This window comes from Pseudoruminococcus sp., assembly GCF_047012705.1.
Taxonomy (GTDB): domain Bacteria; phylum Bacillota; class Clostridia; order Oscillospirales; family Acutalibacteraceae; genus Pseudoruminococcus.
Window position 1 is genome coordinate 203,983 of record NZ_JBKXNW010000001.1, and the last position, 57,671, is coordinate 261,653.

The window sequence follows — 57,671 nt, forward strand, 5'->3', positions numbered from 1 at the left end:
TTGTAGTTTATTATTCGCGTCTTAATTTTTTAAGTCAAAAGTTTCGCTCAAGGCGGAGTGCCTCCGCCGTCAAGACGCATTTTACTTTTTTGTTAAATTGCAGCTTGTTATTCGCGTCTGAATTTTTTAGGTCAAAAGTTTCGCTCAAGCCTTTTCAAAGGCTTGCAGGGTCAAGGGACGGAGTCCCTTGTGGGTTTTAAGGGCAAAGCCCTTAACATAGGAGGAATATTTTATGAAAGCTGAAATTTTATGTGTTGGAACTGAGCTTTTGCTCGGTGATATAGTAAATACCAACGCAGTATATCTCGCAAAAGAACTTGCAAAACTTGGAATAAATGTTTATCATCAAGCCGTTGTTGGCGATAATCCGGAAAGACTAAAAGCAAGCCTAAAAGAAGCACTTTCCCGTTGCGACCTCGTCATCACAACAGGAGGTCTTGGACCTACTTGTGACGATTTAACAAAGGAAACAGCCGCAGAAGTTCTCGGACTTCCTATGGAAGAAAATGCCGAAGAACTTCAGCATATAAAGGAATATTTTAAAAAAATTAACCGCATAATGACCGATAACAACCGAAAGCAAGCCCTTATTCCAAAAGGTGCTGTTGTACTTAAAAATGGCTTTGGCACTGCCCCCGGTATACTTGCAGAGAATAATGGCAAGTTTCTTGCACTTCTTCCCGGTCCGCCAAGAGAAATGCGTCCTATGTTTGATAATGAGCTTGCACCAATTCTCAAAAAATATACAGGCAAAACATTAGTTTCAAGAACAATACATATATTTAATATAGGCGAATCTGTCGTAGAAAGCAAACTTAAAGACCTTATGAATAGTCTTGAAAATCCTACTCTTGCACCATATGCAAAAGATGGCGAGGTACTTCTCAGAGTGACTGCCTCCGCAGAAAGCACTGAAAAAGGCTACGAAATGATAGAGCCTGTAATAGAAAAAGTTCGTGAAATTATCGGTAATGAATATATCTATGGAATAGATGTCGGCAATCTTCAAACAGCTCTAGTAAAAACCTTACACGAAAAAAATCTCAAAATTGCAACTGCTGAAAGTATTACAGGCGGTCTTGTATCAAAGCGTATAACCGAAGTTTCAGGTTCATCCGAAGTTTTCGAGTGTGGTGTTTGCTCATACTCAAATAATATAAAGCACAGCGTTTTAGGAGTATCACAAGAAACTCTTGATACTTTTACCGAATATAGTGCTGAAACTGCTTTAGAAATGGCTAAGGGAGTTCGCAGAATTTCCGGTGCGGATATTGGCATATCCACTACCGGAATAGCAGGTCCAAATGGAGGAACAGATGAAAAGCCTGTTGGTTTAGTATATGTAGCAGTAGACAGCGATAATTACAGCGATGTTAAAAAGTTACTTTTAAGCAGAGGTTTTTCAGAGGAACGAGAGCTTATCCGTTATCTTGCCTCATCTCACGCACTATATATGGGGCTTACCGCTGCTAAAAAGTTATAAATCCACAAAAGAAATTTAATTAGTATAGCTCATAAATAAACTATTCTCTTGACATTATAAGCAAGACACTGTTATAATAAATTAGCATAAAATTATTCCTGATTGCGTAAAATTATGTTATATTTACCGAAAGGAGCTGTACTTATGGTTATTACAATATCAAGACAATTCGCCAGTGGCGGACACGAAATCGGACAAAAACTTGCAGAAAAACTTGGTTTTAAGTTTTATGATAAAGAGCTTATCTATAAAGCTGCTGAAATGAGCGGTATAAGCCCGGATATTCTCAAGGAAGTTGATGAAAAAGCGGCAAGCAGCTTGCTTTATTCACTTTCTCTCGGTGCTTCAAGCATTGTACACGGATTCTCCGGCACTGCCCAGTTACCTATAAACGACAGAGTTTTCATCGCACAACAAAAGCTCATCAAAGAATATGCCAACGATGATTGTATTATCGTTGGAAGATGTGCAGACTATGTTCTCAAGGATAATAAGAACTGTATCAAAATTTTTATTTATGCAGATTTTGATTTTCGCAGAGAGCGTGCTATAACTGTCGAGGGAATCGACGAAAATTCCGTAAATGCTTTTATCGCTAAAAAAGACAAAACCAGAGCCAACTATTATAATTACTATGCCGACACAAAATGGAGCGATTTTAACAATTACGATTTATGCATAAACAGTGCCTTTCTTGGCATAGAGGGAACAGCAAGGCTCATTGAAGAAATTATAAATATAAAGAAAAAATAAAGAGGTGCTAATATGCCTGAAATTGACGAGATTATCGCAAAGTTTAAAGAAATAACAAAAACTCAGTGCATTGGAATCAATACAACGGAGAGTGAAACAGATCCTTTTGAAAGTAGCTTCGGAGGAACACCTTATCTCCCAAAGGATTTTGAATATCCTCATACAGAAAATTATAATCAAAGGGGTACTCAAATCCCTATGATACTTTTAGCACAGATAAATTTTGAGGAAGTTCCTAATTTTGAAAACTTCCCGGAAAAGGGAATTTTACAGATTTTCATAAATCCTACCAGCGATTTATATGGTGCTGATTTTGACAATCCAACAAATCAAGAAGATTATAAAATCTTCTATCACGCTGATGTTGACAAAAACCCAGAAAACCAGCAGAAAGCACCAATTATCAAAGATTACATTGATAAAAGTAAGGGCGATGAGATTTATTCTCCAATAGATACTCCTTTAAAGCTTAGCTTTGAGATTCAAGAGCAATATATGACTTGTAGTGATTATAAGTTTGATGAAACCTTCACAAAGCTTTATAATGAAGAAACAGGCTCAGACTATGAAGAGTTTTTTGATATGCCAGACGAAGTCACTGAAAAAGTATTATATGAAATTGAAGAAACTGGTCATAGAATGGGCGGATATCCGTTCTTTACTCAGAGCGACCCAAGAGAATATGACGAGGAAACTCGTGAATACAGCACCTTGCTATTGCAGATTGATTCCGAAACAAACGGCAAAAAATTTGTAACTCTTTGGGGCGATTTGGGTGTTGCTAACTTCTTTATCAAACCTGAAGATTTAAAGAATTGTAAATTCGATGATGTAGTATATAATTGGGATTGTGGCTAATTGAGGTGAATTTTAATTGAAACAGCACGAATTTCTTGGCAGAGCATCTAAAGGACGCTTTTGCATAAATGGCGTTGATGTTTTCAAGTATCCGTGGCACAGCTTTGGTGAATGTGCTGTTGTGCTTGAACCTGATACAAAAAAGCCTTATGCTTTTTCATCTTATAGCGTTACAAGCGGAGATAAAGAGATACGCTTTTTCGCCGGAAAATTTGATGATGACGAATGGGCTTTTTACGATTTTGAATAATAATTTTTTAGAGGGTGTATTGTATGTATAGTTATCTTGAAGCAAGCTCGCTTCTTGATTTTGACCAAACCATTGCTAAACCACTTTTTGACGGTGTAAAGTATCCGTGGGAGGTTTTGCCGAAAATCAGCGATTTTATTATCGCTCTCGGTGAAACACTCGACCCGAACGAATATGAAAAGCGTGGTGAAAATATCTGGATTGCCAAATCCGCAAAAGTTTATGACAGTGCTTATCTGACAGGTCCTTTAATAGTTTGTGCAAATGCTGAAATAAGACATTGTGCATTTATCAGAGGTTCTGTTATTATCGGAGAAGGTGCAGTTATAGGCAATTCAACAGAATTGAAAAATTCAATTATTTTCAACTATGCTCAAGTTCCGCATTATAACTATGTTGGCGATTCTATCCTTGGATACAGGTCGCATATGGGCGCAGGCTCAATTACATCTAATCTCAAGTCCGACAAAACTCTTGTAACAATTATCACAGATGACGGCAGAGTTGAAACCGGACTAAAGAAATTCGGTGCAATGGTCGGCGATTATGTCGAGGTCGGCTGTGGTTCAGTTTTGAATCCTGGTTCAGTTATCGGCAGAAAGACAAGTATATATCCGCTCTCTATGGTTCGTGGATATGTCCACGAAGGAAGCATTTACAAGAAAAAGGGCGAAGTTGTAGAACGCACACACGGCTTCTGCGAATAATATAGTCGTTCTGCTTTGCCTATAAAAATTAGTATATTCTTACAAAGTAAAACACGCACAACTCTTTTTACGGGTTGTGCGTGTTTTTATGTTAAAGAGTGTTAAACCTCGACATCTGCAAGATAAATCACAATTCACGAGGAGAAAATAACTACTGTAGTGCGAATACAGGTAGATTCAGAATATCCAGCGATTCTGAATCTTGATTGCGGAGGCACTCCGCCTTTTTAATCTTAACTTTTGCTTGTTTCTTTTGTTGTAGAAACCGGATTATCCTTAAAATATTGAGTAAGAAGTTTTTTTGCAACATTCATCGCAACAGAACTTTTTGCACCATGCTCTACCATAACACCTACAGCTACCTGTGGATTATCAGCAGGTGCATAACATATAAAGTTTGCGTGGTCACTTCCGTTATTTTCAGCCGTACCGGTTTTCCCGACAACCTGAATCTTAAAATCTCCGAAAACTGAACCATAAGTTTCGTTTACCGCCTTAATCATACCCTCTTTAACTATCGCAAGATTTTCTTCACTTACGCCCATACTGTCAACAACGGTTGGATTATTCGGGTCATTCTCGGATATAACAGTTTTTCGGTCATAGCTGACAACCTTTCGGACAATATGCGTTTGAAGTCTTGTTCCGTTATTAGCAAGTGTTGCCGCATAAGTTGCAAGTTGAATAGGTGAAATAAGCGTATCCGACTGACCTATTGCTGCCTGAACCGTATTTCCCGGATACCATTCACTGCCCCAGCTTTTGCTATTTTCAGGGCCAGCTATTGCACCGCTTGTTTCTTCGCCTTCTCCAAGCTCCACGCCTGTCGGACTTCCAAATCCAACACGCTTAGCATAGCTTTCTATGCTTTCAATTCCAAGTCTTCTGCCCAAATCATTAAAGAAATAGTTACACGAAACCGAAATAGCCTTTGTAACATTGATGGAGCCATGAACGCCCATACAGTTAATTCTCAAACCATCATAATAGTCATATGTTCCTGTACATGTAATGTTTGTACCTTTATTTATAGCCTTTTCTTCAAGAGCCGCAGAAGCAACAAGTGGCTTAAAAGTAGAACCTGGTGTAAATGCACTCTGAAAGGCACGATTTATAAGCGGGTCGCCCTTTGTCGTAGCAATCTTAGAATAATCCTCCCAATATTTTGAAAGGTCATATGTCGGGTATGTTGCCGCACATATAACGGAAAAATCCTTTACATTAAGCATTACAACCGAGCCGGAAATACAATCCTCGCCGGAATGTTTTTTCCCTGCTTGCTTTGCAAGGTCCTGTGCCTCTTTGGTAGCCTCTTTAAGAGCTTTTTGTGCAAGTAACTGATATTTAGTATCTATCGTAAGGTAAACGGTATTACCTGGTTCAGCATTTTTAGTTTCAACAACATCAAGGACATTACCATTTGAAGAAGCACGAATCATTTTACTTCCTGATTTGCCACGAAGTTGATTTTCATACGATTTTTCTATTCCAAATTTTCCGATTTTATCATTAAGAGAATAATCATCATCTGATTTTTCCTTATATTCCTCGCTCGAAATAGCGCCATAAGCGCCAACTATCTGTGCGGCGGCCGTACCATTCGGATTCGTTCTGATAGTCGAATTTCTGACATCAACGCCTGCTATATCCTGAAAATTCTCCGAAACAATCGCCATAGTATCAGCACTTATTTCGTCTGCAAAAGTATAAGGAGTAGATTTGTTGTAACCCATTTTTTTCATATTATAGCGAACGCTTATAATATTTCTTTGTTCCTTTTTTGAATACCCATCGCACTTATAACTTTCTTTAAGTTTGCTCATACATTCTTCGGCAGTAGAATAGGTATTCATATTAAGGTTATCCTTACTTTTAAGTTCAGCAATTTCGTCCTCCATATTGTCCGCAAACTTATAGTTATCGCCGTCCATAACAATAGGCAGATCGTCAATCCATTTCTCACCGCATTTTTCCATAAGAAGAATTAATGCAAGAATGGTGTCATTAAGCTTATCATCTTCCATATAGAGTTTATCTATAACCACCTGATAGCCTGTACTATTGACAGCTAAACCTACGCCATTAACGTCGAGGATTTCTCCTCTAAGAGCCTCAGTTTCAACCGTATAGCTTGTAGATGTTTTTGCAATCTCATCATACTTGTTGCCATTTATAAGTTGCCAATCTGCAAGTCTTGCGGTAAACATTCCGAAGATAATAAGCAAAACGATTAAAAGAAACGCAGTACGCCCATGTTTGTGCTTTTTTTCTGTTTTTTGTTCTTCCATAATAACTGCATTCCCCCTTTTAAACTATCTGTCAATTAACTGTGTTTAGTGATGAAAATTTATTGTTATTTAGTCAGCAAATATTCAATGGGCGAACATAGTTCGCCCCTACAATTAACATATAAGTTTTTCATATCCGATACATTTACAAACTCACCCTTAAAGCAAGAACCTTATTGACATAATAAGCTATTGGAGTAAGTGCTATTGTATAGAGTATTCTTGAAATATAGTGGTTTACGAAAAAATATCCGTTGTTGCCATATCCACACATAACATAAAAAAATAGGAAATGCAGTGATAATGCCATTGCTACCACTATAAACGAAATCACCATTGCAACGGATAGCCTTGTGCGAATAAGTTCGTTTGTAAGATAACTTATAAAATAACAGCACACCGTCATAATTATCGCAAAAAAGCCGATAACTCCGCCGTTGCTTATGTCAGTAAGAAGTCCACCAGCAAGTCCAAACCACAAGGCAGTCAATTTCGGTTCAAACATAGATATAGTCAAAACCACAGGAATTACAAGACTTGGTTTTCCGCCGAAAAGCTCAGGAATAAAATTTGGTATTCCCTGAATAACAAAAAGCACCAAAAGCTCTGTCGAATATATGATATATCTAAATATTCTGAATCTTCTCTCCACGAAAATTCCCCCGATTATTGTTTTGATGCTGTACTTTCTTGTTTACTGTTTTCTTTTGAGCTTTCGGACTTAGAAATAGTACCTTTTTCGAGATAATTGGTTATAACCGCAACAGAATTTACCTCCCGTATATTCTCATATGGCTTGATTATTGCCATAGGTTGACTATCATATTCGTCAAGCTTAATTTCCTTGATTTCTCCGATACGAATTTTTTCAGGAAAAATTCCGCCAAGCCCCGATGTCACAATAATATCGCCCTCCTGCATTGCATGTTGTGCAGGAATTTTAGTCATAAGAGAAAGATTATCGTCTGCATATTTCGATGAACCTGTAACAATTCCGCTATCGCTTGTACGTGAGTTAAGAACTCCCACCTGAATATCCGGCGAAAGTATAGTCCTTACCTTACAAGTAGTTGCGTCAACTTCACAAACCATTCCCACCAAACCGTTTTCGGTTACAACAGGGTCATGAAGCTCTACACCGTCAATAGTACCCTTATCTATATAAAATCCATAAAAATTCTCGTTAGGGTCACGCCTTATAACCGTTGCGGGAAGAATATCATAGTCGGGATTTTCTTCCTTTAGATTATAATATTTTTTAAACTGTTCATTTTGTCCTTTAATGTCATAATAATCAACAAGCATATCACGAAGTTTACGGTTTTCCTCTTCAAGAGAATTAACCTCTTCTTGAAGCTCCTCGGCAGATTTTTGTGTATCTTTGGCAGAATCCACTGCATTTACAGCGGTTTTCTGCATAGGCATTGTAAAAAGATTTACAATATATGTTCCAAAAGAGCTGTTTCCTGCTGTAACTATGACAAGTATAAGTAAAACAGAAATAGCCCCAAGCAAAACCTTGAAGCTTTTTCCTGAAAATAAATTTTTCATAAAATGGTCACCCAATTAAGCTTAGTCAGCCATTTATTTCTTTCTCATAAAAAAGTCGCCGTCAATATTCATCTCAAGCCTTTTGCCCGTACCCTCGGCAACACAGTCAAGCGGTCTTTCTGCAACATGAACAGGCATATTTGTTTCCTGAGCGACAAGAAAATCCAAACCACGAAGTAAAGCTCCACCGCCGGTAAGCATAATTCCATGGTCGATAATATCCGCTGAAAGTTCTGGCGGAGTTTTCTCCAATGTGCTTTTTATAGCCTCTAATATAACAGAAAGTGGGTCTGCAAGGGCATCTCTTACTTCCGCCGCACTGATTACAACATTTTTCGGCAAACCATCAACAAGGTTTCTGCCCTTAATCTGCATATCACCCTCGCCCTCATAAGGATAAGCTGAACCTATTTTTATTTTTATCTCCTCAGCAGTTCTTTCACCGATAAGAAGATTATATTTCTTTTTAACATACTGAATAATTGATTCATCGAATTTATCGCCGGCAACCCTTACCGAGCAAGCTGTAACAATATCTCCGAGTGAAATCATAGCGACCTCAGATGTACCGCCGCCAATATCAACAACCAAACTTCCCGTAGGTTCAAATACCGGCAAGCCTGCACCAATAGCGGCAGCCATAGGTTCTTCTATAAGTTTTACATCTCCCGCACCGGCCTGTCTTGCAGTATCCTCAACGGCTCTGCGTTCTACATCTGTAACGCCTGACGGAATACAAACAACAACCTTTGGCTTACTAAAAATAGATGGCTTTACAGTTTGTCTGATAAAATGCTTCAGCATAGTCGCTGTAATATCAAAATCTGCAATAACACCATCTTTAAGCGGACGAACCGCAACAATAGAACCCGGAGTACGACCAATCATTTCTTTTGCGGCAGTTCCGACGGCTAAGACTGTATCGGTTCTTACATCAACCGCAACAACACTCGGTTCACGCATAACAATCCCCTTGCCCTTCATAAAAACAAGAGTATTAGCAGTTCCGAGGTCAATTCCAATATCCTTAGAAAACAATCCCATATATTCTCCTTCTCCCTTTGTCCAATTACTGTCTATATGCCAACAAAATATAAATATTTAAAGCAATTTTGAATGAGCGAACATAGTTCGCTCATTTTATCGTATTTACATAGGGTTTAATAATAGAGGTACTCCGTCAGGGAACCCCCTGCGAGGGTTCCCTACGAAAAACATTCCACTGGAATGTTTTTATACCCTCCTGCGCTTTGTGAAGCATAAAGTATTTCGCTCTCTGCGGAGAGCGAACAAAGGCTCTGCCTTTGGAAACTGCGAGCCTTTGAAAAGGCTCGAGCGAAAATTTTAATTTCTTAACATTTTCCTGTTGAGCCGAAACCGCCTTCACCTCTTGATGTGTCGGAAAGTTCATCAGCTATGACAAATTCAGCAGGCTTTACAGGCATAATTACCATCTGTGCTATTCGTTCGCCTGCGGAAATAGTATAGCTTTCGTTTGAAACATTGCAAAGTCCAACGCAAACCTCTCCACGATAATCGCTGTCAACTACGCCTACGCCGTTTGAGAGCGTTATTCCGTGCTTTACCCCAAGACCACTTCTCGCAAAAAGAAATGCCGCACAATCCGAGCTTTCAAGCTCTATTGCAAGTCCGGTAGGAATCATTGCAAGACTTCCCGGTTCAATGGTCACAGGCTCATCAATGCAGGCATATAGGTCTGCTCCTGCCGAACCGATTGTCGCACGCTTAGGCACAACGGCATTTTCTTTTAATTTTTTCACCTTAACAGTATAGCTCATTTTTATTTCTCCAAATCATTTAATTTTTATTTTAAGAAGTTTTCAACATAAACCACGATAGTACAAACCACGGGTAAATTCAGACTTCGGTGTGCTTTTTTCAACATAATCCTTGAGTTTTTCACTACTTTCAACAGGGTTTTCAACATTAAAATGCAGAATTTCAAAATCAACGTTCTTTATTTCGTTTTGTCTGTCTGAAAGTATAAGTGGTACGCAATTCAAAATTTCACAGCTTTGCTTGTCGCAAATTATCGGAAATTCCTTTCCCTTACGATCACGGATTGTCGGTGGAGTTTTGCAATTTTTACAACCTTTTCCGTCATTTTTAACAGGGCAATTTCTTGTAAGCATTAACGGAAGTCTGCCATATGAAATTATTCCTCTCGGAATATTTCCGCCAAGCTTTGCTATTTGTGCAAGCGTCAATTCAAATGAAACTTCCACATCAAGCATACCAAAGGATTCTGCCCATTCAAGCGCAGCTGTATTCGCAAGATTCAATCCAAAACCGCCGTGAATATCCATTCCCAATTTCTTAGCAAGGGCAACCGCTCCAAGATTTGACGCCAGAACCTCATAAACACCAAGCTTCTGCAAATCCTTCAAGCGATTTTCTATTTCATTTTCTCTGCCAAACATTGCTCTCGGAATCTCAACTGCAATGGCAAAACCTCTATCCATAAGGGAAGTTATTTCGCTATCTGCAAGAAACATCGGAACATAAATAAGTTCACAATCGAGAAAGTCATCGGGAATATTTCCTTTACAGAATTTTGCACGAAAACCCATACCCTTTGTATTATGTGTAACTGACTTCGGAAGATTCGGCATTTCAAATGCAATCGGATTAACTTTTTCACGAATTGCAAGCAATGCTTGTAGCGTATCTCTACGCATAGCATTAATAGATTTTGCCGACAAAGTCAGGCCATTATCTATTATACATTCTATCTTATCAGTATAGAACGGCGTACCGCCTGTTTTATTCAAATAGCCCTCACAGCGTTCAGCCGAAAGAGGAGTATTTATTGCTACTTCCGGAATATCTCCCATTGCCTCAGCAGAATTTCCGTCATTATCGCAGACAATAAGCTTTGCCGGCTTACCGTCTTTGACTTCAAGCTTAAACGAAACAGGCACCAACGGCATTTCATCTTTATAGCTTGTACGGATTTGTGTAAGTAATTTATTTGTAGCAGAAGTCACATCGTCTTTAGAGCGTGTTCCGAACATATCAGAACCAAGTTTTCCGGTATAATAACCGTCAGTAAAGCCAGAACGAGAAAATACTGCACGAAGCCTTTCGAGAATTTCCTCATCAACGAAGCCTTTATCTAAACTTTGTCTGCAAGCTGAAACTGCCGCCGCAACATATTCAGGACGCTTCATTCTGCCTTCAATCTTAAATGAGGTTACACCGATTTCGTGGAGTTCTCTAAGATTACTTATCAGCGAAAGGTCTTTCAGACTTAAATCATGACCGTTGCCACCTGCATCAAAGGGAAGTCGGCAAGGTTGAGCACACAAACCACGATTTCCGCTTCTGCCGCCCAACATCGCACTCATATAGCATTGCCCCGAAACGCTCATACATAACGCCCCATGAACAAAAACTTCTAATTCTATCGGGCAATTCATATTTTTCAATTTATCAGCAATTTCTTTAATTTCAGTTTTAGATAATTCTCTTGCAAGAACAACACGCTCAAAGCCCATATCATATAGCATTTTTGCCGCCTCTGCGGTATGTACAGACATCTGTGTCGAAGCGTGAAGAACCATATTCGGTGCAACTTTTCTTATAAGTGAAACCAAACCCATATCCTGAATAATTATAGCGTCAATGCCTATTTCACAAGCATATTTTATAAGATTCAAAGCTGATTCCATTTCATCATCATGAATAAGTGTATTACAGGCAAGATGAACCGTAACATTTCTTGCATGGCAGTATTTTACCGCCTCGAGTAACTGTTCACGATTAAAATTTCCCGCATTACCTCTCGCACTAAAAATATCCGCTCCGAGATAAACTGCGTTTGCTCCCATTCTTACAGCAGGATATATAACCTCAAGACTTCCGGCAGGGGCAAGAACTTCTATTTTAAGCATTATTATCTGAGGAATTTTCTTCTGTATCGTCAGCAGAATTACCAAAGAAGCTCATAATATCCTCTGCGGCTTCCTCTCGACTTTCTGTTGTTATAAGTCTTTTTCCGCGGCGAGATGAACGCCTTACGGGAGCGGAAAGTGGTTCTGTAGTTTCGTGTGATTTTTTAGAATCCTTATCAGCCAAACGCTGTCTTAAAGTTTCAATCTCAGAACGAAGCTTTTCTGTTTCTTTGCGAGCATCGTCAGCTTCTTCACGAGCCTTTTGTGCCTCTTCAAGATATTCGTTAAGCTGATTCTTCATATTTTCCGTCTGGTCAGCAAGCTTTTTAGAGAGGTCACAAAACTCCAATGCCGTCAAAATAGCAATATTAGAAATTGATACTCTCGGATTAGCTTCTAAGGTTTGCTTCATTTTTCTATCTACAACAGAAGCAATTTTCTGAGTATATTCCTCGTTATCTTCACTAAGAATATTAAGTTCTGTACCACAAACTTTTACTTTAATTTTATTTTTTGACACTTCAACTTCCTCCATTTCAATTTATTATTTTTGGGAAAATCCTGCTAAATTATATGCTGTCCTGATGGCGAAATTTTTTCACCGACTAATTAAATCTATTATAATACATTTTTGTCGAATTATAAAGCGTATAATTAATAAAAAGTCAGAAATTTTTCTTCCATTTTATATTTTTATTCCTATTTTTATAATAGAATCGAATACTATTACAATTTTTATTGATAATCATTTATCATTCACAGACAATAAAGAAAATATCATAAACTAAGTATCATAGTAATTATAATTATTTGTTATACGATATAGTTTTTACAACAAATATAATATATTTTCATTCAACACCAAAATCCCGAAAAAACATGGGAATTTATAATAATAAAATCATTATATTTAAAAATATAAGTACAACAGTTATCAACCTCAAATAATTTTTAAGTAAATATGACAAATTTTATTGAAATTATGCTGAAAATAGTATATAATTATACCTAAGTTATTTTTTTATATCAGATGCATTATTTTGGAGGGATATTATTATGATAAAAAAAACACTTACACCAAGTGAAGCTCGTGATATGATTGTTTCCAAGCTTTCACATAACTTCGGAGTAATTCCTACCGAAGCTACCGACGAGCATTACTACAAAGCAGTTGCTCTCATTCTTCGCGATATGATGAGCCACGAATATACAGCATTCACAAATGCTGCCGAAACTCAGAATAAAAAAACCGTTTACTATCTCTGTATGGAGTTCCTTATGGGCCGTTCACTCAAGAACACACTCTATAATCTCGGTCTTACTGATGTTATGACAAAGGCTTTGCAGGGACTCAATATCAAGATTGAAAATATATACGAGCAAGAGCCTGATGCAGGTCTCGGCAATGGTGGTCTTGGTCGTCTTGCAGCTTGTTTCCTCGATGGTCTTGCAACACAGAATTATCCTGCTATGGGATATTCACTTCGCTATGAATTTGGTATCTTCCGTCAAAAGCTCGTTGACGGTTGGCAGACAGAACTTCCTGACCGTTGGCTTCCAGGCGGACAAGTATGGCTTCAATCTCACCCGGAAAAGAGCGTAAAAGTCCTCTTTGATGGCAGAATTGAAGAAAGCTGGACAGACGGCTACCACAGCATCAATCATGTTGATGCAACAGCTATAGAGGCTGTCCCTTATGATATGATGGTTGCAGGTTACGGCGGAAAGGGTGTTTCCCGACTCAGACTTTGGGCTGCTAAATCTAACGACTTCGATATGAAACTTTTCAATGGTGGCGAATATATTCGTGCTATGGAGCAAAATGCTATGGCAGAAGTCATCACAAAGGTTCTTTATCCTGAAGATAACCACGCAGAAGGTAAGAGCCTTAGACTTAATCAGCAGTATTTCCTTGTTTCTGCTACCATTCAGGATATCGTCAGAAGACACCTCAGAACATACGGCACTCTCGATAACTTCCCGGAGCTTGTCGCTATTCATCTTAATGATACACACCCTGTTCTTGCTATTCCAGAACTTATGCGTATACTCCTTGACGAGTGTGGTTATTCATGGGAGAGCGCATGGGATATCGTCACACGCTCTATCGCATACACAAACCATACGGTTATGGCAGAAGCTCTTGAATGCTGGCAGGTTGATATGTTTGCAAGAAAGCTTCCAAGAATATATCAGATTATCGAAGAAATCAATCGACGCTTCTGTGCTGAAATGCACGAAAAGGGCATTGACGGCTCACAAATCGCAAGAATGGCTGTTATCAATGACGGCATAGTCAAGATGGCTAACCTTGCTGTTATTGCAGGTCATTCTGTAAATGGCGTTTCCAAGCTTCATAGTGAAATTCTCAAAGAATCTGTATTCTCAGATTTCTATAAAGTAACACCTGAAAAATTCAAGAATGTTACTAATGGTATTGCTCATAGACGCTGGCTCAATCAATCCAACCCAGGTCTTTCCACTCTTATCCTTGACCTTATCGGAGATAAATTTATAACAGACGCTTCTGCCCTTCAGGGACTTATGAAATATAAGGACGATGAAAGCGTTCTCAAGCAACTTGCTGCAATCAAGAAAGCAAATAAAATCAAAATGGCTGAATATATCAAGGCTAATAATGGAATTATCGTTGACCCTGATTCTATCTTCGATGTACAGGTTAAGCGTTTACACGAATATAAGCGCCAGCATCTTAACGCTATTCATATTCTCAGCACATACCTCTGGCTCAAAGCAAATCCAAACGCAGAATTTACACCTAAAACTTACATTTTTGGTGCTAAGGCTGCCCCAGGTTACTACTTTGCAAAGCAGATTATTCAGTTTATCGTAGAACTTGGAAATAGAATAAATAACGACCCTGATGTTAATAAGAAACTGAAGGTTGTTTATCTTGAAGATTATCGCGTATCTGTTGCAGAAAAACTTATTCCGTCAGCAGAAATTAGCGAACAGATTTCCCTTGCAGGTACAGAGGCTTCCGGTACAAGTAATATGAAGTTTATGATTAACGGTGCTGTTACACTTGGCACACTTGACGGTGCAAATGTAGAAATCCACGAATCTGTCGGCGATGATAATATCATTCTCTTTGGTATGACAACGCCTGAAGTTAATGAACTTAAACGCCGTGGTTATAATCCTCAGCAGTATTATAATAATAGCCGTGAAATTATGGATATTATCAATTATATTGAGAGAGAGTTCGGCGGAAAATTCCACGATATTGCAAATTCTCTCAGAAACAAAGACCCATATATGGTTCTTGCAGATTTCTCAGATTATTCTATTGCACAGCAAAACGCGTCTGCTCTCTATGCTGACCCGATGCACTGGAACCATATGTCGCTTGTCAATATTGCTCAGGCAGGACGCTTTGCAGCTGACCGTTCAATCAGAGATTACGCTAATACAATTTGGGAAGCTAAACCAGTTGAGCTTTAATTGATTAAAAACAAAATAATCTTCTTTTCTTAAGAAACAAATCGAGAGGACACCCCGAAAAAAACGAGATGTCCTCTTTATTTATAATTTACGAAACCCACATAAAAAGATATAATAAGCACAATGTTAATACTATAAAATTTTTTAATAACGGAGGTCAACTTATTATGACAGAAAAAGAAAAAGCTCAAGCCGGATTACTTTATAAAAGCAATGGAGAAGAGCTTAAATCTGAACTTATGCGTTGCAAAAATTTATGTGCTGAATATAATAGACTTATGCCATCACAAACAGAAGAAAGAAAAGCTCTCCTTAAAAAAATTCTTGGAAAAACAGGCGAGAATTTCTGGATAGAACAGTCGTTCTGGTGTGATTATGGCTATAATATTGAGATTGGTGAGAATTTCTATTCGAACCATAATCTTGTCATTCTCGACCCGGGCAAGGTAACATTCGGAGATAATTGCTTTGTCGCACCAAACTGCGGTTTTTATACCGCAGGACACGCTATTGACGCAGAGCAAAGAAATGAAGGCTTTGAAATTGCTCTGCCAATCACCGTAGGTAATAATGTTTGGATTGGCGGCAGCGTCTGCGTTATGCCCGGCGTCACCATAGGAGATAATACTATTATTGGCGGAGGAAGTGTTGTTACTAAAGATATTCCATCGGGCGTTATCGCCGCAGGAAATCCTTGTCGTGTAATAAGAAAAATTACCGAAGCTGATAGGGATAAATACAAAAAAAGTTTGTGAAAAATTCGTCTTGACATTTTCAAAAAAATTCTGATATAATCATAGTTGCCGAGTAGCAAAAGCGTAAATCCAGGAATTGGATTTACGCTTTATTTTTTTGCAAAAAATTATCAGTTCTGAGAAAGGAAGATTTTAACCTATGGAAAAAACAAAAATGAACAAAATGGGAATTGTCCCAGTCAACAAACTGCTTATAACTATGGGTGTACCTATGATTTTATCTATGGTTCTCCAAGCGGTTTATAACATTGTTGATAGCGCTTTCGTATCTAATATGTCACACGATGGCGAAGCTGCACTAAATGCCTTAACTCTTGCGTTTCCTGTACAAATTCTTATGGTAGCAATAAGTATAGGCACAGGTGTCGGCACTAATGCACTCTTATCAAAAGCACTTGGTCAGCGTGACAGCGAAAAAGTAAATCGTGTTGCAGGAAATTCATTTTTCCTCGCAATAATAATTTGTGTTGCCTATATAATCTTTGGCTTAACAGGTGTTCGTGCATACATCTGTTCACAAACCTCTAATAAACTTATCCAAAATATGGCTATTGACTACCTGAGCATTTGTTGTATAATCTCATTCGGCATTGTATTTTTCTCAATTCTCGAGAAGCTTCTCCAAGCAACAGGTCGTTCACTGTTTTCAACTATCGCACAGGTTTCAGGTGCTATCGTAAATATCGTTCTCGACCCAATAATGATTTATGGCTTACTCGGTTTTCCGGAAATGGGTGTAAAAGGCGCTGCCTATGCAACTGTTATAGGTCAATGTGTTTCGTGCATAGTCGCCTTAATTTTCCATGTCAAAGTAAATAAGGAAATCTCAAATAAAGGCAAGTATATCAAGCCATCGTGGCAGATTATCAAAGAGATTTATGCAATCGGTCTGCCTGCAATAATAGCACAGGCACTTATGTCTGTTATGACCTATGGACTTAATATTATACTCGGTATGCTCAGTGAAGCCGCCGTCACTGCATATGGACTTTTCTACAAAATTCAACAATTTATGCTCTTTGCAGCATTCGGACTAAGAGATGCTATCACACCGATTATATCCTTTAATCATGGTATGAAAAGTAAGGAAAGAATACAAGACGGCATAAAATTCGGTATGATTTATACTATTTCAATTATGCTTATCGGCACACTTTTGCTCGAGCTTTTCGCAGAACCATTCGCAGAGATCTTTGGGCTTTCAGGCGAAACAAAATCTCTCTGTTTAAGTGCTATGAGAATAATTTCCGTAAGCTTTGTTTTTGCTGGTGCAAATATAGCTTTTCAAGGAATCTTTCAAGCTCTTGAAAGCGGTACAGAATCCTTAGTCGTATCAATTTTCCGCCAACTTGTATTAGTCTTGCCTGTTGCATGGATATTCGTAGAAATCATCAAAAATTCAAATACAAGCACAGACCTTGTCTGGTATACATTTTTAATAGCCGAAACAGTTTCAACAGCAATAGCTTGTATGTTTATGAAACGAACCTATAATAAAAAAATAAAGGTATTAACTCCATGCTCTGTACATATTTAAGCTAAAACAAAAATCACAGCTCTTGCGGGCTGTGATTTTTTATATTTATTTAACTTTTAAGTTTATTTTGATTTTTTAGATTTAAATGCTTTTACAGAAATTATAGCAGCTGAAGCAGCAAAGGCCATAAGTATAAATACTACATTCTGAGTATTACCTGTCTGTGGAATATCATTAGCAGGTTTGCCTTCTTGCTTAGAGGATTCAACTTGTGAAGGCTCTGTCTTTGAAGATTCTGTTTTTGATGACTCTTCCTTTGAAGATTCAGATGATTCTTCCGAAGATTCTGATGGCTCAGATGGTTCTGAAGATTCAGATGATTCCTGCTTTTCTTCAACCTGAAAAACAGGATTAGCAAAATCTACACTATAACTTTCATCACGATAGGTAAATTCAATCTTACCATTACTTATCTTAAATCCATCTTTACCAGAACTTGTTGCATTACCATCAGCGTCAGTATTTTCATCGCCTACTGCATCATAACCATTCTTTGCAAAGAACTCATCTGCATATGCATTTGGCTTTACTGTGTAAGAAAGCTTATATGTCCACCTATCAGGAATCTGCTCAGTACCAAGGTCAAGAGAAACTGTCTTTGTTTCTGCATCATAAGCTATATCATAATTAGCACCGTCTACTAAATCACCATTAGCGTTACGAACTTCAACATCAAATATCGGCTTGCCATCTTCATCATAATTTACATACTCAGCATAATCACTTAAAGAATCACTAATAATAACATTAGAATACGCCTTTGTAATAACATCTGCTATGCCATCAAATACATTTGCAAGCTCATCTGCATTATCTGCATAGAAATAGTTATCATCACTTGCCGGGATTTTTTTCATAAAGTCTTCATCACAACCAGGAACACCAACAGAATAAACAGTTGCATCAGGATAATCTGCCCTCAACTTTTCTGCCGCAGCAATAGCTCTTTTTGCTACACCATTGCCAAATTCTCCGTAAAGATTAGGCTTACCGTCGCTCAAAAAGATAACATATTTTTTGCTGTCATCACGAGCAGTTGCTAAAAGCTCTTCTGCATATTCAATAGCCAATGGTGAATTAGTATATCCTATATCAGGTGCATAATTATCAAAAATAAACTTTAAATGCTCTGCAGAACTTGTCCAGTAGGAATCAAAAAAATCAACTTTTATAACTTCTGTCTCAAACAAAACAACAGAAGCCCTATTATCTGTTCCCTCAGGGAGCATTTTTTTACTAAGAACATCAACAGCCTTTTTAAGCGAATCCCACTTGCCATCACGATTCATGCTTGGGGAACGATCTGCAACTAAAACTACATCTGCTGTTGTATTCTTTATATTTGTTTCTTGGGTAACGCTTCCCTCAAATGAAAGGGAAACATCGTATGTTCCATCACCATTAGCTTTAACAGTTTTTGAGTTTTTAGGTGTTGGAATTTCCTGCGAAGTTTCTTCAGCAGAAGCAACCATACCACAGCTAAGAGCCATAGCCAATGCTAATGCCAAAGAAGCAATCTTCAAACCTTTTTTCATTAACTTTCCTCCAAAATATATTTTCATAAAGTTATATTTAACTTTACAATAGTGATTATATCATCTAAGTTCTATATTGTCAATCAATTTTGTCTTAAAATTTAAATGGTTTTATTTATATATTTAAGTCTTTTATTTGATAAATATATTGCGTTTATCAGCATAATTGACAATTTTTGTATCAAGTAGTAGAATTATTTTATACATAATAAAGCGAAGAGGTTACGGCGAGTATGAAAAAATTCAGTCTTTTATATCCAGATGACAGCAACTATGAAATCAAGGTTCTTGATGAAGCCGCCTGCAACGACTTGTCCTTTGATTTCCTCTTAAACGCTCTAACAAAAGAAAAAAGCGAAAAACAGATTATTAAACGCACTCTTTCACAAATGGTATCTGACGAAAATGTTATAAAATACCGCATAGATATTTTCGATGATTTACTCCACCACCCCAAAATGTGTGAAACCTTAGAAAATCTTTTAACACAGCTAAACGACTTATGGGAACTAAAGCGTATGCAAAAAGATACAGAAGTTTCAGCAATATGGGGACTTATCAACCGACTTCGTGAAGTAAATGACTATATTCAATGCATAACCCAGATGAAACTCGCCATGGACGAAGCCAACCTCAAATCAGATGGTCTGAGAGAACTTTATACTATGGTAACAGAAATATATAACGGCAGTGGTTTTCCACAACTGAAAAAGGATATTGATGAAACCTTTGAAAAAGCACAAAAACTAAAGAGTGTAACTGTTGGCGTAAATCTTGATAATCTTCTTCGCCCAAAGGAAGCCGGAGTTGTATCCTTAAATGATACCGAGTTTACTCATACAGGACTTCTTAAAAATTTTATGAATTTCGCCGCAAAGAAAAACCCTGAAATTCACGAAGGTGTAGAAGTCGAAAGTATGAGCTTTCATCCTGCCGCAACAAACAAAAAAGCTTCACTTACAGGTATGAGCATAAATAATGTAGCCGAACTTTCAACGCTTCAAATTGAATCGTCGCTCACAGGCGGCGACCCATTTTCAGCGGCTATGGAAAAATCCGTATCAAATATTCTCAAGAAAATAGTCAAAGACATTCGAGATGTTCTTCGTAAGTATGTTGATATAAGCGGTTATTCTCTAACATCAATTTCACCCGAACTCATTTTCTATATTCGCTGGGCATCACTGATACGCAAAATACAAAATCTTAATCTTCCAATCTGTAAGCCACAGGTTCTGCCAACCTCACAGCGTGTTCTTCAAACTGACGGCTTATATAATCTCAAACTTGCCATAAAAGCTGTCAACGGTGAAAATATCGACATCGTAACAAACTCCCTCGATTTTAACGAAGAACACCGTATCTACATTATGACCGGCCCTAATCGTGGCGGAAAAACTACCTTTACACAAGCTGTCGGTCTTATGTATCTTCTTGCACAGCACGGAATATTCGTTCCTGCATCAGAATTTTGGTTCAGCCCTTGCGATACAATTTATACGCACTTTCCGGCTGATGAAAATAAAACCGTAGATCTCGGCAGACTCGGCGAAGAATCTGTCCGACTTTCTGAGATTATGCAAAATTCAACTAAAAATACCCTCATACTTATGAATGAAACTCTTGCCACAACTAATGTTGAAGAGGGTGTATATCTTGCGAGAGATATAGTTCGCTTTATGTGTTATATCGGAGTTCGTGCAATCTACAATACACATATGCACGACCTTGCAAGAAATTTAGATGCTTTCAATTCCGACCCCGAGATACACAGTCGTGTCGAAAGCCTTGTCACAGGTATAGAAAATGGGCGCAGGTCATTCCATGTACAGATATTGCCACCACAAAACGCCAGTTATGCAAGAGATATTGCAGTAAAATACGGTATAACCTTCGAGCAACTAAAACAAAGCCGAGGATTAAAGTAACCCATCAAAAAAACTTATAAAACGGAGATTTCACTATGACATACGATTTCATCGAACTTGACCGAAACGGAACCATTCCGCTCTATCAACAGCTATATGACAAAATATCTTCCGCCGTTGAGAACGGTAGTCTTACTATCGGTGCAAAGCTCCCTTCAATTCGTAAACTATCAGAAGATTTACAGCTCAGCCGCACAACAATAGAATCAGCCTATCAACAACTATGTATCGAGGGCTATATAAAAAGTCTTCCACAGAGAGGATACTATGTTCAATCTGCCCCTCAAAAAAACACAATAAAAAATACAAACTCAATTTTGCCGGTAAATCGTGAGAGCAAAGAAAACATTCTCTATGACCTCGGAAGTGACCTTGCCGACAGAAATGAAACCGATATAAAGCTTTGGCGTTCACATATAAAAGATGTTCTTAAAAAGAAAAATGTAATAGCTTCATATGGCGACCCACAGGGAGAACTTGCACTAAGAAATGCCCTTGCACTCTATAGTCATGGAATCAGGGGTGCCGTTACAGACGGAAGTCGTATTCTGATTGGTTCAGGTACGCAATCACTTTTATACATAATTTGCGGACTTATCTCCGAAATAAAACCACGCACAGCAGCTATGGAGGAAGATGGTTTTCCGCTCGCCGAAAGAGTTTTTGCCGATTGTGGATTTTCCATTCATAAGCTCAAAAGTGACAATGACGGAATCATTCCCGAAGAACTTTATAAAAACGGTTCGAGCATATTATTCATAAATCCCTCATGCAATAAAAACGGACAGCCTATCCGTATGAGCCGTAGAAAAGAACTTCTTAAATGGGCAGAAGAAACAGATTCAATCATCATAGAAGACGACTACAACGGCGAACTAAGATATAGCTCACGGCCATTTCCTGCTCTGCAAAGCGCCAATAGTGAGAGAGTAATTTATATAGGTTCATTCTCAAAAATGCTCTTACCGTCCGTCAGAATAGGCTATGCGGTTTTAACTTCCGAATTGCTTAAAATCTATGAATCAAGAAACGGCTTTTATAACCAGACCTCTTCAAAAATTGAACAGCTTGCACTTGCCGAATATATCAAAACAGGCGAACTTGAACGCAGACTTCGCCGTTTGCGTAAGCTATATCGTGAAAAAAGTTCTTTAATTATGCAAGCTCTCGAAACCACCTTCGCAGACTCTGACCTCAAATTAAAAGCAACACTCCAAGAAACCGCCCTATGCTTTATACTTTCACTCAATACAAATCGTTCTATGGCGGAAATGCTTTCCCTTGCTAAAAATCAAGGGGTTCGTCTTTCAAGCTCAAAATCAGATAATAAAAATACCACCGAGCTTAAATTAGGCTTCGGTGGTATTCCCACAACGGATATTATCAACGCAATAAACGCTTTAAAAAAGGCTTGGTGCTAAACATCTTAAATTTGATAAAACTTAAAGACTTCCTAAGACACTTAAAAGTTTCGCTCGAGGCGGAGTGCCTCCGCCGTCAAGACGCGGTGCGTGACCGCACAGGACAAGACGCGGAATCGCTCGGCTTTGCCTCACTCGCAGTAAATAAGGAAAACTTATTGCCGCGGTTGAAGAAATTACCAATTAGCTAACACACTTCTTTAAGACACTTAAAAGTTTCGCTCGAGGCGGAGTGCCTCCGCCGTCAAGATGCGGTGCGTGACCGCACAGGACAAGACGCGGAATCGCTCGACAAGTCTCGCTCGCAGTAAATAAGGAAAACTTATTGCCGCGGTCGAAGAAATTACCAATTAGCTAACACACTTCTTTAAAACACTTAAAAGTTTCGCTCGAGCCTTTTCAAAGGCTCGCAGGGTCGAGGGACGGAGTCCCTCGTGGGTTTTAAGGGCAACGCCCTTAACATCTCTTTCTCCTCAAACGGTGGACGAAGTCCGCCGCTTATTTCTATTGTCAGCAACCAGCTAACGATTTAATAACCCACCTTAAATAGCTCCCCCATTAAAAGTCACACACATAATAAGATGTAAAGGTGCAAACCTAAGCAATTCAGCTTTCAGAAATTCCTTTTTATCATCAGAAACCTCTGTCAGTATATCAACATAAATCTTGCTTTCAGCAATATTTTCAGTAATATTACATTCCAATCCCAAGGACGCAACTTGTTTTTCAAGTGCGTCCTTTCCTATTATGCTCGGATTTATCTGAAGCCTGTTAATAAGCTTATTTCGTCTGCTTTCAAGCGTATCACCATTCATATAGGTTCTTGCCATAGATTCAAGCTGTTCAAGTCCATAGCCCTCTGCCGTCTGTACAAAACATTCACGCAAAAGCTCATCAACTTCATCATAAACTGTTTGCAAAACAACAGCATAAGCTTTTATCTCTGCATCAATAAGACCGCCTTGCTTAATATCATAAATTCCTGTCGCAGAAAGCTTATTCTTTATGGATTCATATGCAGTCACCACAAAACCTCCTATACAACAGTAATGCTGACTGCTCCAAGCGTATAAAGCTTAGTGCAATCGCCTTCATATTCTTTAGTCACGCTTGTATCAAAAATATAATTTTTAACACCGTCAATATGATAAATAAGCTCTCCAAGCTCGCAGTATTTAACCCCATCACCAACGCAAAGCTTTCTGAAATATTCGGTTATTTCATTCTGAACCCGACCTTTAACATCATCAGCATAATATCCGTCCTTAACAGAAATTGACAGCTTTATTACCACACCCGTTAATGTAGCATTTTCGACCGAAACGCTAATATTTATACCCTTTTTATCATTCATTTCTTGCTGTAAAGCAGAAACGACCTCATCACTACACTTTGACGCACGACCCGCAATATAAATTCCAACAGTTCCCGTACCCTGAGCAAGTGGCTTTATACCAACAGAATATACACCGTCAATACCTAAGGCAATTCGTCTGTAATATTCCTCATTATCGCCATTTGACGGATTATAATAGCTTTCTGCAATTCTTTTACGCAAAGCCTCATCACTTTCTGCTGATGCACCGCCTCCAAATATGCTTGAGTTATTAACGCTTATGGACTCTGAAAAGTAAGTTACAATAGAAGTAACGCGATTCACAGGAATATTATATTCTGAACCGCCATTTTCTGCGTGTGCCTTAACCATAACAAAGCTTTCATTCACAGGCAGAACTGTATCCTCGTCTGTCACAAATCTAAGGCTTCCGTCACTCACCGCACAAACCGTTCCTTTCGGAACAGTAAAAGAATACGAAAGCGGTCTTTCTACATAGAACATAAGCTTTCCGTTCGCCTTTATAGCAGGCTTTCTTTTAAGACCTCGCATTTCTGCGTGTTTGTCGAGATATTCGCCCGTTGCGGTTGTAGGAAACATCTGTCTTTTAAGAAAATCAAGACTGCTTTCAAGCGAAAAAATTTCTCCCGCAAGAGTTTTCATTCTGATGCCTATATCCGACGCATTATCAGGCACATAACCCGCATTTTTTTCAAATTCATTCTGCATTCTCTCAAGAATTTCACTATAAGTTTCGCTCATTTTATCCCTCCTCATCTTCAAATGGAATTTCAAGCATAAAATTCCCAAACTCAGAATTAAATTTAGCTTTTAAAGTTCCTTTTTCGATATGAGCTGAAATCAAATCCACATCAAAAAGCTGTGGCAAAGCCTTTCGGATAAGTCCGATAAGCTCACTGTTTTCCGTCTTGACTGTTATTTCACTTCCAAGCTTTCGGTCGTATATAAAACCTCCAAGCTTTGCTTTTAATCTTATATAAATTTGCTGTTTAAGCTCATCAAACCCGCTTATAAGTATCGGCTTTCCGGCAGAATCTTTTTTCAAATCTCCATTTTCAAGCAATAAATCCAAGTATTCCACCTCCGCTAAACAGACTTACCATTTATGGTAACATCTCCGCAAATTTCAATCTTACCATCAGTCATAAGCTTTATAGTAGCCGTACCGTTTTTATTTGAGAGAAAAAGCTCGCCGGGCAAAGGGCAATCATTCGGATTAACTCTATCCATAATAGTACCCACGCATACATCGCCACTCTCGGTTTTAAGAACAACCGCATTTTCATCAATCTTCGGCGAAAAGCTTATTCCACTCGGAGCAGCAATAGTCAGATGAGAAACACCGTCCCTGCCAACAGCCGTAATTTCCGAATTATTCGCCGAAGAAATCGCCGCATTTATGCAGTTACTTTTAGCTTGATTTCTCTTTGTAATGTTCTTAGCCATCCACATTCAATATCAAATCTCCATTCAATTACACGATAAATTCAAGATTGTAAGTTCATTGTCGCCGTCGGCCTCATATCTCAGCTTATTTACTCTAAGATTTCCGAGCTTGTAATCGGGCAGGACAATCCAATCCCCGATATTAACAAGCACCCTGCCAGAAACCGTAAGATTCAGCGTATCATAAAGTTTATTAGATTCCTCGATATTCTCATAACAAGATGCAATTCCAACGCCGCCATTATCAACAGCATTAAGATAACGCACCGAATCAACGCCAAGCCTTTCGGCATTTTCATTACTTATAATCATTTCATAACCGTTGCCACGCAAGGTTCTCACACGATATTCCGAAATAAGCTCACAACGCTTTTTAATCCGGCTCAACGAAATAATTTTATGTTCACCCTCATTAGTAAGCACTGTAGTTTCACCCTCGTTTTCGGAAATATCAATCACGCCGTCCTCATTAACTCTCGGATATGTGCCAAGAAATTTTCTGCAATATTTTTCAAGAACACTCCATTCGCTCTCGCCTTTGGCAATGCTCATACTTCCGCTTTTAGGCTTGTCATTTCCGATATACTCCTTAAATCCTAAGCGTGAGAAATTTCTCTCCATAAAAAGCTGCATATTAGGCAAGCAACAGCTTTGCGGCATAGCCTCATTATCAAGCAACAGAGCCGCAAGACTTCTTGCATTGATTTCAAGTATAATTCCGCTCTCTGAAATAGTCTCAATCTGCTCATCAACAATTCCACGAAATACGCACTTAGAGCCGTCAAAAACAGCAATTTCAGCATATTCTATTCCATTTATCCCCGAAAGAAAAAGCACATCAAGGCTATCAGCAGGAACATTCTTTTCACGAATGAGTGTAACGCTTTTCGGATTAAAAAAGATATATTCATTCTTCAAAGCGTCTTTCAAAATATATTTCATCAAAGCCTTATCACCTCTCCCGAATCAAAAGCCAAATCAGGACGCATAACATTCGGATTTTTTTCAAGAAGTTCCTCAACCGCAATATTGTTATTGTATGAAATATCCCAAAGAGTTTCGCCACCCTTTGTTATGTAGCTTTTAGGTGTCTGAACCTCAAAATGTTTCGCTGAAGTATCCTCACAAAAAGAAAAGCTGTATTTAATCAAACTATCCGAAGGTTCCTCCAAAAGTTCAAAACTTTGAAAAAACGCATAAAAAGGTTCAATTCCCGGAAGTAAAAGCAAACCCGAACCGCCGCTTAGAAATAACTTGCGAATTTCCGCAAACTGCTTTTCACAATCATAGCCGACAAGCTCACCTTCCCCGCTGATTTCACACGCTTTTCTGCCAAAGCTAACTGTATTTTCCGCCTGAAAAGGCACAGAATTTTTAGTAATTCTTGCCCTATGCTTAATCTTGATAACACTTGGATTTGTCGCAAAGCTATATCCCTTATATGACATCTTTTCCAGCTTATTCATCTTGACCTCCATCTAATTGCCTTGGATAGCGTCTTGCTTCTCTTTCAACATTATCCGAAACAGCCTGTGAAAGTACAACCGCTTCTCTTAGCCTGTTCATTTCACTTTCAAGCATTTCATTTATATCAGCTTTCATTACACCATCGCACTCTCCGTTCTTTTCTTAGCAAGAATTTCAACTTTCTCAATAACATTGTTTTTATCGAGCTTTTCGCTGTGAATATTAAAGTAACAACTATCAAAAGTAAGTGCCTTATTTCCGATAAATATTTCTATTGAAACGCCATCAGAATTAAATAAATTAACATCGAAATCTTCAAAAACAACGCTTTCAAGAATAAGCCTATACTGCTCTCTGCCCTTGATAATTGCAGTCGGTTCAGTCATAAAACACTCGTAAACCTCGTGCAGCTTTCTTTCGGTGATAATCTCACAGCTTTTTGCTGTACAAAGTAATTTCCCACCAAAATTGATTACAGCATTACTGCCCTTAAACGCTGAATAAACCGCCATTTAGATTTCCTCCTTAAAGACTTCGGCTAAAGCGTCTTTTCCGCCATAACAGCCGCAAATATCAATTTCAGCCTCCGCACAATAAGCATACGGCTTAGTTGTATATTCGCAAGCAAGAAATCTAATATCTCCTATTTCATCAGGAAAAAGATTTTTCAGCTTTTTGCATATCCTGCTAAGAACTTCAATAGCCTCTCCACTATCACCATTTTCGCAACTATATGCCTTGATATGTATTTTTCGCTTTATACCTCGGCAAAGCTTTTCAGAAAGTAGCCCACCCTCGTCATCACATTCTGAGAAACCAATCACCGCATAATTATCCCTTACAGGATTTTGTATTTCATTCTGCGAAAAAGCTCCCAAAATTTTGATATTCCAAAGCTCAGTATCTTCTTTCAGAGCATTCTCATACTTTTTGCAATCAACAAAAATACCTCTCACCCCCAATAAATCTATTTCACAAATTTTTTCAGATAGCATTGTGCATATAGCCCTATTTCGCCAATAGATATCATATGCTTACTTAAAATCACATAGCTTTCATTACGACAATCAACTTTATCTCCACGCTTTGCATCAACGACAAGTTCCGTTCCGCATAACATAACAAAACATTCCTCATCAATACAACCAACTTCCTGACGAATCTTATCCGAAAAATCACTTTTATCAATAAGCGGATAAATAACCGAAAAATCAACCTTATCATTGATTTTGGTTTCAGCACCTATTCGGCGAAAAATTCTTTCTATCCTGCTTTTTTTCATAGAATCCTCCCAAAGATAAATTCATCATCACGCAGAAAGTCCTTAACCTCAAGTAAAGCGTCTTTCCATACCGCGTCAGCATATTTCATACTATTTTCATTCGTAGAATTAACGCTGATTTCACCGACTTTAAATCCGCCACCTTCACCATTTGCAACATTTCGCTGTACATATCTTATAAAGGCAAGAGCAGCGGCAGCCCTGTTAAGGCTGTCACCGCATTCCTCCTCATTTATATCAGATTTAAGTCTTGCCCTTAAAGAACGCACCGCATTTTCGCAAAGGTTTTGATAATTTCCACTTTCAGATTCAGAAAGTTCTGCCAGCTTCAAAAATATTGCAATAACCTCATCAATATTCATACAGCACGCACCTCAAAGATAAAATTAAGAAAGCTTCATTGCCTTAGAAGCACTTGCACAAATCTTTCCAAAGCCTGTTGTAGTGCTTATTGCGGCTCTCTCAAGCTGTCTGTCGATAAGCTTGTCATAGTCGGTAATAACACCGCCGGATTCAACAAGCTCAAGTGAACAGTTCTTATCAAGACCGATAATAGTATCAGCCGCCATAGATGGAACATGAATAAGCTTTGCACCAAGTGGAGTAATCATACTGCCAGTACCGTGGAAAGTAAGTCCTGCGGAAGCATCTCTCATTTCAGGAAGTGCGAGGAGCTTTTGCATTAAAGCAGTAGGAGCAAGAATAGTATTAAGCTCGTGAGGAGCAAGTCCTGCCCAAAGGCTTACAAGGTCTGTATAGCCGATATCACCCGTTGCATTAATAACTGTCGCCGGATTCTTATTGCCGTCACCGTTAAGAATAACGCTCACAGCGTCCTTGAGCTGTTCTCTTGCAATCTGCATACCAATCTGACTAAGCATAACAGTAAACAAATCAAGGCGCTGGAATCTCAAAGCCTCATAAGATGCAGAAAGAATTCTGCCACGCTTGTTAAGAGAAATAAGACTGCCCTGTGTCTTAATAACAGTTTCAGGAATAGTTGCAGTTTCCTTAACAATATCAAAAGTAGTCTTGTCATCAGAAGGGTCAGAAGTAATAGAGCGATAATCCATACCGTCAATTCTTGTAGTTGCTGCTACTATGTCCGGAATCACATTAGAGCGTTCCATACCGACAGCAACCGCTCTTGAAACATATTCAGGGAATAAAGCCGCAGAATCGGAATTATCAAAAAACTTTTCAACTCTGTCAGATGACTTGCCGCTGACCTTAATATCAAAACGCTTCAACTGTCGCTGAAAAGCGTCCAAGCCCTCAAGAGCAGTTCCCTTATAATTTTCAGATGGGTCAAGTTCCTCAAGAATATCAGTAAGGCTCTTGCCCTTGTTAGCATACATACCCTTTTCAATTTTAATAGTTTCAAAATTTGCCATAAAAAATTTCCTCCTAAAATCAAAATAAATTTTTTGTTTTTATAAGCTTTTAAATCAAATCACTATGTGTAAGGTTTAGTGTATTCAACTTAAATTGCGTTTCTATCCTTAAATGCCTTTATAGGCATTATTCTTTTTGCTTGTAACTTCGTCATTAACCTTGCCAAGCTGTGGAACACCCTTGCCAAGTCTTGCCGATTTCTTTTCATATACCTGCTTAAATGCTTTAAGCTCAGTGAGTGTCATTTTTTCAGTAACGCTCTTAACAGCCTCCATAGGCAATTCCGGCTCAACAATCGCATAAAGCCTTGTCACATCTGCCTGAAGTTCGCTTCGATAAGCTTCGCCGTCACGAGCCTTTGCCTTGAGTATATCAAGTTCTTTTACAAGCTCCGCAACCTCGCTTTTACTTAGAACAACATCACCACTTGAACCAAGCTTTTTAAAAATGTCCTCCATTTCGTTCTCTCCTCTCATAAATTCATTAAATGCCTTTATAACACCGGCCGACCTCTGAGCAGGAACAGCCACAAACGACCATTCATAAGCGTCCTTAGGTTCGCTCAAAACCGCATAGCACAGCTTTCCGCCGTAGCTTTTACCCTTTATATGCGAACAACTCTTAAAGTCCGAACCGCATATTGAGCAAACGCTCTTGCCCATAGAACACCCAACGCTTACTTCCTTTTTGATACCGCTGTCAAGCTCAAGAATAATATCCTTATTCTTGTCGCTTATCGGCATATACGCTTTGGCAATAAGCCTTTTATATTGCTCGCCATAGCTTGTCATTTTTCCGTCAACAGTTTCAACCCTGCAATCATAAATCCTTGCGGTCTGATTTTCAGCAGTAGGATTATGGTCAAGAATACCGCTCTTGCCGATATACATTTCTGCTAATTTATTAAGAGATGTGCTGTCAAAGCATTCAAAATCCCTGTCAATCTCGTTGTCACAAAGCACAACAGAAAATGTATAAACTTCATCAGCCGAAAACCTTCTTTTTGTATATTGATTGATTAAATCAAGCTCCTTGCTGTCCACTCATTTCCACCTCGTTTCTCAATTTTATATTTTGAATTTCAACAGCCTCCGCATTAGCGTTGTTAAGTCTAGCCTGTGCAAGCTCAGTTTCGTCCTGAAGATTGATGTTATCCCATTCAATCGTAAAATCGCAGTCAAAACCAATCGTTCTAAGATAAATCGCACAGATTTTTCTGATAGTCGGTTCAATCAAACGCCTGTAATATTCAAGCTCACTTGTAAGAATATCCGCCTGCTGAGATGCCATTCTTTCCGTAGAACTCCATTGAAGTCCGAGTAAGAACGGCGGAATTGAAAGCTTTGAAACTATCTGCTCCAAAAGCTGCCTTACAGGAATTTCGCTGTCGAGAATCTGATTATCTGCACCAATAACCTTTATGCTGACATCTCCTACCGAAACGAAATCCGAGGCTCTGCTGTCACGCATAGTTTCGCTCCAAGCCTTAGCAATCTGTTCGGTTCTTTCCTTTGCAAAGGCTCTGTCATTGCTGTCAGTCGGTTTATACGAAACCGCAAATCTCACATTTCCGACTCTCTCCCAGTTTGTACCGACTGTATTAAAGATTGTCAGCAAAATTCCGCTTATAAACGGCAAACCTTTCAAAAGAGAAGTTCCATATACATTTCCTGGCTTTGGCGAAAGCGTACAGATAGAAATAAGCTCGTCCATATCAACAGGAACATTCCCCTCAATTTCCTTTCGATAAATCCTCACATCAAGCGGATTATTTCCTCTTTTCAACACAATGTCATCAAGGCTCGCATTGTATAAAGCACTTACCTCACAATTTTCGGAAAGCACAACCTCGCCGACAGCCGTACCATAGGTTAAAAGCTGTTCCAGAAAGCACGAAACAAAAACATCAATTCCCACACCTGTACCGTTGACATTAACGCTTCTCAAAAATTCTGCAAGTTTAATCTGAGCGTTTTCGTCATCACATACAGCCTTGAAACCACCAACAAGACGAACTGTCTTTTTTATTGCAGCGTCAATTATTGGAATAGCCTCTTTCAGCGAATCGTAAAGCTTAAATTCACAGCTTGTAAACGGAGAATAACCACTTAAATCGCTGAATGGGTGTACATTTCTTATTCCGCTTGCCGTCTGAACGGGTGAAAAATTTTCTTTTCGTTTAAAAAGTTTCATACCTCATCACCTACCTTTCTGCAGAAACGGCAAAGAAACCGCCTCCGCTCTTATTCAAGAGCGTTGTCACAAAATACCTCATATCGTCCATAGCGTGGTCATTTTCTTTTATCGGAGCATCACGACCGTTGCTATCCCAACGATAAAGTCCAAATTCTCGGATTATATCAGTACACGCTCTGCAAATTTTAATTTCGCCCTGTTTTAAAGCTGTCGAAACTCGTCTTATACCGTCAAGGACATTGTTTTCCGCAGGATATACTGCAAATTTGCCCTTTCTTCTGACAAGCTCTATAAAGCTTGCCGCTGATGGGTCAACCGTAATTCTTTCAACATTCCTATCACCAACTAATTTCAGTAAACCCTCATAATGCTCCTCGTCCGTTTTTTGATTACCCTCTCTGCGTGAATCGAAGTAATATTCGTCAATTCTGTACCATACAGTACCCTGTCTGCCCCAAAGTCCGAATGAAGCAGGATTCACTGTACCGTAATCGCACGAAACGACATATTCATCAAATTCACCCTTAGGTTCATCACAAAAGGCTGTAATATCGCTCATAAAAGGATAAACAAGACCTTCTGCGGCAACCCACTTTCCAAGGACAAAGCGTTCATAAAAAGTTCCCGAATAAAGGCTCTCATAACGTCTAATCATCTCTTTAGAAAGTGACGGATTATCCTGCATAGTAAAATGCAGATATAAAGCATTTTTTTCCTTGCGTTTCAGAATCCATTCTGTATAGAACCAGTGCTTAGGAAATTCAGGATTGCAGTTGAACCAAAATTTCGAGCCTTCAACAGAACATCTCGCAAGAGCCTGTTCAACAAAGGAACGAACCAACAATGCCGCCTCATCAAACATAACGCCCGAAAGCGTCATACCTTGAATCAATGAGGCCGAGCCTTCATCACGACCTCCGAAAAGGTAAAAACGATTTTTCTTATCGTGATAGCTGATGTCAACATAATTTGCCGAAACTTTCTCCTCGCAGATAAAGCCTTGATTTTTTAGCAACGACATCAGCGGAACTAAAACATTTCTGCGAACAGAGCGAATAGTTTTTCCGCAGATTGCAAAATCACCACTGTTAAATCTCGCAAAAGCCCACAACACAAATGAAAGACTCATACAAACCGTTTTTCCACTTCTGACCGCACCATCACAAATAATAGCGTCATAAGCGCTATCTCTGCTTTCCGGATACCACCATGTCAGAAGTTTAAGCTGTTTTTTAGAAAAGCTTTCAATCTTCGCCATAGTCATCAGCCTTTTCTAAAGCTTTTGCACCATTCTTGATTGCATCGAAAAGTGAGCTTTGCTTTTTACTGCTCTCCTTATCGAAATCACCCATTTTTTCAAGTGCCTTAAGCCTGTCAAAAAACTTAATTTCCATCGCACCGTCCTTAGGCTTTTTAATCTCTGCAATATTTGTGAGGTCGAGCTTTTCAATCTCATCATCAGACGGATTTTCGCAATAGAGAAGCTTTATTGCGTCAGTCACCTTCCCTAAAGCAAGCCTTTCATAACCAAGACACGCCCTTGCCTGACTACTTTTAATCATAGTTTCGCAGATAGCGTTAATTTTTTTGCGAATATCCGCTCTGCAAAGAAGATGCGGACCATCTCTCTTTGGATTTTCATACCCCGCAGAATCTGCGGCTCTGACTGCGTCACCCCACAAGGCAAAATATTCGCAAAATGTCTTTTCCTTTTCAGGCATTCTGTTTCTTATACCCGTTTTTACATCATTCCTTTCATTGAATGTAGAGATATTTTTTATCTATCAGCACTCCGTCAAATTTACTGTCTTAAAAAAGTACCTCTCACTATACCCGACGAAATGAAAAAAATTTGACCTCAAAAGGTCAAATTTCATAATTTGTTTACTATTTATTAACAAAATATTTAATATTAAATAATCATAGTTGATTTGTAGTAATGTAATTTTAATGCTTTCGAATACCTGTTAAAAACAATTTTTTATTCGCCTTTTTTATTACTCTTGCATTTTCTCAACTACTGTGCTATACTTTATCCACAATATAATTCTTCGGGGCGAGGCGAAATTCCTCACCGGCAGTTATAGTCTGCGAAAAGTGCTTGCACTTCCGATTCGGTGAAATTCCGAAACCGACGGTATAGTCCGGATACGAGAAGATTTATCTTTGACAGCACATAGGCTGTCTTAATATCATTGCATAAAAATTGCCCCGTATGATTTTATTTCATACGGGGCTTTTCTGTTTGGTGGGATTATTATGAATGATGAATTTTATATGCAGCGAGCCATAGAGCTTGCTAAAAGAGGTGAAGGCTTTGTTTCGCCAAATCCTCTTGTCGGAGCAGTTATTGTCAAGGACGGCAAAATCATCGGTGAAGGCTGGCACGAGAGATGTGGCGAACTTCACGCCGAAAGAAACGCCCTTAAAAACTGTAAAGAATCAACTCAAGGCTCTACAATTTATGTCACGCTTGAACCTTGCTGTCACTACGGAAGAACGCCTCCTTGCACAGAAGCAATTATCGAGGCAAAAATCAGTCGAGTTGTTATCGGTTCTCGTGACCCCAATCCGCTTGTTTCTGGCAAGGGTGCGGAAATTTTGCGTAAAGCTGGAATTGAAGTTATTGAAGACTTTATGCGTGATGAATGTGATAAACTCAATCCGATTTTCTTTAGATATATAACAACAAAATTGCCCTATGTTTCGCTTAAATACGCAATGACCGCCGATGGCAAAATCGCAACATATTCCGGAAAATCAAAATGGATTACAAATGAATTTTCGAGAAATGATGTTCACCGCCTGCGTAAAAAACATAGAGCCATTATGGTTGGTATAGGTACAGTTCTTGCAGATAATCCTATGCTTAATTGCCGAATTGAAAACGGCAGAAACCCGATAAGAATAGTTTGCGACAGCAAGCTAAGAATACCTCTTGATTGCAATATCTGCAAAACCGCAAATGAAATAAGCACACTTGTAGTTTCTGCGATAGAAAATTCCGAAAAGCAATCCGAACTTGAAAAAATGGGCGTAAAAACTCTCGTACTTCCCGATGAAAATGGAAAAGTCGATTTGAAAAAGCTTATGCAATATCTTGGCGAAAAATCCATTGATAGCGTGCTTATCGAGGGCGGCGGAACACTTGCATATAGTGCCTTACAAGCAAAAATAGTCAACCACATTTATTCCTATATTGCACCGAAAATTTTCGGTGGAGAAAATGCAAAAACACCGGTAGAGAGCGTCGGAGTAGAAACACCCGATGATTGCTTCAAGCTAAAAAGAACCGCTGTTCGTGAAATGGGCAGTGATATTCTTATCGAATATGATGTTCTGGAGGTGCAGTAATGTTTACAGGAATTATCGAAGAAATTGGCACTATAAGAGAGGTTCGTTCGGGCAAGCTTAAAATTTCCGCATCAACTGTTCTTGAAGGAACAAAGGTCGGCGACAGCATAGCTGTAAACGGTGTCTGCCTTACTGCGACAAGCATTGACGGCAATTCATTCACCGCCGATGTTATGCCCGAAACACTCAGGCGTTCCAATCTCGGCGAACTTCACTCAGGCTCTAAGGTCAATCTCGAAAGAGCCGCCGCAGTAGGTTCAAGACTTGGTGGACACATTGTTTCAGGACACATTGATGGCACAGGCAAAATCATTTCCATAAAGCGTGAACAAAATGCTGTATGGGTAACAATTTCTGCAAAAAGCGAAATTCTTGAACTTATTGTCGAAAAAGGTTCTATTGCCATTGACGGCATAAGTCTGACTGTTGCAGAAGTTACAAACGAAAATTTTTCCGTTTCATTGATTCCGCATACAAGTGAGGTTACAACCTTGCTTTCAAAAAGAGTTGGCGAAGTTGTAAACTTAGAAAATGATGTCATAGGAAAATATGTCAAAAAGCTTATGGGCAAGAGTGAGAAAAAGGGCATAACACTTGAATTTCTCGCCGAAAACGGTTTTTAGTGGGTGCCGACCCACAAGTCAATAAATAAATCCATTCTTAACCAAGGAGGTTAATATATGTATAAATTCAATACTATCGAAGAAGCTCTTGAAGACCTTCGAGCAGGCAAAATTATTCTTGTCACAGATGACCCCGATAGAGAAAACGAGGGTGATTTAATCTGTGCGGCAGAATTTGCCACACAAGCAAATGTTAATACTATGGCTACATATGCCAAAGGCTTAATTTGTATGCCTATGAGCAAAGAATACGGCAAAAAGCTCAATCTTCCACAGATGGTCAGTGAAAACACCGATAACCATTGTACCGCTTTCACCGTTTCTATCGACCACATAGACACAACAACTGGTATTTCTGCCGTAGAGCGTTCATATACAGCTATGAAGTGCGTTGAAGACGGTTCAAAGCCTGAAGATTTCCGCCGTCCTGGACATATGTTTCCGCTTATAGCAAGAGATGGCGGTGTACTCGTCAGAAACGGACACACCGAAGCCACCGTTGACCTTATGCGCCTTGCCGGTTTAAAGCAAGTAGGTCTTTGCTGTGAGGTTATGGAAGATGACGGCACAATGATGAGAACAACTAATCTCAAAAAGCTTGCCGAAAAGCTCAATATAAAATTCATCACTATCCACGACCTGCAAGATTACTGCCGCCGTCACGAAAAGCATGTCATTCGTGAGGCTGTCGCAAAGTTACCGACAGAATACGGCGAATTTAAAATTTATGGCTATGTAAACGATATTACAGGCGAGCACCATGTCGCACTTGTCAAGGGCGAAATCGGCGATGGAAAAAACCTTCTTTGCCGAGTACATTCCGAGTGTTTAACAGGCGATGTTTTCGGTTCACGCAGATGTGATTGCGGAAAACAGCTCGCAAAAGCTATGGAAGTAATCAACAACGAAGGCAGAGGCGTTATACTCTATATGCGACAAGAAGGTCGTGGCATAGGCTTGATTAACAAACTCAAAGCGTATGAACTTCAAGAAAATGGCTTTGATACTGTTGAAGCAAATATCAAGCTTGGCTTTGCACCAGACCTCAGAGAATATTGGATAGGCGCCCAGATTCTTGCTGATTTAGGTGCTAAGGAGCTTAGACTTCTCACCAATAACCCGGAAAAGGTTTACGGTCTTGACGGCTTTGGCGTAGAGATAGTCGAAAGAGTTCCGATAGAAATTGCTCCACAAAAGGACGATATTTTCTATCTCAGAACTAAAAAAGAAAAAATGGGACATATTTTCAAGGAAAATTTAGAGGAGGAATAAATAATGAAAATTATTGAAGGAAATGTAGTAGCAGAGGGCATTAAGATTGGTATAGTAGCGTCAAGATTTAACGAGTTCATCGTTTCTAAGCTTCTCGGCGGAGCAAGGGACGCTCTTATTCGACATGGTGTCAACGATGATGATATTACAGCAGCATGGGTTCCAGGTGCGTTTGAGATTCCGCTTGCCGCACAAAAAATGTCTGATTCAGGCAAATATGATGCAGTTATTTGCGTAGGTGCAGTTATAAGAGGTTCAACATCTCACTATGATTATGTTTGCAATGAAGTTTCTAAGGGTATTGCTACTGTCGGACTTAACAGCAAAATTCCTGTTCTTTTCGGTATTCTCACAACAGATACAATCGAACAGGCTATTGAAAGAGCTGGCACAAAAGCCGGCAATAAGGGCTACGATGCCGCAACTTCCGCAATCGAAATGGTCAACCTTATGAAACAATTATAAGTCTAAAAAAGCTAAAACAGGTACTTGCCTTAAAGCAAGTACCTGTTTTTAATTATCTCTTTTATGAAAATGCTTATAAACCGCCTCAGCAGCAGGCCTTGTCATCGTTGGAACATTCATCAGTTCATCTACATCAGCATCACTGATACGCTGAATAGTCTTAAAAAATTTCAAAAGAGCCTTAGCACGAGTTTCTCCAATACCATCTATTGAGGTAAGCGAGGAAGTAAATGATTTCTTTTTGCTTGTAGTTCTCATATAGCCAATCGCAAAGCGATGCACCTCATCTTGAATAGTCGAAACAAGTGTAAACGCACTTCTTTTTGAGCTTATCGATATTTCTCCGCCGTCACCTGTAATGGCTCTTGTACGGTGTTTATCGTCCTTAACCATACCAAAAAGCGGAATATTACCATATCCAAGCCTTTCAAGAACCGGACGAACCGCACTGACCTGACCTTTACCGCCATCAAGCAATATCAAGTCCGGAAGCGTGCCAAAACCCTCCTCGCCCTTATGAAGTTCATATTCCTTAAATCTTCGCTCAAGAACCTCCGCCATAGATGCGTAATCGTCCTGACCAACAAAGCTTTTTATCTGAAAGCGTCTGTAAGAACTTTTATATGGTCTGCCATTTCTGAAAACAATCATTCCGGCAACATTAAAACTGCCCGAAAGATTAGATATATCATAAGATTCAATAAATTCAGGAACTTTTTTCAAGCCCAAAAGTTCAGCAAGTTCTCCGAGTGCTGAAGTATCGCTACCCTTGTGACCTCGACTTTGAGCAAGCCTTTCAGCAGCATTTTTCTTTGCAAGCTCAATAAGACGCATCTGTTCTCCCTTTTGCGGGATATGAATATGCACTTTGCGACCTGCCAAATCACTTAGCCACATTTCTACAAGCTCAACAGATTCAACCTCACCATCAATCATTATCATAGGCGGTATCTTATCACGCATAGAATAATATCTGTTTATAAATTCTGAGCGAGCAGTTTCCGGAGAACCAATATCGCTAAGCAGAAAATCTTCTTTATCAAAGAGCCTGTTTTCGTCAAACCTCAGAACAGAAAAACAAGCGTCATTACCTTCTTGCATAAGCGCAATTATATCCTGTTCAGCGAGCCTTGTAGCCATAACAGTCTGTTTGTCTGCCATACGCTTAATAGCTGCAATTCTATCCCTAAGCTTTGCGGCAAGTTCAAATTCAAGATTTTCAGAAGCAATTTCCATACGCTTTTCAAGTTCAGAAATAGAGCCGGCATTTCCATTTTTCAAAAAGTCTATTGCACTATCAACCCGCTCACGATAATCGCTGAGAGAAATATTTCCCCTGCAAGGTGCGCAACACTGCTTAATATAATAATTCAAACAAGGTCTGCTCTTGCGAAAATCTCTCGGAAAACATTTATTACAGCTTGGAAGCTTAAAAATCTTTCTTGCCTCATCAACAGCATTTTTAACAAACCACGAACTTGTATAAGGCCCTATATAAGTCGCACCATCATCATTTTTCTGCATAACATGGGAGATTTTGCACCAATCCTCATTGCTTATTCTGATATAACTATATCCCTTATCGTCCTTTAAAAGAATATTATATTTCGGTTGATGTTGTTTTATAAGACTACATTCAAGCACAAGAGCCTCAAATTCGCTCGAAGTCAAAATATAGTCAAAATCGTCAACATTAGAAACCATTCTACGAACCTTTTCCTGATGATTCCTGTCCGAGCCGAAATATTGACTAACACGATTTTTAAGAGCCTTAGCCTTACCGATATATATTATTTCTCCAGATTTATTTTTCATTATATATACGCCTGGTGAAAGCGGCAGATTCATAGCCTTTTCACGAAGCTGTCTTAATTTTGGATTCATACTATCTCACCAACTTTCAAGCGGAGTGCCTCCGCTGTCAAGACATAAATTCTAAATTTGCTCATATTTAAGCTACCATAACTAAACAGACTTTGCCCTTCCTTTAAAGAAATTAAAAATTTCCCTATCAGCAAATATTTCTCTCCATTAATAGCTTTCATCAAATTCACTTATTTAAATCATACCACAAACCGCACTAAAATAAAATAGTCCAAATTACACCTCGAAACAAAAAAGCACCGCCTAAAAGCGATGCTTTAAAAATCAATAATTTATTTAAAATTATTCAGAGAAACCTGACTGTACGAGCTTAACAAGACTTTCAACAGCGGCTTCTTCGTCAGAACCATCAGCCATAACTCTGATAGTTGTGCCACCAACGATACCAAGTGAAAGAACACCAAGAAGGCTCTTAGCATTTACGCGTCTTTCTTCTTTTTCTACCCAAATAGATGATTTAAATTCATTAGCTCTTTGAATAAAAAAAGTAGCAGGTCTTGCATGAAGTCCAACTTGGTTTTGCACCATAACATCTTTAACGTACATTATAATCTCTCCTTTTAAGGTTTTCAGTATATCCCCTCATCGTAATTATATTTCTCTTATAATTACAATTATCCATATCCGTATTATAGCACAATTTGGAATATCGTCAACCATTTTTGAGAAATTTGTACTAATATACGATAACATTCAAAAATAAACTGTGCTTTATTGTGCAAAGTGCCATAATTTGTTGAAAAATTTGCTGTATTTTGACATTAAAAATTAACATTTTATTGAATTTTTGAAAGTAAATACAAATTTCTGATAATAATATGCCCTTATTGTTGTCCAAAAATTCCATTACACATAAGCAAATGTAGATTTTCATATATTTTCCACATCTATCAATTAACACGCGTGTTAAAATTCATTTATTTTGCCAATAGTAATTTAATAAAAAAACTAATCAAAAACTATTAAAATGCAATTATATTCATTTTTAAAGAATTCGCCGTAAATTTAATTCTTATTAAGAATTATAATTTATTCTATTTTAGTATTTTACTTTGCTAAAAAAGCAAGCTTATATTTGATTTTTGACACAAAAGTGTAACTCATCAATTTGATAGCTTTTCATTATCTTTCATGACTTCATTTTTGCTTTTGAGATATTCCTCAAGAAATTTTTTCTCTTTATCCGTCAAATCTGCTTTTTCAATCATATCAGGACGCTTATCCGCTGTACGAATTATCATTTGTTCTCTACGCCATTTTTCAACATTAGCGTGATGACCACTCAAAAGTACATCCGGAACAGCTCTATCTCTCCAAACAGCAGGCTTTGTATATTGTGGATACTCCAAAAGCCCATTATAATGGCTTTCCTCCTCAAAACATTCATCATCAGAAAGTACACCGGGAGCTAATCTCGAAAGCGAATCTGCCAAAACCAGCGCAGGAAGCTCACCTCCAGTCAGAACATAGTCGCCAATAGAAATCTGTTCATCAACATATTCATCAAGAACTCTCTCATCGACGCCCTCATAATGTCCGCAGAGTATACATATATTCTCATACTGTGAAAGCTCAACGAGCTTTTTCTGTGTCAGCGTTTCGCCCTGAGGTGACATATAAATCAAATGAGGACGACTATTGGTCTTTTTGCAAATGTCTTCAAAGCAAAGTGCTATCGGTTCTGCCATAAGCAGCATACCCATACCGCCACCATAAGTTGTATCATCTACACGCTTATGCTTATCAAAGGCATAATCTCTTAGTTGATGACATTCAACATCAATCGCACCTTTTTTCCTTGCTCTGCCAATAATACTTTCCCCCATAACAGTTTCGCACATTTCGGGGAAAAGTGTTATAATATCAATCCTCATCGTCAAAAATTCCCTTCATCGGACGAATTATAAGTATGCCGTCCTCAATATTTCTTTCAACAATAACATCAGGAATAGCCGGAATCAGATAATCCTTTCCGTCCTTAGTCACCTGATATACATCGTTAGCACCTGTTTTCATAACATCGGTAACCTCGCCATATTCCTCGCCCGTATCGCAATCAAAAGTTTTCATACCAATTATATCCTGAACAAAATAAACGCCCTTAGGAAGCTTAACATCATCACGATTTATATAAAGCACTCTGCCACGCAATTCATCAGCCTCATTAACGTCGTTAACACCCTCAAGATGAACAATCGTAATATTCTTATGCGGTCTTGACGAAATCACCTTCAATTCTGTACCATCTTTATAATAAAGTCTCTTAAATTTCGCCAAAAATTCAGCACTATCACACCAAGGGTCAACTCTTACTTCACCTTTAAGTCCGTGTGTACCGACAATTCTTCCCGCTTCTAAAAACTGATTTTTCATAATCTCTCACACTCCTCAATATCATAAACCTAACACCATAATTCTTTATTTTAATAAAAATTAAAAGTTTCGCTCAAGGCGGAGTGCCTCCGCTATCAAGACGCGTTCCACTCTTCTTCTAAATTAGCACTTATCATTCGCGTTTAAGTTTTTCGATTAAAAATTCCTCTCAAGCCTTTTCAAAATCTTTATGAACTAACAGCCATCGTCGAGCTCATATTGATTATAAACTCAAGAAACCATAGTACGATTATATCTGTAATCCGCATAAAAATCAATATGAAAAAACTAATTATAACTACTCACATTGTATCGCCAACTTCACCGATTGAATTCAGAAGTTTCTCGTATCCTCGTTGGCTTGAAGCACCATAAATCATCTGAAAACAATCGTCATCATTTCCGTCCAAAATAGCAAGCAAATTGTCGCTATCATTATAATATAACTTAATATTTATATCAATCCAGTTTTTTAGCTCAAAGGGATATTTTTTAAGCCGAGACTCAATCAAAGAAAATTCAGCTCTCGTTAATTCATAAAATCCTTCCGTACAAAATTCAAATGCAAATACCGCTTCATATGCAAGAGCCGCAGATAAAAACTCACTTACTGTATCCGCACACAAAACCCAATTTTTATCATCATTTGTTACATATACCGGAGGATTATCCAAAGTCAAGTCCTCACGCTTAATTCCGGCACGACAAACACCTTGATTTTCATTTAATAGAATCATATAGTCTGATTCTTGTGTCCATTTCCACTTTTTGAAGTGTTCCGGTAAAAACCAATTATCTTGTACATAGTTAAAAGCTTCAGTTCTTCCGGCTGTTCTATAATATTCTTCCAAAACTTTCGGGATATCTCCAAACAAACTCTTTATATAATCAATATCTTCATCAGTATAACCACAAAATTCTTCAACCGAATAAATTCGTTTCAACCTGTCAAAAAAGATTTTTCAAGATTCATACTTTCTATACTCCTTTTAATTTTTCGTAATGCAATATATAAACAAGGACTGTCATAGCCAAATTGCTATAACAGTCCCATCTTATATATTCAGATTATATGCGTATAAATTTTGCTCTAAAACTTATTTACCGGCAAGCTTTTCGAGATGCTCATACTTCTCAGCGGCAACCTTTTCAGCCTTTTCAAAGAGCTCTTCGGCACGCTCTGGGAATGAACGAGTAAGAGAGTTATAACGAACCTCACCCATGATAAAGTCACGATAGCTTTCAGTTGGAGCCTTACCATCGAGCATAAATGGATTCTTGCCCTCATCTGCAAGTCTTGGGTCAAAGCGGAAGATATTCCAGTAGCCAGCCGCAACGGCCTTCTTTTCCTCGATTTGAGAAATGCCCATACCGCCCTTAATACCGTGGTTGATACAAGGAGCATAAGCAATAATGATTGAAGGTCCGTTATAGCTTTCAGCCTCTGCGAATGCCTTTACGCACTGATTATAGTCAGCACCCATAGCTACCTGTGCAACATATACATAGCCATAGCTCATTGCGATAGCTGCGAGGTCCTTTTTCTTTGTTGACTTACCTGTTGCGGCAAACTGTGCAACAGAACCAACAGGTGTAGCCTTAGAAGCCTGACCACCGGTATTTGAATAAACCTCTGTATCGAATACGAGGATATTTACGTTCTTACCACTTGCGATAACATGGTCAAGACCACCGAAACCGATGTCGTATGCCCAACCGTCGCCACCGAATATCCACATAGACTTCTTAGCGAGGGAATCCTTATCAATAAGTGTCTTCTTAGCAAGTTCAGCAGCCTCACCGTTGCCGCCGGCAACTACTTCAAGCTTTTCGATAAGAGCGTCGGTAGCCTCTCTGCTTGCCTTTGAATCTGTAAGAGTATCAACATACTTAGCAACAGCTGCCTTAACTTCCTCATCAGCAGAAAGTTCAGCAATCTTTTCAACATTCTCTTTGAGTCTGTCGTGAATAGCATTCTGTGCAAGTGTCATACCAAAACCGAACTCAGCGTTATCCTCAAAGAGTGAGTTATGCCAAGCAGGACCAAAGCCCTTGTGGTTTACTGTGTATGGAGTTGCAGGTGCAGAACCACCCCAGATTGAAGAACAGCCTGTTGCGTTAGCGATGAACATTCTGTCACCAAAGAGCTGTGTAGCAAGCTTTGCATAAGGTGTTTCACCACAACCTGCACAAGCACCGGAGAACTCAAGGAGTGGCTGCTTGAACTGGCTGCCCTTAACAGTAGTTTCCTTAAACTTAGCAGCAACCTCTGGCTTTGGCTCAATAGTTCTGCCGTAATCGAATACTTCCTGTTGTGGACGCTGTGAGTCGATAGACTGCATTGTGAGAGCCTTATTACCCTTCATACCTGGGCAAACCTGTGCGCAAGAGCCACAGCCTGTGCAGTCGAGGGTAGAAATTGTCATAGAGAAGTTAAAACCGGCAAGACCTGTTGCAGGCTTAGACTTTGTATTTGCAGGAGCAGCTGCAAGCTCTTCGTTGCTCATAATTACAGGACGAATTACAGCGTGTGGGCAAACGAGTGAGCAGAAGTTACACTGAATACAATTTGCAGGATTCCATTCAGGAACATCAACAGCAATGCCTCTCTTCTCATAAGCAGCTGAACCCTGTGGAGCTGTACCGTCAACATGGCTTGAGAATACAGAAACAGGAAGCTTGTTGCCCTGATATGCGTTTACTGGCTTGAGGATAGAGTTTACATATTCAACAACATCAGCTCTGTCGCCTGTTGCAGGAGTATCAACTCTGTTATCTTCAGCAGTTTTCCAAGATTCAGGAACATTAACCTTGTGGAAGCTTTCCATACCCTTGTCAATAGCAGCGTGGTTCATAGCAACAATCTTTTCGCCCTTCTTGCTATATGACTTTGTAGCAGCGTCCTTCATATACTGCTTTGCATCTTCCTCAGGAATGATACCGGCAATTTTAAAGAATGCAGCCTGAAGAACTGTATTAATTCTTCCGCCAAGACCAATTTCCTTACCAATATCGATACCATCAATAGTATAGAAGTTAATATTCTTTTCAGCAATAATTCTCTTCATTTTGCCGGGGAGTCTTTCTTCAAGCTCTTCATCACTCCATGGGCAGTTGAGGAGGAAGCTTCCGCCCTCTTTAAGGTCCTCAACCATTTCATACTTGTCAACATAAGACGGGTTATGGCAAGCTACGAAGTCTGCCTTACTGATATAGTAAGTTGACTTAATTGGCTGATGTCCGAAACGAAGGTGAGAAACTGTAAGACCGCCAGACTTCTTAGAGTCGTATGCGAAGTAGCCCTGTGCATACATATCTGTGTGGTCACCGATAATCTTAATGGAGTTCTTGTTAGCACCAACTGTACCGTCAGCACCAAGACCCCAGAACTTACAAGAGCTTGTACCGGCAGGAGTTGTGTCAGGATTTTCCTTAACATCAAGAGAGAGATGTGTAACATCATCAACAATGCCGATTGTAAAGCGTCTCTTTGGCTCGTCTGTTTCCATATTTCTATAAACAGCAACAATATCGCCAGGAGTTGTATCCTTAGAACCTAAGCCGTAACGACCTGTATAAACAGGAACCATACCGAACTTAGAACCCTGAAGTGCTGCAAGAACATCAAGATAAAGCGGTTCACCGATAGAACCTGGCTCTTTTGTTCTGTCAAGAACAGAAATAGACTTAACAGTATCAGGAATAACATCAAGAAGATACTTAGCAACGAAAGGCCTGTAAAGTCTTACCTTGATAAGACCAACCTTATCACCCGCTGCGTTAAGATAATCAACAACTTCTTCTGTTGCGTCACAGACAGAACCCATAGCAATGATAACTCTCTCTGCATCAGGAGCACCATAATAGTTGAATGGCTTATAGTCTGTACCGATTTTTGCGTTGACCTGATTCATATAGTCAACAACAACCTCAGAAATCTTATCATAATATACATTACAAGCTTCACGAGCCTGGAAGAAAATATCGTCGTTCTGAGCTGTACCACGAATTACAGGGTGTTCAGGGTTCAATGCACGGCGGCGGAAAGCCTCAACAGCGTCCCAATCGAGCATATCGCCAAGGTCCTCATAATCCCAGACTTCAATTTTCTGAATTTCATGAGATGTTCGGAAACCGTCAAAGAAGTTAAGGAAAGGAACTCTGCCCTTAATTGCTGAAAGATGGGAAACAGCAGAAAGGTCCATAACTTCCTGTGGGTTATTTGAACATAGCATAGCATAGCCTGTCTGACGGCAAGCATAAATATCTGAATGGTCGCCGAAGATTGAGAGAGCATGGCTTGTAAGAGCACGAGCAGAAACATGAATAACGCTCGGCATAAGCTCTCCGGCCATTTTATACATATTAGGAATCATCAGCAAGAGACCCTGAGAAGCAGTAAAGGTGGTTGTCAAAGCACCTGCTGCGAGTGAGCCGTGAACAGCGCCGGCTGCGCCACCCTCAGACTGCATTTCTGTAACCTGAACTTCTCTTCCGAAAAGGTTCTTACGACCTGCAGCGGAAAACTTGTCTGTCTCATCAGCCATAACTGATGATGGAGTAATCGGATAAATTGCGGCAACATCTGTGAAAGCGTACGCTACATGAGCGGCAGCATTATTACCGTCCATTGTTTTCATTTTTCTTGCCATTGGAATTTCCTCCTTTGAGTTTATAAAGAAATAATCAACGCTGTACTAAAATCTTACAAGCGTTGGCAGCGGAACTAAATTATTCTATTTTTCCGAAACCAGTCGCACATAGCTATGCCACTGACATACTGCGTTTAGTTAATTCTATCACTTTTTCGTAATTATGTAAAGCATTATCTGTATAATTTTTATGGAAAGTTATAAGCTGTTGAAAACGCCCTATCAAAGGATTTTTTGCACTAATCAAAACTAAAAGTTTCGCGTGAGTCTTTTCTACACCAGCTTTGTTAGTGAAAGTCGTTCACGGTTTCCAAAAGCAGAGCCTTTGGTCGTTCTCCGCATAGAGCGAAATACTTTATGCTTCTCTAAGCGCAGGAGGGTAGAAAACATTCCTTTGGAATGTTTTTCTTAGGGAACCCTCGCAGAGAGTTTCCTGGTGGTGTGTCGCCACTGTCAAGACGCAGAATCGCTCAATAAATCTCGCTCGTAGTGAACATAAGAAATTTATCCATATAAATGACTAAACTACCGATTAGCTAAAGCACTAATCTGAAACAATTAAAAATTCCTCTCAAACCCTTTCAAATTATTATGAACTAACCTCTGTCATCTAACTCATCTTAGTTATAAATTCTCATCAACAACAAGTTTCAATTCAGAATAAATTCTTCTTATAACCTCATTAATATTTTCTGTATACATAACCTTAAAAAGTTCATCAAGATTTTCTTCAAAATTGTTTGGCAAAATTTTGCATTGCTTTTTTGCCAATTCTACAAGTCGCTTTTCGCCTGGGTGTGTTTTTTCGTTTAAAGCAAAAATTATATCAAAATAGCTTTCCAGGAATGCTGCTACTCTGTGATTTACGCTAACAAAATCCTTTCTTGCCACAGTTTTAGCTATTTGTTTATCATACGAAGGCAGACAACCGCTCAAAAGATTCATATTTCTTTCAATAATATTCTTTTTGAGTTCCTGCGGATATGGAACAGTAAAGCGTTCTTTCATAGCCTGTAATCTTCCGTTTCGGTCAAAAAGCACTTTACAAGTAACCACATTATGCCAGAAACAAGTTGTATAACCGTTCAAAGCCATATGATTTTCAACAATCTCTCCGATAAAACTGCTCATTCTGTCGATAGAGCGATAAATTATATCAATCTCTATGCCATCCTTCATAACGCAGTTATCCTCAAGCTCCCAATAGTGATTTGAGATTTCCATAATATCGCAATATTCGCTCAAAATTTTCCTCTTAGTGCTTGCAGGAATTTCATCAGTTGTATATACATAAATATCGTAATCAGATTTCTTATCGTTTTCGCCTGTCGCTCTTGAACCACCAAGAGCAACCGCCTCTACCTCATTTAAACTACTAAATTTTTCAACAATCTTTTCAAAATACAATTTTCTTCACCTCATCACCCAAATTGTTTTTCAAGCCAATTTTTAGCCTTATCGCTATATTCAGACACTGTTCCAGAATTTTCACCTGCCCATTTTTCAAGCTTTTTGCCATATTCTGAGATAGTATCCTTATTTTGTTCTACCCATTCTTCAGCCTTGCTTTCATACTCAGCAAGCTTATCTTTGTTATCATCAAGCCACTGTGCCATATCATCTCCATATTCTCTAAGCTGTTTTTTGTGTTCAATAATCCATTCCTTAGCCTTATCTGATGCAGAATCAAGCGTATCCGCAAGAATCTTATTAGATTTTAATGTAACACTCCCCTCCTCCGGAATAAATTCTTCAAGCGAAACCTTCAAATCTACACCTTCAACGGTAGTTTCAAGAGAAACAGGAAGCTGGAGCATATTTTTTTTGCATTTAATCTTATCTGCAAATGTTTTTTTAAGAATATCTCCAAGCATAGAATCTGGAATAGGAAGCATACCAAGCTTGGTATTTGACAAAGTAACCTCAAGTATTTTCTGAGATTTATCAAGATTAAATTCCGCCTCGCAATATACGCCGAAATCACCACTATAATTAAGCTGAGGTATATTCAAATTAACTCTGCCATAAATATCAGCCTTATTTTCATCGTGAAAATAAACCGCAAGGTCTTTTATCTTAGACTCACTCTTAGAGTCTACGCTCTTTCTTATGTATGAATTAACCTCTTGGTCATTGGCTGTATAATCTTTGCCAAAAATTGCGGCTTCGGCTATATCTGCAACAAGGTCAGCATTTATTTCAACAGTATCCGTTGTAGAATATTTATCCTTATATGGGTCTTGCATAGCAAGAATAACGCATACCGTACAAAATATAAGTCCCATAACTATAAGGCTAATGAGTGTTATAATAATTGATTTCAATAATATGTGCTTATTTTTTGTTGTTTTCAATACTCATCATCTCCATAGGTTATAATTCACTTTTCAATCAAAACTGATGAACCTTTAGATTTATCACCGTTAAGCCATTGCCATTCTTCAAAAAGCTCTATTTTTCCATTGCCTAAAATTTTAGGAATGCTGTGACAGCATCCAATTCTCACCTCATTATTTATATTTATATGCTGATAATAAAAATCCAGTTGATTATTTTCATCAACAGTCCCAATTAAATTTCCTCTAAAAATTTCACCTCCAGCATAATCTGCCCAAATAATATTTCCCTCTTGATGATATGTAAACCGTGTTTTGTCATCAACCTCGCCATTCTCGGTGTTTGTCTTTGGAACAAAACATCTTCCGTTATATGAAATACCTACTTCATATTCAGGCAGCGATTTTTCCATGATTTCATATACCAATACAACACCGTTTTCAACATAATATTTCTCATGACTTTGAGTAACATATCCTCTTCTCTCATAGAACTGGCTTGCAGGAAGTGAAGCATCTAACTTAACTACATTATAATTTAATGCTATTTGATTTTCAAGATTTTGTATAATAGTACTGCCAAATCCATTACCCTGAAATTCAGGATTTACATAAACTCTTGTAATATGGTTTTCATTATAACTTCCAGTTCCTAATATTTCACCATTTTCAATCAGAATTCCAAGACAGCCCTTTTCAATATCAGCACTAATCTTATCTTCATTATGAAGTTCACAAAAGAAATCAACAATCTCTTTTGGATAATACCTTGGATAAACAGTCTTTATTGTATTCTGAACTAAATCAAAAATTTCTTTAGACTGCGATTTATTGGCTGTTATATAATCCATATCTTACTCAATTCCAATCTACTGTATTTATATTACTTACTACTATTTCAACTCTGCAATAGTAACACCGGCATCTCCCTCACCATATGTTCCAAGACGATATGAACGGATTGAGGGGTGCTTTTTAAGGTGTGCCTGAATTTCCTTGCGAAGAACTCCCGTACCCTTTCCGTGAATAATAGTCAAAGTGTTTAAGTTCATAAGTATAGCAGAATCTATCGCATTATCAACGGACATAATCGCTTCCATAGCGGTCTGACCTCGCACATCAACCTCTGTTGAGGCTGTACGACTGACATCAGTTTTAACAGTTCTTGTCGATTTACGGATAGGCTTTTTAACCGTATCTTCCTTGAGAAGTCTAAGATTAGAAAACTCCACACGCATTTTGACAATTCCCGCCTGAACTAACGCATTCTGAGCAGTTTCGTCAATATCAAGAATAATTCCTTTTTTATCTATGTCGAAGATAAGGACATTATCGCCTTTTTTCAGCTTTCTCGGCAGAACATATTCGTCATTCTTTCTGCGTTCGATAGGGTCAGCATCATTTTCCATATTTCTAATACCGGCCTTTAACTTTGCCTTATCCTCAGCAGTAACATTCTGCTTTTTCTTAACAGCCTCAAGTTCGTCAAGGAGAGCATATACTTGTGCTCTTGCCTTTTGTACAATATTTCCGGCTTGAGCTTTTGCAAGGTCAAGCTCATTTTTCGCATCCTTTTCTATGCGTTCAGCCTTTTCATTGGCTTCCTTGAGAATCTGTTCAGATTCACGCTTAGTATTTTCAGCTTCAACAAGTTTTTCCTCAAGAACGCTTCTGCTGTCCTCAAGCTTCTTGACAACTTCCTCAAAGCGTGTGTTTTCTTGTGAAACAAGCTCCTCAGCACGAAGAATAATTTCATCATCAATACCCAGACTTTTAGAAATAGCAAAGGCATTCGACCTACCTGGCATACCAATCAAAAGCCTGTAAGTTGGTCTTAAAGTTTTAATATCAAATTCACAACAACCGTTTTCAACACCATTTGTTTCAAGTGCGAAACGCTTAATTTCGTCATAGTGAGTTGTTGCGGCAAGCCTTACCCCCATAGAACGAAGTCTTTCCAGAATAGCTGTTGCAAGAGCCGCACCCTCAGCAGGGTCAGTTCCCGAGCCAAGTTCATCTATAAGTACAAGAGAACGGTCATTTGCTCTCTTTAAAATTTGAATTATCATAGTCATATGAGCAGAGAAAGTCGAAAGCGACTGCTCAATACTCTGTTCATCGCCTATATCCGCAAGAACATCATCAAAAACAGAAAGTTCACTGTTATCCGATGCAGGAATCATCAGACCACACATAGCCATAAGCGAAAAAAGACCGATAGTTTTAAGTGTAACTGTCTTACCGCCCGTATTTGGTCCTGTAATTACAAGTGTATCAAAGCTTGTTCCAAGCTCAATATCGGTTGCAACGACTTTTTCAGGGTCAATGAGTGGGTGACGAGCCTTTTTTATTTTAATTCTTCCGTCTGCATTAAGTATCGGTGCAGTCGCTTTCATCTTATATGCAAGATTTGCCTTAGCAAAGATAAGATTAAGCTGTACAAGAATATCATAACTCTTGCACATAGAATCCGCATAAGCACCTATTTCCGCAGAAAGATTTGCAAGTATTCTTTCGATTTCAGCCTGTTCTTTAGAGCGTAAAATTCTAATATCGTTATTAGCTTCAACAACACCCATAGGCTCAATAAAAACTGTCGCTCCACTCGCCGAAGTATCGTGTACAAGTCCGGGAACAGAACTTCTGAATTCCGCCTTTACAGGAATAACAAATCTCCCACCACGAATAGTAACAATCGAATCCTGCAAAAATTTCTGATAAGACGCACTGTGTATAATCTTATCAAGTCTTTCTCTTACCTTAGAAGATGCAATAGAAATTTTTCTGCGAATATCCTGCAAATTATGTGATGCCGTATCCGCAATTTCATCTTCAGAAAGAATAGATGTTGTAATCTTCGTTTCAAGATACTTATTAGGAGTAAGCATATTAAACCTCATATCAAGTTTAGTTTCGATAGAGGCACTTTTCTTACGCCATTCCTCAAGAGAGCGGATAACTCTCAGAAGTTCGGCAATTCTAAGAAGTTCAAGAGTATTCAGAACCGCTCCCGCCTGCGCTCTGCGAATAGCGTTAGTCATATCACGAACCGTTCCAAAGGACGGTGTACCGAAACGCCCTACAAGCATATGTGCATCATTTGTTTCGGCAAGAAGTTCATTTGCCTCAAATAAACCACTTGAAGGTTCAAGAGCCAAAGCGGCTTCCCTTGAACGCTCAATAGAAGTTTCGTCCGCAAGAAGCAAAAGTATTTTGTCAAGTTCAAGACATTTATAAAATTTATTTTCCATATATTATCAAATCCTCAAATAAACCAGTTCAAAAATTTCAAATCACGATTTCATAGTATTATAGAAATCAAGCGATGCAAAGTGCCTGCCAACCGTATATATCAAATATTGCTCAGCGGCACAGGAAAACTCCTGCAGAGCTGTACCTGTAACATTAAAAGAGAAAATCTTTTCAAAATCCGCATAAATACTATGACGCATAGAAGTCAAAGCTCCTATACTAAGCGGAATATAGCTTTCCTCACCCTTATAGCACGAGTCGCAAAGCAGTATTCCCTCCGCCTTAGAAAAATACATAATCTTAGATTCGTATATTTTACACTTATCACAGCATACTAAATTTGGCATAAAACCTGCAAGCGACAAAAGTCTAAGCTCAAAAACTGCCTTTATAAGCGGCATAGGACGCTTTCCGTTTGCGACAAAATAAAGTGAATTTAAAATCAATCTAAGATAAGGAACAGTTTCTGCACCCTCCGGGACAATATTTATCATCAACTCGCAAAAATACTGAGCAAGTGCAAGCTTTTCTATATCGAGCCTTAATTCATAAAACACACTCAAAGGCTCGGCTTGGTCAATTATGTATTTATCCCGTCCTTTAAAGATAGAAAGACGGGAATAGCAAAGGGACTGCGTTCCAATGCAGAGATTAGATTTTATATTTTTTGCATTCTTAGCAAAACAACGAATAATACCGTCACTTTCAGTAAGCACGGTAACGAGCTTATCGCTCTCCCCAACACTCTGTTCTGTCAGAATAAGTCCCTTTGTCTGTATCCTCATATTGCATATCACCTGATGAGTTAGAATATTTTTCCGTACAATAAATAAGATAATCTTCAACCTTACCTGTTGAAGTGAAGTTCAGCCACGCCGTATTTTCATCAAGCCTATCCATATAGAACGCCTCCTTCAAACAAATAATTCTCTCACTATAATTATTTGTTTTGGATGCAAAATATATAAGTTGAAAATATTACCGCAAGAGTTTTTTAAACCAAACTTCCCCAAGAAACTCAAAAGTTTCGCTCAAGCCTTTTTAAAGGCTTGCAGGGTCGAGGGACAGCGTCCCTCGTAGGTTTTAAGGGCAACGCCCTTAACATTTCTTGCCCCCAAAAGGCGAACTTTGTAACTTATAATTTTCTATCAATTATCAAAATTTCTTTCATCATAACCGAGTGAGCGGAGTATACCCTCTCTATTACGCCAATCCTCTTTAACCTTTACCCATATAGTAAGGTTAATTTTACAGCCAAAAAACTTTTCCATATCAGCACGGGCATAACTGCCTATCTTTTTAAGCATAGAACCGCCCTTACCAATAATAATTCCCTTGTGGCTTGCCTTTTCGCAATAAACCGTTGCATCTATATCCGTAATATTGCTGTCCTCACGCTCTCTCATTCTTTCAACAACAACAGCTGAGCCGTGTGGAACTTCCTTTGCAAGCAATCTGAGCATTTTTTCACGAATAATTTCAGCCGCAAGAACTCTTTCAGGCTGGTCTGTAAGAGTATCATCGTCAAAGAAATGCATACCCTCCATAGCAAGAGCCTTCAATTCATTTTTCAGGTCATCTATACCGTCATTCGTCTGAGCAGAACAAGGCACAACCGCCTCGAAATCATAAAGCTTAGAAAACTTTGCAATCTGTCCTGCAAGTATTGTTTTATCTTTTAAAGTATCCGTCTTATTTATCGCAAGAACCGCCGGAATATCAAGAGCCTTAAATTTTTCAATAAGCTCCAATTCCTCTGACGAAACCTCTCTGCCAGCCTCCGTAACAAGCAGACAAGCGTCAACACCAGCAACAGATTCGCTTACAGAGCGTACCATAAATTTATCAAGTGAATTTCTTGGCTTATGCAAGCCTGGTGTATCAGTAAATACAAGCTGAGTTTCGCCTTCTGTAAGAACACCCATAATTCTCGTTCTTGTAGTTTGCGGCTTAGAAGAAACAATCGCCACCTTTTGTCCAAGAAGCGTATTAAGAATAGATGATTTACCTACATTCGGTCTGCCTACTATTGCAATAAACGCTGTTTTACTCTGAACATTTTCATTTCCCATAATTTTCTCCTTTAATAATCCCATAAAAACAACTTATAACAGCCGTTTATATTAATCACCGTCTTTTTTAGTCTTTCCAAATCTTCTACATATAGTTGGTAAAAATATTATATATATTAAGGCTATTATAATCGAAATCGCTAAAATTGCAAGCATTATCGGGTTTCCCATAAAATAATTATATATGTTTATATAACCCTTAGCATCACTGAATAATGCTATCGCAACACCCACCGCTCCTATTGCAAGTATAAGTACCGCTCCTGCTGCGGTATCTTTAGCTGCCTCTATGAGCTTATTATACTCCATACCGAATTTATTGGCTATTCTCTCAAGAGAAGTATTGAAAGCCTCGGCAGCGAGTACCATTGCGATTGTAATAATCAAGATTGCGTATTCAGTCCTCGTAAACTGAAAAAAACGTGCGAAAATAAGAACATATACCATTGCAACCGTATGTATTCTCATATTCCGCTCGTTTTTTATGCAGTATAAAATCCCTTTGAACGCAAACTTAAAGCCTCTTAGGAATTTTTTCATCTATTGTCGTCCATAACATAGCTTGATGATGCAGGAAGTCCAAGCTGTGTCATAATCTGCTCCTCTTTTTCTCTCATACGCAAACGCTGAAGTCCGTTATCCTCATGGTCATAGCCAAGAAGGTGGAGCATAGAGTGTGATGTAAGATAACCAACCTCACGCTGAAGGCTGTGTCCATATCTGTCAGCCTGTTCAACTGCCTTTTCGATAGATATAACAATATCTCCGAGAATCTTCGAGCCTGTTGTCGGATCAATATCATATTTTCCGTTTTCTCCCATAGGGAATGAGAGTACATCTGTTTCCATATCCTTATCACGATACTGTGCATTAAGCTCTTTAATCTGCTGATTATTTACGATAGTTACGCTAACTTCAACAGAGCCTTCAAATTCTTCCATCTTTAGAACAGCATTACAACAACGACGAATCAACATTCTAAGTCCCGTAGGGATTTTAACATCTTTCTGCTTGTTAGTGATAATAACCTTAATTTTGTCCATTATGGCTCTTCCTTTCTATAAAAGTTTTGTCTGAATCCTTTCTATCCTTACGCTCAGCGGCACGCTCATATGCTTTGATAATGTCCTGAACCAGCTTATGACGAACAACATCTTTTTCAGTAAAGCTGATGTTCGCAATGCCATCTATATTTTTCAGTATTCTTACTGCGTCTTTAAGACCCGAACGGCAGCCGCTCGGCAAATCTATCTGAGTAACATCACCGGTAATAACCATCTTAGAGTTAAAGCCAAGTCTCGTAAGGAACATCTTCATCTGTTCAGGACTTGTATTCTGTGCCTCATCAAGAATAATAAAACTGTCGTCAAGCGTTCTTCCTCTCATATATGCGAGCGGAGCGACCTCGATATTCCCTCTCTCGAGGTATTTTTGATAGGTTTCCGCACCAAGCATATCAAAAAGTGCGTCATAAAGAGGACGCAGATACGGGTCAACCTTACTCTGCAAATCACCCGGAAGAAATCCAAGCTTTTCGCCAGCCTCAACAGCAGGTCGGGTAAGAATAATTCTATTGACCTCGTGGGCTCTAAAAGAAGTTACCGCCATAGCAACAGCAAGATAGGTTTTACCTGTACCGGCAGGACCGACACCAATAGTAATGGTATTCTGCTTAATAGCGTTGCAGTAATTTTTCTGACCGATTGTTTTAGGTTTAACTGGTTTTCCCTTAGAGGTTATGCAAATGCAATCACCCGAAAGGCTTTCGATTTTCTGGTCGCTGCCCTCATTAACAAGCGACATACAATATCTGACATTCTGTTCGCTTAATGCCTCGCCGTGATTTATAAGTGTAAGCAAACTATTTATAACGCTTACTGCTTTTGAAACATTTTCAACATCACCGCTGATTTTAAGCTCCGAGCCACGAACAGTAACCGACACAAGGTACTCATTTTGTATAATTTTGATGTTTTCATCAAAAGTTCCAAAAAGTGCCACTGCCTGCTCCATTCTGTCAATATTTATCGTTTGTTCAAACATTCAACCACCCAATCGAAAATAAATTATTAACAATCGTAAAAAATATATAATTAAAATAGAATTTGCATATATTATAACACGAAAAATAGTAAATGTCACTATATTTTTTAATATTTTAAAAAAATTTAAAAACTTTTCTATTATGTAGTTGACAAGTCGGTCAGATTATTGTATAATTTCCAAGGTGTAAAGATGATTTGCTTTACAGCCGAGGGCGATTTTTTACTATGAGGTGAGTTTATGGCAAAAAATCTTGAGATTGCTTATCTGCTTGATTTTTACGGCGATATGCTTACCGAAAAACAACGCAATGCAATAGATTTATACTATAATGATGACCTATCTCTTGCAGAAATTGCTCAGGCAGCCGATATTTCACGACAAGGCGTTCGAGATAATATAAAGAGAGCCGAGCAGATTTTAACGGAGCTTGAAGAAAAGCTTGGTCTTGCAAAACGTTTTTCTGATATGAAGCAAGGCTTTGCAGAGATTATCAGGGCGGCAAATAACATAGAAAAGATAAGTGAAAATCTTCCGCAGGAACATAAAACTAACATTAAAAAATATACTGAAATAATAAAAGCAACTTCCGAAAGACTTTCGGGAGAATGAAAGGACGGTGACGCGTTTTGGCGTTCGAGGGATTATCGGATAAGCTGGGTGCAGCTTTCAAAAAGCTTAAAAATAAAGGTAAGCTGAACGAAAAAGATGTTCGTGACGCTATGAGAGAAGTCCGACTTGCGCTTCTCGAGGCTGATGTAAACTATAAGGTCGCTAAGGATTTTACCAATACTGTTACCGAAAGAGCAGTTGGCGCTGATGTTATGGAAAGCCTTACTCCTGCGCAAATGGTTGTTAAGATTGTCCGTGAAGAGCTTACTGCTCTTATGGGCGGCGAAAACGAAAGAATTAAGACCGCACAGAAGCCACCGACAATTATTATGCTTTGCGGCTTACAGGGTTCCGGTAAAACAACCCACGCAGGTAAGCTTGCAAAAATGCTTAAAAAGCAGGGCCACAGACCTCTCCTCGTTGCTTGTGATATTTATCGTCCGGCAGCTATTGAGCAGTTAAAGGTTGTCGGTGCTCAGGCAGAAGTAAGCGTCTTTGAAATGGGTACAGAAGACCCTGTCAAAATTGCCAAAAAGGCTATTGCTCACGCTAAAGACTATGGCAACGATATGGTTATCATAGATACCGCAGGTCGTTTGCATATAGATGAAAAACTTATGGACGAACTCAAGCGTGTCAAGAATGAGGTTCAGCCACAAGAAATTCTTCTCGTAGTTGACGCTATGACAGGTCAGGACGCCGTCAATGTCGCAAAATCCTTTAACGATTTGCTCGATATTACAGGCGTTATCCTTACAAAGCTTGACGGCGACACTCGCGGCGGTGCAGCACTTTCAGTAAGAGCAGTCACGGGCAAGCCTATTAAGTTTGCCGGCACAGGCGAAAAGCTCGAAAACCTCGAAGCTTTCCACCCTGAAAGAATGGCTTCCCGTATTCTCGGTATGGGCGATGTTCTCACCCTTATAGAAGATGCAGAAAGCAAGATTGACGCTAAAAAGGTCGGCGAAATCGAAAAGAAAATCCGTCAAAATAAAATGGATTTAAACGACCTTCTCGACCAGCTCAATCAAGTTCGTAAAATGGGGCCTCTCAAGAGTATTCTCTCAAAGCTCCCCGGAATGGATAAACAGCTTAAAGATGTCGATATTGACGACCGTCAGATGGACAGAGTTGCAGCAATTATC

General features: G+C 38.8%; 56 protein-coding genes and 1 riboswitch (1 of these 57 running past the window's edge). Of the genes, 16 read left to right on the plus strand and 40 right to left on the minus strand.

Features of this window, described 5'->3' with window-relative positions:
* Positions 1–232 precede the first annotated feature (232 nt).
* The 5 genes from ACLU24_RS00950 (at position 233) to ACLU24_RS00970 (ending at position 4,051) form a co-directional block, all read left to right on the plus strand.
* Positions 233–1,483: a competence/damage-inducible protein A gene (locus ACLU24_RS00950; protein WP_412609562.1), complete on the plus strand. Its 1,251-nt coding sequence runs from the start codon at positions 233–235 to the stop codon at positions 1,481–1,483.
* 144 nt (positions 1,484–1,627) lie between these two features.
* A complete protein-coding gene (locus tag ACLU24_RS00955) occupies positions 1,628–2,236 on the plus strand; it encodes a cytidylate kinase-like family protein (protein WP_412609564.1) in 609 nt (202 codons plus the stop codon).
* Between the two features lie 12 nt (positions 2,237–2,248).
* A complete protein-coding gene (locus tag ACLU24_RS00960; RefSeq protein WP_412609566.1) occupies positions 2,249–3,094 on the plus strand; it encodes a YwqG family protein in 846 nt (281 codons plus the stop codon).
* 16 nt (positions 3,095–3,110) lie between these two features.
* A complete protein-coding gene (locus ACLU24_RS00965; protein WP_022264423.1) occupies positions 3,111–3,344 on the plus strand; it encodes a hypothetical protein in 234 nt (77 codons plus the stop codon).
* A 23-nt stretch (positions 3,345–3,367) separates the two neighbouring features.
* Positions 3,368–4,051, plus strand: a complete 684-nt coding sequence (locus tag ACLU24_RS00970) for an acyltransferase (protein WP_412609569.1) — start codon at positions 3,368–3,370, stop codon at positions 4,049–4,051.
* A 233-nt stretch (positions 4,052–4,284) separates the two neighbouring features.
* On the opposite strand, the gene ACLU24_RS00975 is transcribed toward ACLU24_RS00970, so the two are convergent.
* From ACLU24_RS00975 to ACLU24_RS01005, 7 genes are all read right to left on the minus strand, one after another.
* Positions 4,285–6,339 (minus strand): penicillin-binding transpeptidase domain-containing protein, encoded by a 2,055-nt coding sequence (locus ACLU24_RS00975; protein ID WP_412609571.1) that lies wholly within the window; start codon positions 6,337–6,339, stop codon positions 4,285–4,287.
* Between the two features lie 145 nt (positions 6,340–6,484).
* On the minus strand, positions 6,485–6,991 hold the full coding sequence (mreD, locus tag ACLU24_RS00980; protein WP_412609574.1) for a rod shape-determining protein MreD: 507 nt from the start codon (positions 6,989–6,991) through the stop codon (positions 6,485–6,487).
* A 14-nt stretch (positions 6,992–7,005) separates the two neighbouring features.
* Positions 7,006–7,890 (minus strand): rod shape-determining protein MreC, encoded by an 885-nt coding sequence (mreC, locus tag ACLU24_RS00985; protein WP_412609577.1) that lies wholly within the window; start codon positions 7,888–7,890, stop codon positions 7,006–7,008.
* Between the two features lie 33 nt (positions 7,891–7,923).
* Positions 7,924–8,928 (minus strand): rod shape-determining protein, encoded by a 1,005-nt coding sequence (locus ACLU24_RS00990; RefSeq protein WP_412609974.1) that lies wholly within the window; start codon positions 8,926–8,928, stop codon positions 7,924–7,926.
* 314 nt (positions 8,929–9,242) lie between these two features.
* Positions 9,243–9,689: a dUTP diphosphatase gene (dut, locus tag ACLU24_RS00995; protein ID WP_412609580.1), complete on the minus strand. Its 447-nt coding sequence runs from the start codon at positions 9,687–9,689 to the stop codon at positions 9,243–9,245.
* A gap of 42 nt (positions 9,690–9,731) precedes the next feature.
* Positions 9,732–11,849, minus strand: coding sequence for a U32 family peptidase (locus ACLU24_RS01000; RefSeq protein WP_412609583.1), 2,118 nt, complete (start codon positions 11,847–11,849; stop codon positions 9,732–9,734).
* Entirely contained in the window at positions 11,797–12,324 is a 528-nt protein-coding gene (locus ACLU24_RS01005) for a cell division protein ZapA (RefSeq protein WP_412609586.1), read from the minus strand. The genes ACLU24_RS01000 and ACLU24_RS01005 overlap by 53 nt, the downstream gene beginning before the upstream one ends.
* A 536-nt stretch (positions 12,325–12,860) precedes the next feature.
* Between ACLU24_RS01005 and ACLU24_RS01010 the strand changes: the two genes are divergently transcribed.
* The 3 genes from ACLU24_RS01010 to ACLU24_RS01020 all read left to right on the plus strand — a co-directional run bounded on the left by ACLU24_RS01010 (position 12,861) and on the right by ACLU24_RS01020 (position 17,561).
* A complete protein-coding gene (locus ACLU24_RS01010) occupies positions 12,861–15,269 on the plus strand; it encodes a glycogen/starch/alpha-glucan phosphorylase (protein WP_412609589.1) in 2,409 nt (802 codons plus the stop codon).
* A 167-nt stretch (positions 15,270–15,436) separates the two neighbouring features.
* The gene (locus tag ACLU24_RS01015) at positions 15,437–16,024 is read left to right on the plus strand and encodes a sugar O-acetyltransferase (protein ID WP_412609591.1); all 588 of its coding nucleotides are present in this window, start codon (positions 15,437–15,439) and stop codon (positions 16,022–16,024) included.
* 139 nt (positions 16,025–16,163) lie between these two features.
* Positions 16,164–17,561 (plus strand): MATE family efflux transporter, encoded by a 1,398-nt coding sequence (locus ACLU24_RS01020; RefSeq protein ID WP_412609593.1) that lies wholly within the window; start codon positions 16,164–16,166, stop codon positions 17,559–17,561.
* A 62-nt stretch (positions 17,562–17,623) separates the two neighbouring features.
* On the opposite strand, the gene ACLU24_RS01025 is transcribed toward ACLU24_RS01020, so the two are convergent.
* On the minus strand, positions 17,624–19,096 hold the full coding sequence (locus ACLU24_RS01025; protein WP_412609595.1) for a vWA domain-containing protein: 1,473 nt from the start codon (positions 19,094–19,096) through the stop codon (positions 17,624–17,626).
* 233 nt (positions 19,097–19,329) lie between these two features.
* Here ACLU24_RS01025 and ACLU24_RS01030 point away from each other — a divergent pair, with 233 nt between their 5' ends.
* Together ACLU24_RS01030 and pdxR are read left to right on the plus strand one after the other, a co-directional pair.
* A complete protein-coding gene (locus ACLU24_RS01030; RefSeq protein ID WP_412609598.1) occupies positions 19,330–21,024 on the plus strand; it encodes a MutS-related protein in 1,695 nt (564 codons plus the stop codon).
* A gap of 35 nt (positions 21,025–21,059) precedes the next feature.
* Complete coding sequence (gene pdxR / locus ACLU24_RS01035; protein WP_412609601.1) at positions 21,060–22,445, plus strand: MocR-like pyridoxine biosynthesis transcription factor PdxR; 1,386 nt, start codon at positions 21,060–21,062, stop codon at positions 22,443–22,445.
* A 542-nt stretch (positions 22,446–22,987) separates the two neighbouring features.
* Here the strand turns inward: pdxR and ACLU24_RS01040 are convergent.
* From ACLU24_RS01040 to ACLU24_RS01115, 16 genes are all read right to left on the minus strand, one after another.
* The gene (locus tag ACLU24_RS01040; protein WP_412609604.1) at positions 22,988–23,470 is read right to left on the minus strand and encodes a putative phage tail protein; all 483 of its coding nucleotides are present in this window, start codon (positions 23,468–23,470) and stop codon (positions 22,988–22,990) included.
* An 11-nt stretch (positions 23,471–23,481) separates the two neighbouring features.
* Positions 23,482–24,543 carry a baseplate J/gp47 family protein gene (locus ACLU24_RS01045; protein ID WP_412609607.1) on the minus strand — a complete coding sequence of 354 codons (1,062 nt, stop codon included), beginning with the start codon at positions 24,541–24,543 and terminating at the stop codon, positions 23,482–23,484.
* Between the two features lies 1 nt (position 24,544).
* Positions 24,545–24,874, minus strand: a complete 330-nt coding sequence (locus tag ACLU24_RS01050; protein WP_412609610.1) for a hypothetical protein — start codon at positions 24,872–24,874, stop codon at positions 24,545–24,547.
* A gap of 14 nt (positions 24,875–24,888) precedes the next feature.
* Positions 24,889–25,254 carry a hypothetical protein gene (locus ACLU24_RS01055; RefSeq protein ID WP_412609612.1) on the minus strand — a complete coding sequence of 122 codons (366 nt, stop codon included), beginning with the start codon at positions 25,252–25,254 and terminating at the stop codon, positions 24,889–24,891.
* Positions 25,255–25,272: 18 nt separating this feature from the next.
* Positions 25,273–26,190, minus strand: a complete 918-nt coding sequence (locus tag ACLU24_RS01060) for a hypothetical protein (RefSeq protein WP_412609615.1) — start codon at positions 26,188–26,190, stop codon at positions 25,273–25,275.
* A complete protein-coding gene (locus tag ACLU24_RS01065; protein ID WP_412609618.1) occupies positions 26,190–26,714 on the minus strand; it encodes a LysM peptidoglycan-binding domain-containing protein in 525 nt (174 codons plus the stop codon). The genes ACLU24_RS01060 and ACLU24_RS01065 overlap by 1 nt, the downstream gene beginning before the upstream one ends.
* On the minus strand, positions 26,707–26,850 hold the full coding sequence (locus tag ACLU24_RS01070; protein WP_022264446.1) for a hypothetical protein: 144 nt from the start codon (positions 26,848–26,850) through the stop codon (positions 26,707–26,709). Before ACLU24_RS01070 ends, ACLU24_RS01065 begins: the two co-directional genes overlap by 8 nt.
* Positions 26,850–27,227, minus strand: coding sequence for a hypothetical protein (locus tag ACLU24_RS01075; RefSeq protein ID WP_412609620.1), 378 nt, complete (start codon positions 27,225–27,227; stop codon positions 26,850–26,852). Before ACLU24_RS01075 ends, ACLU24_RS01070 begins: the two co-directional genes overlap by 1 nt.
* On the minus strand, positions 27,228–27,710 hold the full coding sequence (locus ACLU24_RS01080; RefSeq protein WP_412609622.1) for a hypothetical protein: 483 nt from the start codon (positions 27,708–27,710) through the stop codon (positions 27,228–27,230).
* Positions 27,683–27,997, minus strand: a complete 315-nt coding sequence (locus ACLU24_RS01085) for a hypothetical protein (protein WP_412609625.1) — start codon at positions 27,995–27,997, stop codon at positions 27,683–27,685. The genes ACLU24_RS01080 and ACLU24_RS01085 overlap by 28 nt, the downstream gene beginning before the upstream one ends.
* The gene (locus tag ACLU24_RS01090) at positions 27,994–28,359 is read right to left on the minus strand and encodes a hypothetical protein (protein ID WP_412609627.1); all 366 of its coding nucleotides are present in this window, start codon (positions 28,357–28,359) and stop codon (positions 27,994–27,996) included. Before ACLU24_RS01090 ends, ACLU24_RS01085 begins: the two co-directional genes overlap by 4 nt.
* A 24-nt stretch (positions 28,360–28,383) precedes the next feature.
* Positions 28,384–29,391: a phage major capsid protein gene (locus tag ACLU24_RS01095; protein ID WP_412609630.1), complete on the minus strand. Its 1,008-nt coding sequence runs from the start codon at positions 29,389–29,391 to the stop codon at positions 28,384–28,386.
* A 108-nt stretch (positions 29,392–29,499) separates the two neighbouring features.
* Positions 29,500–30,435 (minus strand): hypothetical protein, encoded by a 936-nt coding sequence (locus ACLU24_RS01100; RefSeq protein ID WP_412609633.1) that lies wholly within the window; start codon positions 30,433–30,435, stop codon positions 29,500–29,502.
* A complete protein-coding gene (locus ACLU24_RS01105) occupies positions 30,416–31,585 on the minus strand; it encodes a serine/threonine protein phosphatase (protein ID WP_412609635.1) in 1,170 nt (389 codons plus the stop codon). The genes ACLU24_RS01100 and ACLU24_RS01105 overlap by 20 nt, the downstream gene beginning before the upstream one ends.
* A 10-nt stretch (positions 31,586–31,595) precedes the next feature.
* Positions 31,596–32,846 carry a PBSX family phage terminase large subunit gene (locus ACLU24_RS01110; RefSeq protein ID WP_412609638.1) on the minus strand — a complete coding sequence of 417 codons (1,251 nt, stop codon included), beginning with the start codon at positions 32,844–32,846 and terminating at the stop codon, positions 31,596–31,598.
* Positions 32,833–33,309 carry a terminase small subunit gene (locus ACLU24_RS01115; protein ID WP_412609641.1) on the minus strand — a complete coding sequence of 159 codons (477 nt, stop codon included), beginning with the start codon at positions 33,307–33,309 and terminating at the stop codon, positions 32,833–32,835. The genes ACLU24_RS01110 and ACLU24_RS01115 overlap by 14 nt, the downstream gene beginning before the upstream one ends.
* A gap of 322 nt (positions 33,310–33,631) precedes the next feature.
* Positions 33,632–33,752, plus strand: a riboswitch (FMN riboswitch).
* Positions 33,753–33,847: 95 nt separating this feature from the next.
* On the opposite strand from ACLU24_RS01115, the gene ribD reads away from it, so the two are divergent.
* From ribD to ribH, 4 genes are read left to right on the plus strand one after another with little or no spacing between them, the layout of a single operon-like run.
* Complete coding sequence (gene ribD, locus ACLU24_RS01120) at positions 33,848–34,942, plus strand: bifunctional diaminohydroxyphosphoribosylaminopyrimidine deaminase/5-amino-6-(5-phosphoribosylamino)uracil reductase RibD (protein ID WP_412609644.1); 1,095 nt, start codon at positions 33,848–33,850, stop codon at positions 34,940–34,942.
* On the plus strand, positions 34,942–35,565 hold the full coding sequence (locus tag ACLU24_RS01125) for a riboflavin synthase (protein WP_412609647.1): 624 nt from the start codon (positions 34,942–34,944) through the stop codon (positions 35,563–35,565). Before ribD ends, ACLU24_RS01125 begins: the two co-directional genes overlap by 1 nt.
* Before the next feature lie 57 nt (positions 35,566–35,622).
* The gene (locus ACLU24_RS01130) at positions 35,623–36,837 is read left to right on the plus strand and encodes a bifunctional 3,4-dihydroxy-2-butanone-4-phosphate synthase/GTP cyclohydrolase II (protein ID WP_412609653.1); all 1,215 of its coding nucleotides are present in this window, start codon (positions 35,623–35,625) and stop codon (positions 36,835–36,837) included.
* Between the two features lie 3 nt (positions 36,838–36,840).
* Positions 36,841–37,302, plus strand: coding sequence for a 6,7-dimethyl-8-ribityllumazine synthase (ribH, locus tag ACLU24_RS01135; RefSeq protein WP_412609656.1), 462 nt, complete (start codon positions 36,841–36,843; stop codon positions 37,300–37,302).
* 48 nt (positions 37,303–37,350) lie between these two features.
* Here the strand turns inward: ribH and uvrC are convergent, their stop codons facing one another.
* The 16 genes from uvrC to ACLU24_RS01215 all read right to left on the minus strand — a co-directional run bounded on the left by uvrC (position 37,351) and on the right by ACLU24_RS01215 (position 55,914).
* On the minus strand, positions 37,351–39,186 hold the full coding sequence (gene uvrC / locus ACLU24_RS01140; protein ID WP_412609657.1) for an excinuclease ABC subunit UvrC: 1,836 nt from the start codon (positions 39,184–39,186) through the stop codon (positions 37,351–37,353).
* Between the two features lie 282 nt (positions 39,187–39,468).
* Positions 39,469–39,732 (minus strand): HPr family phosphocarrier protein, encoded by a 264-nt coding sequence (locus tag ACLU24_RS01145; protein WP_412609660.1) that lies wholly within the window; start codon positions 39,730–39,732, stop codon positions 39,469–39,471.
* Positions 39,733–40,289: 557 nt separating this feature from the next.
* The gene (gene trmD / locus ACLU24_RS01150; RefSeq protein ID WP_412609662.1) at positions 40,290–41,060 is read right to left on the minus strand and encodes a tRNA (guanosine(37)-N1)-methyltransferase TrmD; all 771 of its coding nucleotides are present in this window, start codon (positions 41,058–41,060) and stop codon (positions 40,290–40,292) included.
* Entirely contained in the window at positions 41,050–41,559 is a 510-nt protein-coding gene (gene rimM, locus ACLU24_RS01155) for a ribosome maturation factor RimM (protein ID WP_412609665.1), read from the minus strand. The genes trmD and rimM overlap by 11 nt, the downstream gene beginning before the upstream one ends.
* A gap of 302 nt (positions 41,560–41,861) precedes the next feature.
* Positions 41,862–42,410 (minus strand): hypothetical protein, encoded by a 549-nt coding sequence (locus tag ACLU24_RS01160; protein WP_412609668.1) that lies wholly within the window; start codon positions 42,408–42,410, stop codon positions 41,862–41,864.
* 246 nt (positions 42,411–42,656) lie between these two features.
* On the minus strand, positions 42,657–46,211 hold the full coding sequence (gene nifJ, locus ACLU24_RS01165) for a pyruvate:ferredoxin (flavodoxin) oxidoreductase (RefSeq protein ID WP_412609671.1): 3,555 nt from the start codon (positions 46,209–46,211) through the stop codon (positions 42,657–42,659).
* Positions 46,212–46,835: 624 nt separating this feature from the next.
* Positions 46,836–47,618 (minus strand): nucleotidyltransferase domain-containing protein, encoded by a 783-nt coding sequence (locus ACLU24_RS01170; RefSeq protein WP_412609674.1) that lies wholly within the window; start codon positions 47,616–47,618, stop codon positions 46,836–46,838.
* 14 nt (positions 47,619–47,632) lie between these two features.
* Positions 47,633–48,565 carry a hypothetical protein gene (locus ACLU24_RS01175; RefSeq protein WP_412609677.1) on the minus strand — a complete coding sequence of 311 codons (933 nt, stop codon included), beginning with the start codon at positions 48,563–48,565 and terminating at the stop codon, positions 47,633–47,635.
* Positions 48,566–48,591: 26 nt separating this feature from the next.
* Entirely contained in the window at positions 48,592–49,398 is an 807-nt protein-coding gene (locus ACLU24_RS01180; protein ID WP_412609680.1) for a GNAT family N-acetyltransferase, read from the minus strand.
* Between the two features lie 42 nt (positions 49,399–49,440).
* Entirely contained in the window at positions 49,441–51,798 is a 2,358-nt protein-coding gene (locus ACLU24_RS01185) for an endonuclease MutS2 (RefSeq protein WP_412609683.1), read from the minus strand.
* Between the two features lie 42 nt (positions 51,799–51,840).
* Positions 51,841–52,584: a DNA repair protein RecO gene (gene recO / locus ACLU24_RS01190; RefSeq protein ID WP_412609686.1), complete on the minus strand. Its 744-nt coding sequence runs from the start codon at positions 52,582–52,584 to the stop codon at positions 51,841–51,843.
* Entirely contained in the window at positions 52,526–52,699 is a 174-nt protein-coding gene (locus ACLU24_RS01195; RefSeq protein WP_412609689.1) for a hypothetical protein, read from the minus strand. The genes recO and ACLU24_RS01195 overlap by 59 nt, the downstream gene beginning before the upstream one ends.
* Before the next feature lie 248 nt (positions 52,700–52,947).
* Positions 52,948–53,871, minus strand: a complete 924-nt coding sequence (era, locus tag ACLU24_RS01200; RefSeq protein ID WP_412609692.1) for a GTPase Era — start codon at positions 53,869–53,871, stop codon at positions 52,948–52,950.
* Between the two features lie 51 nt (positions 53,872–53,922).
* Entirely contained in the window at positions 53,923–54,411 is a 489-nt protein-coding gene (locus ACLU24_RS01205) for a diacylglycerol kinase family protein (protein WP_412609694.1), read from the minus strand.
* Entirely contained in the window at positions 54,408–54,914 is a 507-nt protein-coding gene (gene ybeY, locus ACLU24_RS01210; protein WP_412609697.1) for an rRNA maturation RNase YbeY, read from the minus strand. Before ybeY ends, ACLU24_RS01205 begins: the two co-directional genes overlap by 4 nt.
* Positions 54,901–55,914 (minus strand): PhoH family protein, encoded by a 1,014-nt coding sequence (locus ACLU24_RS01215; protein ID WP_412609700.1) that lies wholly within the window; start codon positions 55,912–55,914, stop codon positions 54,901–54,903. Before ACLU24_RS01215 ends, ybeY begins: the two co-directional genes overlap by 14 nt.
* Before the next feature lie 240 nt (positions 55,915–56,154).
* On the opposite strand from ACLU24_RS01215, the gene ylxM reads away from it, so the two are divergent.
* Positions 56,155–56,526, plus strand: coding sequence for a YlxM family DNA-binding protein (ylxM, locus tag ACLU24_RS01220; RefSeq protein WP_412609703.1), 372 nt, complete (start codon positions 56,155–56,157; stop codon positions 56,524–56,526).
* Between the two features lie 17 nt (positions 56,527–56,543).
* A protein-coding gene (ffh, locus tag ACLU24_RS01225; RefSeq protein WP_412609706.1) for a signal recognition particle protein crosses the window boundary here: on the plus strand, positions 56,544–57,671 show its 5' portion. Its footprint extends 264 nt past the window's final position; 1,128 of the gene's 1,392 nt are visible here — the first part of the coding sequence; it begins with the start codon at positions 56,544–56,546; its stop codon lies off the right edge, out of view.

Excerpts from the sequence above, each read along its gene's own strand:
- ACLU24_RS01195 (WP_412609689.1), bottom strand. The coding sequence starts at position 52,699 with ATGGATAGGCTTGATGAAAATACGGCGTGGCTGAACTTCACTTCAACA.
- recO (WP_412609686.1), bottom strand. The coding sequence starts at position 52,584 with ATGAGGATACAGACAAAGGGACTTATTCTGACAGAACAGAGTGTTGGG.
- ACLU24_RS01015 (WP_412609591.1), top strand. The coding sequence starts at position 15,437 with ATGACAGAAAAAGAAAAAGCTCAAGCCGGATTACTTTATAAAAGCAAT.
- ACLU24_RS01045 (WP_412609607.1), bottom strand. The coding sequence starts at position 24,543 with ATGAGCGAAACTTATAGTGAAATTCTTGAGAGAATGCAGAATGAATTT.
- ACLU24_RS01095 (WP_412609630.1), bottom strand. The coding sequence starts at position 29,391 with ATGGCAAATTTTGAAACTATTAAAATTGAAAAGGGTATGTATGCTAAC.
- ACLU24_RS01030 (WP_412609598.1), top strand. The coding sequence starts at position 19,330 with ATGAAAAAATTCAGTCTTTTATATCCAGATGACAGCAACTATGAAATC.
- ribD (WP_412609644.1), top strand. The coding sequence starts at position 33,848 with ATGAATGATGAATTTTATATGCAGCGAGCCATAGAGCTTGCTAAAAGA.
- ACLU24_RS01075 (WP_412609620.1), bottom strand. The coding sequence starts at position 27,227 with ATGGCGGTTTATTCAGCGTTTAAGGGCAGTAATGCTGTAATCAATTTT.
- ACLU24_RS01060 (WP_412609615.1), bottom strand. The coding sequence starts at position 26,190 with ATGAAATATATTTTGAAAGACGCTTTGAAGAATGAATATATCTTTTTT.
- era (WP_412609692.1), bottom strand. The coding sequence starts at position 53,871 with ATGGGAAATGAAAATGTTCAGAGTAAAACAGCGTTTATTGCAATAGTA.
- ACLU24_RS00975 (WP_412609571.1), bottom strand. The coding sequence starts at position 6,339 with ATGGAAGAACAAAAAACAGAAAAAAAGCACAAACATGGGCGTACTGCG.
- ACLU24_RS01055 (WP_412609612.1), bottom strand. The coding sequence starts at position 25,254 with ATGTGGATGGCTAAGAACATTACAAAGAGAAATCAAGCTAAAAGTAAC.
- mreC (WP_412609577.1), bottom strand. The coding sequence starts at position 7,890 with ATGAAAAATTTATTTTCAGGAAAAAGCTTCAAGGTTTTGCTTGGGGCT.
- pdxR (WP_412609601.1), top strand. The coding sequence starts at position 21,060 with ATGACATACGATTTCATCGAACTTGACCGAAACGGAACCATTCCGCTC.
- dut (WP_412609580.1), bottom strand. The coding sequence starts at position 9,689 with ATGAGCTATACTGTTAAGGTGAAAAAATTAAAAGAAAATGCCGTTGTG.
- ACLU24_RS01215 (WP_412609700.1), bottom strand. The coding sequence starts at position 55,914 with ATGTTTGAACAAACGATAAATATTGACAGAATGGAGCAGGCAGTGGCA.
- ACLU24_RS01105 (WP_412609635.1), bottom strand. The coding sequence starts at position 31,585 with ATGAAACTTTTTAAACGAAAAGAAAATTTTTCACCCGTTCAGACGGCA.
- ACLU24_RS00970 (WP_412609569.1), top strand. The coding sequence starts at position 3,368 with ATGTATAGTTATCTTGAAGCAAGCTCGCTTCTTGATTTTGACCAAACC.
- ACLU24_RS01010 (WP_412609589.1), top strand. The coding sequence starts at position 12,861 with ATGATAAAAAAAACACTTACACCAAGTGAAGCTCGTGATATGATTGTT.
- ACLU24_RS01025 (WP_412609595.1), bottom strand. The coding sequence starts at position 19,096 with ATGAAAAAAGGTTTGAAGATTGCTTCTTTGGCATTAGCATTGGCTATG.
- ACLU24_RS01070 (WP_022264446.1), bottom strand. The coding sequence starts at position 26,850 with ATGAAAGCTGATATAAATGAAATGCTTGAAAGTGAAATGAACAGGCTA.
- nifJ (WP_412609671.1), bottom strand. The coding sequence starts at position 46,211 with ATGGCAAGAAAAATGAAAACAATGGACGGTAATAATGCTGCCGCTCAT.
- ACLU24_RS01205 (WP_412609694.1), bottom strand. The coding sequence starts at position 54,411 with ATGAAAAAATTCCTAAGAGGCTTTAAGTTTGCGTTCAAAGGGATTTTA.
- ACLU24_RS01110 (WP_412609638.1), bottom strand. The coding sequence starts at position 32,846 with ATGGCGAAGATTGAAAGCTTTTCTAAAAAACAGCTTAAACTTCTGACA.
- trmD (WP_412609662.1), bottom strand. The coding sequence starts at position 41,060 with ATGAGGATTGATATTATAACACTTTTCCCCGAAATGTGCGAAACTGTT.
- ybeY (WP_412609697.1), bottom strand. The coding sequence starts at position 54,914 with ATGGACAAAATTAAGGTTATTATCACTAACAAGCAGAAAGATGTTAAA.
- ylxM (WP_412609703.1), top strand. The coding sequence starts at position 56,155 with ATGGCAAAAAATCTTGAGATTGCTTATCTGCTTGATTTTTACGGCGAT.
- ACLU24_RS01065 (WP_412609618.1), bottom strand. The coding sequence starts at position 26,714 with ATGAATAAGCTGGAAAAGATGTCATATAAGGGATATAGCTTTGCGACA.
- ACLU24_RS01125 (WP_412609647.1), top strand. The coding sequence starts at position 34,942 with ATGTTTACAGGAATTATCGAAGAAATTGGCACTATAAGAGAGGTTCGT.
- ACLU24_RS01090 (WP_412609627.1), bottom strand. The coding sequence starts at position 28,359 with ATGAATATTGATGAGGTTATTGCAATATTTTTGAAGCTGGCAGAACTT.
- ACLU24_RS00950 (WP_412609562.1), top strand. The coding sequence starts at position 233 with ATGAAAGCTGAAATTTTATGTGTTGGAACTGAGCTTTTGCTCGGTGAT.
- ACLU24_RS01085 (WP_412609625.1), bottom strand. The coding sequence starts at position 27,997 with ATGAAAAAAAGCAGGATAGAAAGAATTTTTCGCCGAATAGGTGCTGAA.
- uvrC (WP_412609657.1), bottom strand. The coding sequence starts at position 39,186 with ATGAATCCAAAATTAAGACAGCTTCGTGAAAAGGCTATGAATCTGCCG.
- ribH (WP_412609656.1), top strand. The coding sequence starts at position 36,841 with ATGAAAATTATTGAAGGAAATGTAGTAGCAGAGGGCATTAAGATTGGT.
- ACLU24_RS01115 (WP_412609641.1), bottom strand. The coding sequence starts at position 33,309 with ATGCCTGAAAAGGAAAAGACATTTTGCGAATATTTTGCCTTGTGGGGT.
- ACLU24_RS00960 (WP_412609566.1), top strand. The coding sequence starts at position 2,249 with ATGCCTGAAATTGACGAGATTATCGCAAAGTTTAAAGAAATAACAAAA.
- ACLU24_RS01020 (WP_412609593.1), top strand. The coding sequence starts at position 16,164 with ATGGAAAAAACAAAAATGAACAAAATGGGAATTGTCCCAGTCAACAAA.
- ACLU24_RS01145 (WP_412609660.1), bottom strand. The coding sequence starts at position 39,732 with ATGTACGTTAAAGATGTTATGGTGCAAAACCAAGTTGGACTTCATGCA.
- ACLU24_RS01080 (WP_412609622.1), bottom strand. The coding sequence starts at position 27,710 with ATGCTATCTGAAAAAATTTGTGAAATAGATTTATTGGGGGTGAGAGGT.
- ACLU24_RS00955 (WP_412609564.1), top strand. The coding sequence starts at position 1,628 with ATGGTTATTACAATATCAAGACAATTCGCCAGTGGCGGACACGAAATC.
- ACLU24_RS01185 (WP_412609683.1), bottom strand. The coding sequence starts at position 51,798 with ATGGAAAATAAATTTTATAAATGTCTTGAACTTGACAAAATACTTTTG.
- ACLU24_RS01130 (WP_412609653.1), top strand. The coding sequence starts at position 35,623 with ATGTATAAATTCAATACTATCGAAGAAGCTCTTGAAGACCTTCGAGCA.
- rimM (WP_412609665.1), bottom strand. The coding sequence starts at position 41,559 with ATGAAAAATCAGTTTTTAGAAGCGGGAAGAATTGTCGGTACACACGGA.
- ACLU24_RS01180 (WP_412609680.1), bottom strand. The coding sequence starts at position 49,398 with ATGGATTATATAACAGCCAATAAATCGCAGTCTAAAGAAATTTTTGAT.